This window comes from Senegalia massiliensis, from assembly GCF_900626135.1.
Taxonomy (GTDB): Bacteria; Bacillota; Clostridia; order Tissierellales; family SIT17; genus Anaeromonas; species Anaeromonas massiliensis.
In genome coordinates this window covers 1,234,766-1,292,436 of the sequence record NZ_LR130785.1, presented here as the reverse complement: position 1 = coordinate 1,292,436, position 57,671 = coordinate 1,234,766, and the positions used below count along the sequence as shown (strand labels likewise).

The window sequence follows — 57,671 nt, the reverse complement described above, 5'->3', positions numbered from 1 at the left end:
ATGGAAAGTATATTAGAAGAAAATGAAATTTCTAAAAAGTTAGCTAATGATATTATACGAGCGGCTCTATTATATGGTAGCGATAAAGAAATCCCTCAATATTTAATAAATGACCTAAAGAATAATTTTATAGACTTAGATAATAAAACAAAAGGGAATTTGGTTTTCATAACTTTAAAATATAATATTGATTATTTTATAGAGATATTATTAAAGTAAGAGCAAATTTGCTCTTACTTTAATTTAATACATATCCTGCAAGTATTTTTTGTACTTTGTTAATGTTATTATTTTTACCAAACTGTTTTGAAATAGGAGTACTTGTACCTGAAATCCATATCTTAAGTTCTGAGTCCATATCAAAATGACCTGCTGTTTCTACACTAAAATGTGTAATGCTCTTATATGGTATAGAATGATATTCTGTTTTCTTGCCACTTACGCCTTGCTTATCTATTAATATAAGTCTTTTATTTGTAAATACAAATAAGTCTCTAAAAATATTAAATGCTCTCTCAACATGTTCTCCATTTGCAAATATGTCTATTAACTCTTCTTCAATTTTTTCTATATTAGCTTCTGAAGCATTCCCTAATAGATTATCAAATATTCCCATAAATACAACTCCTTTTATAGTTTATATTAATATGATATATTTAATAACTAATTTTTACAACCACAAATATTTGAAATCTTTATATCCATAGAGAAATCACAAATATCATCTAGCTCATTATATATGGAATTTATTAAATTTAATATTTCTTTTTTACTTCCTCTTATAGTAGTGGATAAAATTCCAATACTATATTCTAAACCTGTCATCTTTATAATATCTAATACTTTTTCAATATGATCTAAATAATCACTGCTACCAATGGGAGTAAAAGAAATCTCACATGAAGCTATTTTTTCCATAGGACACATATGAAACCTCCTTTTTTACTCTTGGATAATTCTTTTTCTTTTTCCATATTTATATTATTTTCTTCAGTACATGGAGGTATAAATAAACATTCTTTAGTTTCTACTAGATTATCAGAATGAATATAAATAAAATCTTCTATTGTTTTAAATTTAGCATATTTGAATACAGAATTTTTCTGGAAATCTTCTGAAAGATATAATCTTCCCCAAGTACTATCTTTATTTATAGTGCCAACAAGTATTTGTCCATTTGGTTTAACTACTCTAAATATTTCATCCATAGCTTTTTTTGTATCTTTAATAAATTCAAATGCTGCCATAGAAAATGCTGCATCAAAACTTTCATTATCAAATTCTAAATTATATATATCCATATTTAAAAATTCAATATCTAAATTCTTTTCTTTAGCTTTTTTTCTAGCTATATTTAACATTTCATCAGATATATCTATCCCTATTACTTCACAACCTAATTCCTTTAATCTAATACTAAAATTTCCTGTCCCACACCCTATATCTAAAACTTTCATTCCCTTAAATGGTTTAAACAACTCAAATGCACATTTAGTTTCTATACTATCTACAAAATTTCCCATTTTAGTATCATACCATTTATCATAACTTTTAGCTTCTAAATCAAATACTGCCATAAAAACACCTCTCTATAATATACCAAGTATATACTTTTTAATATTATTAAATTTGTTTGTTGTAACTATAGATTTACTTCTTGGTCGTGGTAAATCTATTACTATTTCTTCTTTTACTTTTGCTGGTCTTTCAGATAATATATATATTCTATCTGATAAAAATATTGCTTCTTCTACATCATGTGTAATAAAAAATATTGAAGCTTTTAATTCTTTTAATACATCTAATAACCATATTTGCATTTTAGATTTAGTTATAGCATCAAGCCCTCCAAATGGTTCATCTAGTAGTATTATATCTTCTGAAAACATATATGTTCTAAAAAGTGAAGCACGTTGTTTCATTCCTCCTGATAGTTGATAAGGATATTTATATTCAAAACCTGCTAATCCAAATACATTAAAATATTCTTTTACTATTTCCCTAGCCTCTTTTTTCCCTGTACCTTTTAATACTAAAGGAAGTGATACATTATCAATTATATTTTTCCAAGGCATAAGTAAATCTTTTTGATACATATAACTTACTCTACCAGTTTTTGATGTATAATCTTCACCTTCTATATAAATATTTCCCTCATCAGGTTTTATAAGTCCTGAAATCATATTAAATACCGTACTTTTACCACTACCACTTGGTCCTAATATAGTTACAAATTCTTTTTCTTTTAACTCTATAGTAATATTATCTACAATTAATAAATCTTCAAATGACTTAGAAATATGTTTTAATTCTATCTTATTTTTCTGGTAAGAACTCATTTGTATACGCCTCTTCTACATTAAGTTCATTTTCTATTAATTCTCTCTCATACATCCAATTAGCATAATTTGTCCAAATGTCAGATTTCATTTCTCCCCATCTATCTGCACCTTTTTTATATTCACCTGCTAAATATTTCTGGCTTTCTATTGCTATATTTTCATCTATTTCTGGATTATCTTTTAACAGTTCCATTGCTGCATCTTTTGGATTTTCTATAGAATATTCATATCCTTTACTTGTAGCTTCTAGAAATTTTTCTGCAAGTTCTGGTTTATCTTTTAATAGTTTTTCATTGGCAATTATAACTGGAGTATAAAAATTTAGATTCTCATCAAAATCTTGAAGTTTAATAAAATTTAAATCTATTTCTTTTTCTTCTGCTGCTACTCCATCCCAACCATAATAAATCCAAGTAAAATCTACATGATCTTGTACAGCAGTGAAGAAATCTAAACTACCTATATTAACCATTTCTACTTTTGAAAAATCTGAATTATCTTTTTCCATAAGTCCTTTTATCATAGCTTCTTCCATAGGAGCTCCAAATCCACCATATTTTTTACCTTCAAAATTCTTGGGCGATGTTATACCCTCTTCTTTAAGAGAAGCAAATCCAGAAGTATTATTTTGTATTACAGCTGAAATAGCTTTTACAGGAAGTGGGTTTTCTGATGTTCTAGCATAAGTAACTTCTTCTTGATAACTAATTCCAAAATCACCTTGTTCATTTGCTATTAAATTTGCAGTGCCACCTTCAGATGGTTGAATGATTTCAACATCTAATCCTTCTTCTTCATAATATCCTTTATTTTTTGCTACATATAACCCTGTATGATTTGTATTGGGTACCCAATCTAAAACTACAGTTACTTTTTCTAATTCTTTATTTTCATTTGATTCTTTATTTTCTTTATTCCCACAACCTACTAAAATTAATGACACTAATAAAAATACTATAAATATAGAAAATATTTTTTTCATTTATATCACTCCATTTTTAATTTTTATTTATTCCTTTTTCCCAAGGCATTAAATAATTCTGTAATAAATTAATAATTTTAAATAATATCATGCTAAGAATAACTATTATAATGATAATCGCAAAAAATTTATCTAATGCAAATGAATGCTTAACTCTCAACATATATACACCAAGACCATTTTTCCCTCCAAGCCATTCTCCTATAACTGCTCCCATAATACTATATGTTGCAGCAATTCTAAGTCCTGAAAAAAAACTTACCAAAGAAGCTGGGAACTTTACCTCTTTAAATATTTGAAATTTACTCGCTCCCATTGACTTAAGTAAATTAATTAAATCTTTATCTGCTGATTCAAGTCCATGAATTAAGCTAACTAATATTGGGAAAAAACAAACAAGTATTACTACCATTATTTTAGGTAACTTTCCAAATCCAAACCATGCTGCAAAAAGTGGTGCTAAAGCTATTATTGGTACAGTTTGAGAAATTATAACTATAGGATAGATTGCCTTTTTTATAAATTTTACATTATCCATTACAATTGCTAGCACTATGCCTAATATTATAGCTATGATAAATCCAATAGCTGATTCTTGAAGGGTGGTAGAAATATGAGGCCATATTTCTGAGTTTATCTCTGGAAATACTGTTATTATATCTATAGGAGAAGGTAATATGTATCTTTCTACAATACCAATTCTCACTACTATCTCCCATATAAATAACAAGAATAAAAAGAAAATACTTGGTATTATTTTATTTTCTATATTTGCCCACCTTTTCATTCATTGTCACACCTTCTGGTTTATAATCTATTTTAACTACCGATAATATTCTGGAAGCCCCTTCTCTTACACAAATATTTTGAGCTTTCTTTACTATATTCATAAGCTCATCAAATTCTCCCTCCATTGTAGTACCCATAGGTCCTACTTCATATTTAACTCCACAACTATCAATGTATTTTATAACTTCGTCTACTACATCATATAGTCTTTTTTCTTCAACACGTGGTAATACTTGAAGTTCTACATTTACAATTGGCATAAAAATCATCTCCTTATATTTAAATTAAATAAACCCCTCCATATGCATGAAGGGGCCAATAACCATAAACTAAAAAATTATTCTCCCTTCGCTGGCATTATCCAGTGCAGGTTCATGGGTCGAAATTCATATTTCCTCTCAGCTAATTTTAGCTCCCCAGACTTTTATTATTTTCGTGTTAATTGTAATACATTAAATTTTAAATGTCAATTATATTAATTAATGTTATAATTATAGAACAGATTAAATACATAAGATTTTAGGAGGTTTTTTAATGAGTAAAAAGGTTACTATATATACCTTTTCTACTTGTCCTTATTGTATAAGAGCAAAAAGACTAATGGATAATAAAGGTGTTAAATATGAAGAGATTGAAATAAGTAATAACAATGAAAAATTAGAAGAATTAAAACAAAGGACTAATAGTGCTACAGTACCTCAAATTTTTATAAATGATAGATTTATTGGAGGATGCGATGATATTGTAGAACTTCATAAAAAAGGTGAATTTGACAAAGTTTTTGGAATAAAATAAATAGCGACTAAAAGTCGCTATTTATTTTATAATAAGTTTAAATATTTTACTAGTATTTCATTATCCTCTTCCCCAGAAATATAAAATGTTATTTTATTTTCTGTGTTATCTTCAAATTTATCTTGTATATTCAATAAATTTTTCAAATGATTTATTGTTCCAAAATTACCATCTATTATATCGATATTACTTGGAAGGACCTTTTTAAAATATTCTTTATAATAAGGAAAATGTGTACATCCTAATACCACTGTACCATATTCGTCTAAATTAAATTTTTCAAATTCTTTTCTTAAATAAGAGACTATTGTATCTTCATCAAAAATAAAACTTTCTGCGTATTCTACTAATTTAGGTAATGGTAAAGAGTCTACTATATCTCTAGAATTTAATTTTGTCACTAAATCATTAAATTTCTTTTCCTTTAAGGTCAAAGAAGTTGCTGTAACTATAACTTTCTTATCTTCTGAATTTTCTACTGCAGGTTTTACTGCAGGTTCCATTCCTATTATAGGAAATTTATATTTATCCCTCAATTCTTTTACTGCAATACTTGTAGCTGTATTGCATGCTATTATAAGAGCATCTATATTTTTAGAATTTAAAAATTCTACTACATCAAATATATATTGTTTAACTTCCTCTTTAGGTTTTGTCCCATAAGGAACATTTAGTTTGTCTGCATAATATATATATTCTTGTTCTGATAACTGTGTTAAAGCTTCTTTTAATACAGTTATTCCTCCTACTCCTGAATCAAATATACCAATTTTCATATTTTTTTCCTCCATAAAACTTTATATATTAATATTATAGAGTATACCCCTCATTTAGACAAATATAATTTTTTTAAAAAACATCAATACTTTTAAAGTATTGATGCTCTTTGCATATTACTTATTTTATTTTTATTGTTTTCTTCAAGTAATTTAGATGTTATTATTCCTGACTCAAATATTGTAGGTAATCCACTTCCAGGATGAGTTCCTCCTCCAACTAAATAACAATCATCCAATTCTTCAAATTTATTATGAGGTCTAAAATAAAGCATTTGAGATATATTATGTCCTAAATTAAATACAGCTCCCTTATACACATTCATCTCTTCTTCCCAGTTTTTTGGAGTTATCATTCTTTCCACTTCTATATGCTTTCTTAAGTCAGTAAATCCTCCTCTTGTTTCTAATATATTTAATACCTTATCTCTAAATTCATACTTCTCTTTTTCCCAATCAATATTACTTGTATTGTTTGGTACAGGGACTAGGATATATATAGTAGATTTGCCTTTAGGCGCTACAGACTTGTCAGTTACAACTGCATTTTGAACATATATAGAAGGATCTTCTGATAGTATTTTACTATTACCTATTTCATACACATTATTTTTATAATCACTTGAAAAAATAATGTTATTATGTGGAATATTGTATACTTTATCTATTCCTAAATATAACATATAAGTAGAACATGAATATTGTTTCCTATTTATTTTTTCTTTATTATATTTCTTCTTATAATTATCTTCTATTAAATTATTCATAGAATATCCAAAATCTGAATTTATTACTGTATTATTACTAAAATGTTTTTTACCGTTGTCTAATTCCACACCAATTACTTTTTTATTTTCAATTAATAGTTTTTTTACTGATGAATTTAAATGTATTTGTCCTCCTTCTTCCTCTATAACTTTAGCCATTGCTTTTGTTATCTCACCAAATCCACCCATAATATGATGAACTCCTGTGACATGTTCAATATATGAAATTATACTATATCCTCCTGGGCACTCCCATGGAGACATACCTAGATATTTGGCTTGAAAAGTAAATGCCATTTTAAGATCATCTTCGTTGAAGTATTTTCCTAATACATCAAATAAGCTTTTCCCTATACCTATATATGGAATTGCTTTTAAAGCTTCTTTTTTTAATAAATCAACAGGTCTAATATAACTTTCTTTTAAAGCATCAAATAAAATATCATATTTCTTTTTTTCCTTATTCATGAATCTCTTATATCCTTCTACATTTCCAGGAAACAATCTTTCTATCTCACTTATCATTTTTTCTGGTTTTCTTGATGGATAAAACTCTTTACCATCCCCATAAACTATTCTATATAATGGATCTACTTCTTTTATATCTATATAATCTTTAACTTTTCTCCCAGTCTTATTAAATAAATCTTCAAGTACATCTTTCATCATCAAAAATGTAGGACCCAGATCAAATTTATAGTCTTCTATATTAAATGTAGATGTTCTTCCACCTAAAAAACTTTGTTTTTCAAATATTTCTACATCATATCCTTTAGTAGCAAGTATCATACCAGCGCTTAACCCGCCTGGTCCTGCTCCAATTATAATAACTTTATTTTTCATAATATCCCTCTCCCCACGCTTTTTAATTACAATATGTGATATTATATTATTATTATACCACATATTGAATATAAGAAACATTTTATTTATATATAATTGAATAAATATTACATAGTGTGTTATTATATAAAAGAGGAGTTGAATATTATGAATGTTTTTGGTAAAAGACTTAAAAAATTAAGAAAAGATTATTCATTAACCCAAAAAAAATTAGCATTAAAATTAGGGATAGGTCAAACTACTATAGCAAATTATGAGAATGGTTCTAGATTTCCTAATCAACAAATTTTAAAAAATTTTGCTGATTTTTTTAATGTTTCAATAGATTATCTAGTTGGAAGAACAAAGAACACAAACACTTTAAGTTCAACTTCTGCTAATATAAATAAAGATAATATCGATTTTTATGAGCTTTCAAATCTTTATTTCATAAATTTAAAGCAAGAAAATATTTTTAAAGCTACTAATTTATTATTAGAACTAATTAATAAAAATATAAAGCTTGAAGATATATATTATCAAATCATTGAACCTTCATTATTTAAAATAGGGGATATGTGGGAAAAAAACGAGTTAACTGTAAGTGAAGAACACTATTTAACTGAAGCAACAAAAAGAATAATGTCAGATGTTTATTCCAGATATCCTATTATTGAAACTAAAAACTTAAATGCTTTATTTTTTTGTACTCATGGAGAAAGACATTCTATAGGAATTAGAATGATATCTGACGTTTTAGAGCAGAATGGATGGAGAATATATTTTTTAGGTACAGATTTGCCTATTGATAGTATATTAAGTATGATTAAAAGTAAAAAAATTGATTTAATAGCTATATCAACTACAATGGACTATAATTTAAATAGTATTAAATCAATGATAAAAAATATAAGACTAAATTGTCAAAATAAAGATATTAAATTTTTAGTAGGTGGTAGACCTTTTAACCTTGATAAAACTCTAGTGGACTTTGTTGAAGCAGATGGATTTGCTGAAAATTGTAAAGAAGTAGTAAAAGTAGCTAACTCCCTTGTTAAAAACTAAGCTAATAATAATGCCCCAAAAAAACCACAAATCATGTATAATGGTAAAAATGGTAGTACAAATATACTCCAACCTGCTACTGCAAAAAGTACTAGCCATATCCCAATAACATTAAATAATGATACCCATAGCTTATTTAAAAAAACTTTGGAAATCATTCCTGAGAAAATACTAGCTATGGGTAATATTGCAAATATAGCTGCATAACTTATAATTAATTCTCTCCCCTCTTCCCCATTAAAAAAACTAACATCTAATATCTTATATGTTATAAAAGAAAAAATAATGCCAATAATAGTAGGACCTATTACTTTTAAAGCTATAATAAAATTTTTATTCATTAAAATCTCAACTCCTTATACTATTATTATACAATAAAATTTCTTTTCTGTAATCTATTCTTAATATGATTTAAATACAATTTCCCTTTAAGTTTACTACTTTTTCTTATAATATGATAAAATATAATAGAAATAAATTAAAGAAGGTGATTTTATGTTTGATATCGTTTGGTCAGGTATTTCATCAGTATTTAGATATATATATATTCTTTTAATCTATCTTTTTATGTTTTGGATTATAAGGCTTATATATTTAGATATCAAAGGTATAAAAAATAAAGAAATTAGGGGCGATACATATTTAAAACTCATAAATAGGAAAGATTCTCTGCCATTTAAAGTAGATGAGTTCTATTCTTTAGTATCAAATGTAACTATTGGTAGGTCAAATGGTAATAAAATAACAATAAAAGATCCATATATATCTAAAGAACATGCTCAAATAATAAAAGACAAGGATGCTTATTTTCTAGAAGACCTAAATAGTGCAAATGGTACTTATGTCAATAATATAAAAATAAATAATGCTATAAAACTTTCTAATGGTGATACAATTACAATAGGAAGGATAAACTTCTTATTTGTAATTGAAGAATAAGTTTATTTTTAGTGAGGTGTAATTTATGTTTAATCGTTCAATTAGTTTTAAGACACCACATAATTTGTTATTGATTTTAAATTTATGTAGTTTATCTTTAGTTATGCTTTATAATAAGAGTTTCGATAAATTATCAGTAGGGGTAATATTTGGACTTACTCTTACAATTTATATATCTAATATAATACTACATAAGATTTCTTCAGGCGATAATTATATATTATTGATAGTTAGTATGATGATGAGTCTAGGTATAATAATGATTTACAGAATAGATCCTACGCTTGGCTTCAAACAAGTTATATGGTATATGTTAGGTATAGTTACTTTCTATGCTACTTATTTTATAGTCAAAAAATTACCACATTTAAGTAGATGGATGTATTTATATATTGGTTTATCTCTTGTTCTATTTTTATCAACATTAATATTTGGTAGCACAATAAATGGATCAACAAATTGGATCAAAATAAAAGGATACAGCTTTCAACCTGCAGAAATAATCAAGATACTATTTGTATTCTTTCTTGCAGCTTATTTTGTAAATAGAGATAAATTTGAAAATAAATATATTCTATCAGGTATAGTTTATGCTAATATTGGATTTCTTTTTATTCAAAGAGACTTAGGTTCCGCAATGCTCTTTTATCTTGTATTCATAGTAATTTTTTATGTTTATGAGACTGATAGGAAATTTATTTTATTAAATATGGGTGGGGCTTTGTTTATGGCTCTTATAGGATACTTTTTATTTAGTCATGTTCAAGTACGAGTTTCAACTTGGATAGATCCATGGAGCGATATATCTGGTAAAGGCTATCAAATAACTCAATCTCTATTTGCAATAGCAGAAGGTGGATTTTTAGGAACAGGTCTTGGTAAAGGATACCCTAACTTTATCCCTGCAGTTCAAACTGACTTTATATTTTCAGCTATTATTGAAGAAATGGGTATATTAACAGGTATAGCAGTTATAATGTTATTTTTAATATTAATATACAGAGGTGTAAAGATTTCACTAGAGCAAAAAGATAACTTTTTCAGAATTATAGCTCTTGGTATCACATGTATGTTTGGATTTCAAGCATTTATAATTTTAGGAGGAGTTACAAAATTAATTCCTCTTACTGGTATAACTCTTCCATTTCTAAGTTATGGAGGAAGCTCACTTATTATGAGTTTTGCATCCCTTGGGATTTTACAAGTAGCCTCAGAATATATTCATCCAGTTGAGGAGGAAGATTAAAATGAATAAGGAACAAAAGAGAATAATTAGAGTACTACTTTTATTAAGTACACTTTTTATATCTTTAATAATATACTTAACATATTTCACAATTTTTAAAGCCGATGATATAAAAACAAGTAGCTATAACAAAAGACCTAACGAAAAGGCATATGTCTTACGTGGTTCAATATATGATAGAAACCAAAAAGTACTAGCCTATAGTACAAAAGACGATGATAAAAATCAAATACGACATTATGAATATGGAAATTTATATAGTCATATTATTGGATATGATAATAATAGATATGGTAATACTGGGCTTGAAAGAACATTTTCTTCTACTCTTACCCAAAGCAATATAATAGATGATATAAAAAATGTATTTTCCCAAATATTAGATAAAACTGGTATGAATAAAGATAAAGTACCAATTGATACAGAAACTAAAGGAAATTCACTTGTTTTATCAATAGACCATGAATTACAAGAATATACAAAGCAAAAATTAGGTAATAAAAAAGGATCTATAGTAGCTATGAATCCTAAAAACGGTGATATATTATCTATGATAAGTTTTCCTGACTTTAATCCTAACTCTTTAGAAGAGCTTATTGAAAATAAAGAAGGACAAAAAGATGGACAATTTATGAACCGAGCTACTCAAGGTTTATTCACACCTGGTTCTATATTTAAAGTTATAACTACTACATCAGCACTAGAAAATAATGTGAATACTAATTTTGATTGTGAAGGCCAAATAAATATTGGTGGTAATACTATAACCGATTATAACAATATTGCCCACGGAAATGTTGATTTAAAAGAATCACTTACTGAATCATGTAATGTTTCATTTGCTCAAATAGGTGTGGAATTAAGTCAAGATACATTGCTAAAAAAATCAGAGGATTTTATGTTTAATAAACAAATTCCTTTTGATATCTCCACTAAAAAGTCAAAATTTCCTGAAAATGATTTTGACAAAACAGAATTAGCATGGTCTTCTATTGGTCAAGGAGAATTATTAGTTACTCCTTTAAATATGGCACTTATGGCATCTTCCATAGCAAATGATGGCAAAATGATGAAGCCAAGATTAGTAAATAAAGTAATTGATTCAGATAACAATTTAGTTAAAGAGGTTGAGTCTGAAACTTTATCCACTGTTACTACTCCTGATATTGCAAATAATGTAAAAGACATGATGGTTTCAGTGATAGAAAATGGAACTGGAAAAAGAGCTAAGATTAACGGAGTTAAGGTGGCTGGAAAAACTGGAACTGCTGAAGCAGGCAAAGAAAAAAAGGACCATTCGTGGTTTGTTGCATTTGCACCAGCAGATGATCCACAAATTGCTGTAGTTGTATTTCTTGAAAATGATGGTGGAACAGGAGGAACTACTGCTGCTCCAATTGCTAGAGATATAATTAGAAGAGCTTTAGGTTACTAAATGAATTCTATTTGACTTTTAACAACTTTTTTATTAAAATAAAATTTAATGTATGGTGTTAACATTTTCCGGAGGATAATGAATGGAAAGATATAAAATATTAAAGATATTAAGTAATAATGTTGTATTAGTTGAAAAATCTAATCAAAATTATATCTTAGTTGGTAAAGGTATTGGTTTTTCAAGAAAGAAAGGGGATATATTAAAAGATACTCAAAATATTGAAAATACATTTATATCACTTAAAGGAATAAATCATAGTGAATATGATAATCTAATTTCTACTGTTGATCCTAAAATAATAGAATTAACACAAGATATTATAAATATAATTTCCAAGGAAATAAATGAAGATTTAAATCCTAATTTTCATTTAGCTTTAATTGATCATATAAATTTTACAATTAAGCGTTTAAAAGAAGGTATAGATATAGTCAATCCATTTTTATCGGAAACTAAGCTTCTCTATCCTAAAGAGTATTATTTAGCTAAAAAATCTGTAGAGATACTTATAGATAATTTATATATAGATATTCCAGAAGCTGAAATAGGTTTTATAGCTTTCCATATCTATGGAGCAACCAATAATAAAACTAAAAATGAGGCTTTCAAAAACTCTAAAATTATAAGTAAAATTATAAATTATGTACAGATAAAAATGAATATAAATTTAGATAAAGATTCTTTTAATTATGTTAGATTTGTAAATCATCTTCGTGGTGTATTAGATAGAATAAAAAGTCATAAGTCAATTGAAAATATTTTCTTAAATCAATTGAAAAAAGATATTCCTTATGAATTTAAAATTGCTTATGATGTAGCCAAACTAATTGAAACTGACTCTAAATTAAAAGTTTCAGAAGATGAAATAGGATTTATGGCATTACATTTATATAAGTTAAAATTAAGTTAATAAATGATTAGTGTGTTACTGATTAGATCAGGCATGAACTAAACAAATATAATATTACCTAATATTATATTAATTAGTTCATGCCTTTTTAATATAATAAATATATATAAGGAGGTGAATTTTTATAATTAATGATCTTTTGATTGCATTAGGAAATCATAAAAATATTAAAGATGTTGATGCATGTCTTACTAGATTGAGATTAAAACTTTATGACTCATCTTTAATTGATAAAAAAAAGCTTGAGTCATTAGGGGCATCTGGAATAATAAATATAGATGAGCAAAATATTCATGTGATTTTTGGTATAAAATCTGAAGAATTAAAAGAAAATATAAAAAATGTAATATCTACTTCCCCACAAACAAAAAAATTAATATTAAAATCTCCCCTTAAAGGAGATATAGTAAATATTGAAGATGTTCCAGATGAAGTCTTTGCACAAAAATTCTTAGGTGATGGCGTTGCAATCAATCCTAGCTCAAATATTGTAACTTCACCAATAGAAGGAACTATTACGCAGTTGTTTCCTACAAAACATGCCATATGTATAGAAGAAGAAAATGGTGTAGAAATTTTAATTCATATTGGAATTGATACAGTGAAATTAAAAGGTAAAGGTTTTACTTCTTTTGTTAAAAAAAGTGACAAAATTAAAACAGGTGATAAAATTATGGAGTTAAATTTAGATTTCATAAAAAAAAATGCTAAATCAATTATAACTCCAATTTTAATTACAAATATTAATAGCATAAATGGGTTTAATATAATGACTAAGGGTAAAATTAATAATAAAGAAAATTTATTAAACATTTATTTATAAAATTTATGAAGGAGTGTTTTTATGTATACAGGTACAAGTGCTTCCCCAGGAATAGCTTTAGGAAAAGCTCTTATTTATGAGCAAGAAGAATTAATTATAGAGAAAAAAGAAATAAATTCAGTTGAAGAAGAAACTAATCGTTTTGATGAAGCCTTAGAAATATCAAAAAAAGAATTAAAAGAAGTAAAACAAAAAGCATTAGAAGAATTAGGTGAAGATAAAGCAGCAATATTTGAAGCACATCTTATGGTATTAGATGATCCAGAACTAATAAATAGCACTAAATCAAAAATTGAATCTGAAAAATTAAATGCTGAGTTTGCATTTAAATCAATAATAGATCAATTTATACAAATGTTTGAATCAATGGATAATGAATATATGAGAGAAAGAGCTGCCGATATAAAAGATGTGTCGGGTAGAGTTCTAAGACATATTTTAGGTAAAACTGTAGTAGATTTAGCGAATCTCGAAGAAGAAGTTATAGTTGTTGCTTCTGACTTAACTCCATCAGATACTGCTACTATGAATAAGGAAAAAGTATTAGGTTTTTTAACTGACATAGGTGGTAGAACTTCCCATTCTGCTATTATGGCAAGAAGTCTTGAAATACCTGCAGTAGTAGGTTTAAAGGATATTACTAAAAAAGTAAATAATGACGACTATGTTGTTTTTAATGGAGATACAGGTGAAATAATTGTAAATCCAGATAAAGAAACAAAAGAAAAATATAGGAAACTAAAAAATGATTATGAAACTATGAAACATGAGTTAAAACAATTAATTGGAGAAGAAAGTATAAGTGCTGATGGTAGAAAAATTGAAATAGCTGGAAACATAGGTACACCTAATGACATTGAAGGCTTAGAGAATAATGATGCTGAAGGAGTTGGATTATATAGAACAGAATTTCTATATATGAACAGAGATAAACTCCCTACTGAAGAAGAGCAATTTGAGTCATATAAAAAAGTTTTAGAATCTATGAATCCAAAACCAGTAGTTATAAGAACTCTTGATGTAGGTGGAGATAAAAATTTACCTTATTTAGAATTTGAAAAAGAAATGAATCCATTTTTAGGATATCGTGCTATTAGATTATGTCTTGATAAAAAAGATATATTTATTACTCAATTAAGAGCACTTTTAAGAGCAAGTAAATATGGTAAACTACGAATAATGTTCCCTATGATTTCTTCTCTAGAAGAATTATTAGAGGCAAAAGAAGTTCTAGAAAATGTAAAAAAAGATTTAGACAATGAAAATATAGAATATAGTGATGATATAGAAATAGGAATGATGATAGAAATCCCAGCTGCTGCTGTAATGAGTGATATATTAGCTAAACATGTAGATTTCTTCAGTATAGGAACAAATGATCTAATTCAATATACAACTGCAGTAGACAGAATGAATGAAAAAATACACCATTTATATAGTTTCTTTAGTCCTGCAGTATTAAGACTTATAAAAATGACAATTGATAATGGTCATAAAGAAGGAATTTGGGTAGGAATGTGTGGAGAAATGGCTGGAGATCAAAAATTAATTCCAATACTTCTTGGTATGGGGTTAGATGAATTCAGTATGAGCCCAATATCTATATTACCTGCAAGAAGACTAATTAGATCATTAAAATATGAAGATGCAAAAAGAATTGCTAATAAAGTTGTAACTATGGGTAAAGCAGAAGATATAGAAAACTATATGTCAGAAGTCCTTGATTAATTCAAGGGCTTTTTCTTTTTATAATACTTTTAATATTATAAAATATAGTTTAAAATAGTATATAGTTATAAACTATAGTATTTAGGAGGAAATTATGATAAATAAAACTTTAATAGAAATTAAAAATATGATAAACGCTCATGAATTAAAAGAAAAATTTAATGATATTATTATAAACGGTGTATCTAAAGACACTAGAACAATAACAAAGAGTCAATTATATATCCCAATAATTGGTGAAAATTTTGATGGTCATGATTTTATATATAAGGCAATAGAAAATGGAGCTGTAGCAACATTTTGGGATGAAAATCACCCTATTCCTGATATTGACTTTCCTTTTATAGTTGTAGATGATACATTAAAAGCTATTCAAAAATTATCTAAAGAATATAGAGATAGTTTAGATTTAAAACTTATTGGTATAACTGGTTCAAATGGAAAAACTTCTACAAAGGATATTTTATCAAGCGTATTAAAGACCAAATATAAAACGTATAAAACTAAAGGTAATTTAAACAATGAATTAGGTGTGCCACTAACCCTTTTATCTTTAAGTGAAGATACAGAAATAGCAGTAATAGAAATGGGTATGAGTTCTCTTGGCGAAATAGAAGTTCTTACAAGTATTGCATCCCCAGATGTTGCAATAATAACAAATATAGGTACTGCTCACCTTCAAGATTTAAAAACAAAAGAAAATATCATAAAAGCAAAACTTGAAATAGTAAAAGGTTTAAATAATGATGGATTATTTATATATCATGGAGATGATGAAGATTTAAAAGAAGCTGTAAATAAATTAAATATTAATCAAAAGAAATTAAATTTTGGAAAAAATAAATCAAATAACTATATCATAGAAGAAATTTCTACAGATAAAGATGGGATTAATTTTAAAATAAAAAATAATATATCAGAAGAATTTTCGTTACCAATGATTGGAAGCCATCAAATGTTCAATGCAACAGCTGCTATAGCCGTAGCTAAATATTTTAATTTATCATTTAATGATATACAAAAAGGCTTAAATAATCTTGAACTTACTTCTATGAGAAATGAACTTATTCATGGAGATGGATTTGACATTTTAAATGATTCATACAATTCAAATCCAGACAGTTCAAAGGCTGCTCTTAAAACACTTTATTCTCTAAACAACTATAATCAAAAAATACTTGTATTTGGTGATATGCTAGAATTAGGTGATAAAGAAATAGATATGCATAGAGAAATTGGAGAACTTATAGATTTTAATAAAATAGATTATTTATTTACATTTGGTAATTTAGCTAATTATACTGCAGAAGCTGCAAAAGGAAAAACAAATAAAAAAGTAGTCTTCTCATTTGATGATAAAAACAAATTAACTTCTAAACTTGAAGAAGTTTTAGAAGAAGGTTCAATTATAGTATTAAAAGGATCTAGAGGAATGAAATTAGAAGAAATAGCAAAAAACTTACTAAGTTAGTACTAACTTAGTAAGTTTTTATTATAAAGAAGTTTTTAATTTTTTTTCTTGATTATGTCTTTCTATAGCAAGTTGTATAAGTTTATCTATAAGCTCTTTATATTTTATACCACTTACTTCCCATAACTTAGGATACATACTTATTCTAGTAAAACCAGGTATAGTATTAATTTCATTAACAATTATCTCACCATCATCTTTTAAAAAGACATCTACACGTGCCATTCCTTTACAACATAATACTTTATAAGTTTTAAGTGAACATGATTTAATTTTTTCTATTTCTAATTCTGTTAACTTAGCAGGAATTTGTAGTACTGCTCCACTTTCATCTATATATTTAGACTCATAAGAATAAAAGTCACTAGTAGGAAGTATTTCTCCTGGTAAAGAACAAATAGGATTATCATTTCCTAAAACTGAACATTCAATTTCTCTTCCTTTAATACCTTCTTCAACTATAACTTTATTATCAAATTCAAAGGCAAGTTCCATTGCTTTATAAAATTCTTGTTCATTATTCACTTTACTGATACCAACTGATGATCCTAAATTTGCTGGCTTTATAAATACTGGCATTCCTAATTTTTGTTTTACATCATTATAATTATACTTTTCACTCTTATTATATGATATAAAATCAGCTATAGCTATATTACTATCTCGTAATAGTCTTTTCATAACATCTTTATCCATTCCAACTGAAGAACCCAATATATCTGCACCTACAAAAGGTATATTTGAAAGCTTAAGTAAACCTTGTATAGTTCCATCTTCACCAAATGGACCATGTAGTATAGGAAATACTACATCTATATCATTTAATCTATTATATCCATTTAAATTTACTAATTGATTTTTATCCTCTCCAGGAATTATAGCTAATAAATTCTCTGATTTATTCAAGCTTATTGCTGACGGATCATCCATATTAGATAAAAATTCATCATTTTCAATTAGATACCACTTTCCTTCTTTATCAACTCCTATAAGCATTACTTCATATTTTTCCTTATCTATAGCTTCAATTATATTTTTAGCAGATTGAAGTGAAACTTCATGCTCTGCTGACTTTCCACCAAATATTATTCCCACTTTAATTTTATTCAAAATAACTCTCCTCCATTAAAAATTAAATATTCTTTCAATAAATATTATAAAACTTAATACAATTAATATTACTAAAATAAAAAATATAACACACCTTCTAAAATAAACTCAAATAATATTTCCATATTCGTACCCCAATTATATAATATTATCATAAATATGATAATATTATATTCTATATATATGTTCAATTTTCCTTCTTAATTATCTTCTTTTATTAGATTTCTTATTTTTTCTATATTTACCCTTTGATTTTTTTTTATAATTTTTATTTTTTTCTTTTTTATAATTTCTTTTTTGTTTTTTATTTTCTTTATCATTTTTCTTTTTTTCTATTGTTGTTTTTATAGTCTTTTCAATATTATTTAAAGCAATTTTATCTTTTGGTGATACAAAAGTTACTGCTATTCCTTCCTCTCCTGCCCTTGCTGTACGTCCTATACGATGAATATAACTTTCAGGATCTTGAGGTATATCATAATTAAAAACATGGGTTATATTGTTAATATCTATTCCACGTGCTGCAACATCTGTAGCTATAAGAAATTGTAATTTTGCATTTCTAAAATCTTTCATTACTCTCTCTCTTTTAGATTGAGATAAATCACCATGAATTTCATCTGAGTTATATCCTTTAGATTGTAAAGTTTCATTTAAAGATTTTGCTCGTCTCTTAGTTCTACAAAATATAATAGCTAAAAATGGATTATATTTTTCTATTGATTCAAGAAGTGAATCTAATTTACCTCTATCTGTTGTTTCAACAACTATTTGTTCTATTTTATCTATTGTTATATTTTTACTTTCTATTTCTATCTGAATAGGATTTTTAGAATATCTTTTAGATAATGATCTGATACCACTAGGTATTGTAGCAGAAAATAACATAGTATTTTTATCTTTAGGTGTTTGAGATATTATATCTTCAATATCATGTAAAAATCCCATATGTAACATTTGATCTGCTTCATCTAATACAAGATACTTAAGTTTTCCTAAATTTATAGTTCCTCTTCTCAAGTGATCTAGTAATCTACCTGGAGTTCCTATCACGATATCAATATTCCCTTTTAATTTTTTTATTTGAGAATTTACATCTTTACCTCCATATGCTGCAAGAATTTTTGATCCATTTACTTCTGATAATTTTTTAGCTTCTTTAGTAATTTGTAATGCAAGCTCTCTAGTTGGAGCAACTATTAAAGCCTTTATTTCTGGTTTAGTAGTATCTATATTTTGCATAATCGGAAGCATAAAAGCTAATGTCTTACCTGTACCAGTTTGTGCTTGTACTACCACATCTTTTCCATTTAATATCTGAGGAATAGCTCTAGATTGTACTGGTGTAGGCTTAATTATTCTATTTTTTTCTAACACTTTTACTAGTTCAGTATTAATTCCTAACTTTAAAAACTTATTATCCATTTTTTATCTTCTCCTAATAGTATTGTATTTTTATTTTATTATTTGATTGTTCTCTTTGTTTCATTCAACATTTTAATCATACTATCTAATATATCACTAATTTCCAATAATAAATAGTAATTTTTTAAAATCACACAAATAAATTTGAAGGAATAATATAATATATCTAGTCAAATCGTAAGGAGGAAAAGTAATGAGAAATGATAAAGTTTTAGAAATAAAAAACTTAAACATGACTTATCATTCTTTAGATGGAGAAACTAAAGCTTTAGATAATATATCTCTTGATATATATAGAGGTGAAATAGTAGTATTAGTAGGTCCAAGTGGTTGTGGTAAATCAACTTTGCTTTCAATAATTGCAGGACTATTAACTCCTTCTAGTGGAAATATTATAGTAAATAAATCAAATGATTCTATTAATGATACAGGATATATGTTTCAAAAAGATAATCTATTTGAATGGAGAACTATCAGAAACAATACTCTTATAGGTTTAGAAATACAAAACAAACTTACAGAAAAGAGAAAAGAATTTGTAGAGAATCTATTAGATACTTATGGATTAAGCGATTTTAAAGATAGTTATCCTAGTCAATTATCTGGTGGTATGCGACAAAGAGCAGCTCTCATTCGGACACTTGCTACAAAACCTGATTTTTTACTATTAGATGAGCCTTTTTCTGCCTTAGATTATCAGACAAGACTTGTAATCTCAGATGAAATAGGTCAGATACTAAAAAAAGAAGGGAAAACTGCTCTGATGGTTACACATGACATAGCAGAAGCTATGTTCACATAAAGATAGAAAAAATAAATTAAATTATATATCTAATAAATAATATTTTTCAAAGTTTGAATTTAATTCTAAATTTTTATAAGGATCAATATCATTGCCATTAATTTATCACATGTATTCAATTACAAATATGAATATAAAACCTGATATTATTAAAAAAACTCCTGAAGATGGAAATACTGTTAAATCTATATCTTTAATCCTACTCATTAATTCTATTTTAAATTCTTTATAGAAAGATAAATCTCTTATAGATTTCAAGTTAATATGTACTGTATTTAATGATTCTGAATAGGATATATCTTTGTCATATTCTTTTAAAAAAATTTTATCTTTTTTCTCTGCATACAATATACCATTTTCATCTAACATATCCATCAATGTATCCACTACCATTTGATCATTAGTATTAGTTATAACATATATTCCTCTACCTATCATGATGACTATCCATAATGCAGGTAATACTACAAAATATATAATAAAGAAAATAAAATTAAATTCAATATCCATTTTCCTAATTTGCAACATAGGAAAAATCAACATAAATATATTTATATATTCTTTATTCACAATAAATTTTTTTCTAGTAATTAATATAATTCCACATAATATAAGTAAAATTCCTAAGAAAATAATAAATGTATTAAAAGTATATAACACTGCCCCTCTCCCTTATTTATATTCTTTTTTTAAATCTTTAGCTCTTCCAATAGTTCCATTTAATTTATTCCAAGCATAATTATGTGCTTGAACTCCATTAGAAAAATCTTCTTCTTTCCAATCTTGTAATATATTCATAAACACTAATTTCTCATCTTCCTTAATTGAATCTGATTGATTAATAATAGCCATAGCTCTATTAATATTTTCATCATTAATTGTAATATTTCCATAAATCAATCCATCTTCTGCAACTATTAATGTATTAGCCATCTCATGAATCATCTCATATATATATTTTGGTTCCATACTTTTAGATTTACTTACCTCAGTATCTAAACTTTCTTTATTCTTCTCTAAAATTTCCTCAATACTCTGATCTGTTTCAGGAGTTTTGGTATCAATTTTATAAGAAATAAAATAATAACCAATAAAAATAATACTAATTAATAGAATAATTCCTAAACCTATTTTCTCATACTTCTTCATAATACAACACTACTTTCATATTTTTTAAGTATAATATTAATATTTAATCTATTATTTGGTATTTTATTTAATTTTATATAATAATAAGATAAATAACAAGGGAAAACTATATTTTTTGGTAATATATTCTATTACTATCTAATTGTTTACTGTTAACTGTTCTAATAAATCATTATACATTTTCATCCTATGATTAGATGGCAAGGAATTTATTTTACCGATTATAAATTCAGCTAGAGCTTCTGTAAAAATTTCTTTATACTTTTCCTCATCTTCAATATTTAATATCACTTCTATATTATTCATTATACTCTCCCCTTTTTAAAAACATATTTAAAAATCAGGTTGTACTATTCTATAGATTCTTACTAATATACTATTAACTCATTTAACTAATGCATAAAATATATTATTATATCTTATTTAATTAGTTTTAAAGGGGTGAAAGTCATTTCTACTATTGCTATTTATGCTCGCAAATCAAAATTTACTGGTAAAGGTGAATCCAATGAAAATCAAATAAAATTATGTAAAGAGTATGCTTATAGTCATTTTCAAGTAGATGAAATAATTGTCTATGAGGATGAAGGTTATTCAGGTAGCAATACAGAACGCCCTAAATTTAAAGAAATGCTTAATTCCACAAATATAAATAAATTTGATGTTCTTATATGCTATCGTTTAGATCGTATAAGTAGAAATATTGCTGATTTTACTTCATTAATAGAGATTCTCCAAAATAAAAATATTGACTTTGTATCTATAAAAGAACAATTTGACACTTCTACTCCTATGGGTAGAGCTATGATGTATATATCCTCAGTTTTTTCTCAACTAGAAAGAGAAACAATAGCTGAAAGAATTAAAGATAATATGTATGCACTAGCTAGAACTGGAAGATGGTTAGGTGGTAAAACTCCTACTGGCTATAATAGTAAACAAATTTCTTATACTGATAAAGATGGTATAAATCGAAAAATGTATGCTTTAACTTCAGTTGAAAAAGAGCTACATTTAGTAAAAATGATATATAATAAATATCTTGAACTAGGATCACTAACAAAACTAGAGACTTGGGCATTAGAAAAAAATATAAAAATTAAATCTAATAGTTACTTTGATAAAAGTATATTAAAAATAATACTTAGCAATCCTGTATATGCTATGGCAGATAAAAAAATTTATAAATACTTTCAAAGTTATAATTCTGATATTGCTAATAATATTGATGATTTTAAAGGTACTCATGGGTTAATGGTATTTAATAAACACAAAGAAGAAAAAGGAACTGTTGTTAGAAAGAAAAAAAATAATTGGATTATTGCAATTGGTAAACATAAAGGTATTATACCTTCTAATACTTGGATTAAAGTTCAACAGCAACTTAATATGAATAGCAAAAAGGCACCTCGGTCTGGTACTAGTGAAATAGGTTTATTATCTCCTCTTCTCACCTGTAAAAATTGTGGCTCTAAAATGAGAATTATTACCTCCAGGAAAAATAATAAACTTTATTATTATTATAAATGCATTTTAAAAGAAAAATCTAAAGGATATAAATGTAATATTAAAAATTTAAATGGTAAATTAGCTGATAAATATGTTCTTAATAAAATTACAGATTTAGATTATATAGATATGAATATAGATATATATAAATATCTATATAATATGAAAGCAAGAATTATAGAGCCATATTCAAAAAATGAATCTCAGAAAGAAAAGTTGTTACTAGAATTAGAAAAACATAAAAAATCTATAAATAATCTTACTATTAACCTTGCAGATAATACAGATTCTAAAGCTTCAAAGTATATAATTGAGAGAATTGAAATGTTTGATAAGATGATTAAAAATATAGAATCAGAAATAAAAAATATAGAGAAAGAATATGAAAACATAATTAAAGAAAATGATATTATATATAAACTATTATTATTAATAAAATCTTTTCCTAATAATGTAGATAAGTTAGAATTTAAAGAAAAGAAAAAATTATTACATAAAGTTATTTATAATATAATATGGGATGGTGAAAAGATATATATCAAAATATAAATAGTATTTAAAATATATAATTAAAGATGACATTTATAATAAATGTCATCTTTAATTATATATCAAAATTATTAATTCCAAATATAATATCCTTCTCCTTTTTCAACAATTTCATTATTATTTATATTAATAATATGTTGAATTTGGATTTTTATAACTTTTCCTTTATTCCCTTTAGGAATTGAGAGGATATAACTAGATCTATAATATCTTTCTTTTTCAATTTCTCCTAAAAAATCTGGAACTTCAGTTATTGATAAAATTTCTAAAGGTTCATTATCTGCAAAAATTCTAATACTTTCTTCATTTAATTTAGGCCAAATATTTTTATCCTTTAAGAGATCTAATTCATTGCCTAAGTTGTCTTTTATTCCCTTCTTAGTTCTATTTAAAGACATAGGAGTAAAGTGTATATAGTCACTCACTTGCCCATCCCACATATGAATTCCATATACTTCCATTTGATCTATTTGTATTTCTAAATTACAATCTTCCTCTATATTAATATTATAAATCCAAGCTTCCAATGTTTCTTTAGAATAATTTTTTTCAAATATTCCAATCTGCTTTACATTTTCAGATAAATATATTTCATAGTTTCCTCTTTCATCTCCAATGGTTACAATATCTTCTTTAGTAACACTAATAACAGGATTTTTAACTGGTTGTCCATTAAAATACTTTACATTTCCATACAATTTCTTTAGATTAATATCTATATTATATTCTACATCATCTATATCAACTATTATTTCATTTGGATTATTTAATGGTCTTTGTAATGTTATCTTCAATTCAAAATAATTATCTATAATATCAATTTTATCATTAAATATTATTTGGCCTTTAAATATCACTTTTAACCTTTTACTGCCATTCTCAAATCCTATCCCATCAATATAAATATAAGGTTTATTTTTCATATTCCATACCTGTTTCTTAGCTATATTTTCAAGTTTAGTATAACAACTTGGATTATTATTTAAAAATAAATTTATATTTGGTTTAATCATGCACACCTCTCTTTTCATAGATTCACAAAATTAAAATAACTAATTATAACTTTAGAACTTTTAATAAAAACTATTTATAAATTATTATTTGTCACATTTATCAGATATTAACTACTCATAATTATCTATATATACTGGCATAAAAACATTCTGAAATTCTTCAATTTCCATCCCAGTAGCTATAAAAAATGCTCCATAAAAATCTTTTTCTTTTGATTCATTTAGAATTTCACTAATTATACTCTTACCTTTCATCTCTATCAGACTGTCAATTGCATAATAACTTTGATCATAGGGATTATAATCCTCATTTTCTATCAAACTTTCAAAATCTTCACGAGTATTCATTTTTTTAAACTTTTCCATATTTTGTTCAAAACTTATTGAATATTCTACACTTACTCCATTATTCTCTATATATTCTGCTACACCTTCTTCAAACCACACTGGAATATTTTCATATATATCATTTTCTTTAATGTATAATCCCCATATATAATGAGCATATTCATGGATAAAAATATCTTGAAAGGCATCAATGGTTAGTACATTTTTGTATTTGTTCATATTCAAATGTATAGTCCCTATACCATCATATAACCCATTAATATTGTAACTTGTATCTGCATTTTCTTTAAACTCTTTAACATTATCATATAGTATTACTTTAAGACTTTCTTTTTCTAATTTCCCTAGTATATTTTCTGTTAAATCTTCTGCTTCTGATAGAGATTCCTTAGTAGCATCTATATATTTTTTATCTATTTTATCACTAAAATAAAAAGTGATATATCTAAATTCTTCTCTATTCATGCTTTCACTATATCCATTTATTTTTTTAGTATAATCATTTATTTTAATTGCTCTACCAAATGATTCTTTATAGAAATCCAATTTCTCATTAGCTGTAAGTTCTTCTCCAAACATATCTAATAAACCTTTATTGAACATGGTTAATATAACAATATTTATACATATTGATGTTAATATAAATATTAATAATACTGATCCTAATTTTCCTTGTAAAAACTTCACCTTTATTTTTTTGTATAGAATGCCTATAGATACAATAAATAGCGTTAGAAAACTCAATAATAAAAATATATGCACTTGATTAGATTTCAAAAATAACTGAATTATAAAAATCATTATAGTAATTAATATAATGGTTATTATTGAAAATAAAACTTGTTTTAAAATTTTCACTTCATTTTCCCCTTTAAATGAAAGTCCTCTTACTTTTCTAACTAAAAAACCACTCAGTTTGTCATAATGAATATATTAAAATATTATCTTCTAACATAAGTAAGTTCAACCATACCATCAATTGTTCTTGTCTCAATAAGTTTAAGTTTAATTTCTGGATTTTCTCCTATAAAAAGTGGAATCCCATCACCTAAAATTGTCGGTATTATTGTTATAATGTACTTATCTATTATGTCTTTTTTTATAAATTGATCAATTAGCTTTCCGCCACCAACAAGCCAAATATCTTTCCCCTGTTCTTTTTTTAGATTTTTAATAAATCCAGTAACATCATCTACTACGAACTCTACTCTATTACTATTATCAGATTCATTTATCCTTGTAGTTGCTACATAACACTTTTTGCCTTCATAGACCCAAGTGCCAGGTGATAATTCATTAATAACTTGTTCATATGTAGTTCTGCCCATTACAACTGTATCTATTGAATTATAAAAATTATCGAATCCTAAATCAATATTTTCATCTCCACTACTTCCGATCAGCCAATCAACTTCACCATTATTCCTTGCAATATATCCATCTAAACTTGATGCAATATAAAGAATTATATTTCTATCCATTTTGCTTATCCTCCTCTTTTTGTTTTCGATATAAGTATAATAACATATTATATAATATGTTATTATACTTATAAAGAAAATTTATCTTTTATCATCTGAGCTACTTGTTCAGGATATATACTAGTATTATTTATCCTCATATAGTTTTCTTGATTAATCTCACCTTCATAAGAATTAAGACGGTATTTTTGTTCTAATTCTTTAAAACGATTTTCTGATTGTTCTATATTTCTTTTTGTAGGTTTATTTGCCAATCTATTTGGGGTTTTATTTCTTTTAATTCTCAAATCAAAGTCTGCTTCAAGCTCAACAAAATAAACATCACTTCCTCTTGACTTGAATACGTCACAAACATGATTTATATAATCCCAATCTGATTGTTCATCAAAAGCCCACATATAAGTAAATATCATTCCATATAAATCACTTTTAGAAACCTCTTCAAATATTTCTTGTCTAAATAAATTAACTAACCTTTTTCCTTGAGAGGTATTAAAATTAAAAAAGTTAGATACCAAATCTATAGTCATATGATTATGAAAAAGCTTAAGCCCTGTTATTTTTGCTAATTCTTGACCAACTGTCATCTTTCCAACAGCATGAGGTCCAAATATTACGACAAATTTCATACTATTTCTCCTCCTAAATTATAATATCAGTCATTAAAATATCTTATTTATTATTTAATTTCACCTTAAATTAATATATTCTCTAAACAGCTACAAAACCCCTTCCTTTTTTTCATTTTATTCATTTAATTATGAATATTAATTTTTTATACTTTTATGTATACATAGCAGAAGCTATATCTATGGCAGATAGAGTTGTAGTTCTTACAAATAGACCTGCTAAAATTAAAGATATCATAGATATTAATCTCACTTGTCCAAATTGTGATAGAAGTCCTATGAAATCTAGAGAAGCTCCTGAATTTAAAGACTATTTCAATAAAATATGGAAGGAGCTAGATATTCATGTCAAATAACAAAGAACAATCTAATGAGCATAAAAAATATATAAATACTATTAAAAAGAAAAAAAGAAATATTAGAATCACTCAAATTTTAATAATTATACTTTTTTTTGGTATATGGGAACTACTTGCCAGATTTGAGTTTATTGATTCATTTTTAACTAGTTATCCTTCTGCTATGTGGAATCTATTTCTAAATTACGTTAAAGATGGATCATTATTTCATCATATTGGAATATCTTTAATGGAAAATATAGTAGGATTTTTAGGCGGTACTATATTAGGTATTCTTATTGCCATATTATTATGGTGGTCAGATTTCATATCAAAAGTATTAGATCCATATCTAGTTGTTTTAAATAGTCTACCAAAAACTGCTCTTGCTCCAATAATAATATTATGGGTTGGTGCAGGATATTCAGGTATAATAGTTACTGCCATATCAATTTCAATTGTAGTTACTATAATGAATGTTTACAGTGGTTTTGTAGAAGTAGATTCTGAAAAGGTAAAAATGCTTAAAACATTTGGAGCAACAAAGTTTCAGATTTTAAGAAAACTTATAATTCCATCAAGTGTACCATCTATGATAAATTCGCTTAAAATAAATATTGGACTTTCATGGGTAGGTGTTATAGTTGGTGAGTTTCTTGTATCTAAAGCTGGTATTGGATATTTAATAGTATATGGTGGACAAATATTTAAATTAGATTTAGTTATGATGAGTGTAATGATTCTTGCAATATTAGCAGCTGTAATGTATCAAGGAGTAGCTCTTATTGAGAAGAAATATATGAAATGGAGACAATAAAAATTGTCTCCATTTTATTTCAGTTTAAATTCTGAAATACTTTCTTTTAATTGAGTAGATATACTTTCTATACTAGAAGCTACCATGTTAAATTGATTTACTTGTTCTTGTTGTTCAAGTATTGAATTTCTAATTGTTTCTCCTGAGTGAGAAGCAGTTTTTGATACATCTGATGCTTCTTTAATTTTACTTAAAATATCACCTTTTCTTGAATCAATTTCTAATATAGATTTTGACAATGTATTTAATTGCATAGTAGTGTTGTCAACTTCATTTTTAATATTATTAAATGCATTTACTGTATCATTTATAAATTTTTTTTGATTAATAATCTTTTGAGAGATTATGTCATTACTTTCTGTAACTTTAAAAACTATGTCCTTCATATAATTAATAGAACCATCAATATCTTTAGATGCTATTATAACTTGCTGTGCTAATTTTTTTATTTCATCTGCAACTACTGCAAAGCCTTTACCTGATTCTCCAGCTCTAGCTGCTTCAATAGAAGCATTTAAAGATAATAGATTTGTCTTTTCTGCTATACTATTTATTAAATCAGTAATTTCAACTATATTTTCAACATTTTCATTTAATACTTGTATTTGACTTGTTCCAATATCAAATGTTGATTTAACTTCATCCATAGCTATAACAGAATCTTCAAGCTGATTATTGCCAGCTATTGAAGCTAATAATATCTTTTCATTACTACTTTCTACATCTGATGTTTTAACTTCAATATCTTTTACTAATTTATTAAATATTTTAAATGTCTCTTCCATATCATCTATTATATGCTTTTGGTTTAAGAGTATATCGAATATGTCTTGAGATTTGTTTTCTACAGATGTAGTAGTAGCACTTATTTCACTACTTGTATCATTTAATGTATTTGCTATATTTCCAAATTCCTTTATTGCTATAATAGTTTTACTTATTATACTTTTTAAAGACTTAGTAAAGTTATTTAATGTTCTATCTAACTTAGAAAATTCATCTTTACCATTATTCTTAAATTCTACTGTTAAATCTCCAGTAGATAAAATATTTAATCCTTTCATAGTATTATTTAAACCTTTAACTAAAATTTTTGATGCAAAAAAGCCTATAACTATTACGCATAATATAACGATTATACTTGCAACAATAATGGTTTTTATTGCATTATTAATTTGATTATTCATACTTTCTAAAGACAAGCCTACATTAAGAATAGCATTTCCATTAGATAATGGCTCAGAAATATTATATACTGAATCTTTACCATCTACATCTACCATTATATCTTGATCTGCTTCTTTATTATCTTCAGTTTTTACAGAAGCACTACTAACTCCATCTTTGTCTCCTATAATCTCTTTATCTGTTACAATTAATTCTCCTTCATTATTTGAAAGTGAAATATAATTTATTGCACCATTACTATTTTTAGTTGTATCAAAAAATATCTTTTGTATTTCTCCTAATGAACTTATGTCATAGTTTTCAATTTCTCTTTTTATGGAATTTACTAACACATTTCCATCATTTTTCATTTGCTCTGTAATACCTTTTTTTATTATAAAATATGTAAAATTGCCTACAAAGATCATTGTTACTATAATAATAATTAATAATAATAATATAATTTTCCCTACAAATGTATGTCTAATATTCATCATTATGCCCCCATTAACTATCTAATTAAATTTTATAAATTCTCCTTTCTTAAATATTTATAGAATATATTTCCACATACTGATATTCTACATATATTTTATAAATCCTTCTTCAAATGAAAATTAAATATTAAATTTCCTTTTAAATATAATATATTTCACTTTAATTTTGATATAATATTTAAAAATAATTTAAAAACTTACATTTAGTGATATAATTAGTTGGAGGAGGTTTTAGAATGAAAACTAAAAAGATTTTTTTTATAATTTTAATCACAACAATGTTTAGTATTTCAGGTTGTGCTCAAACTGATACTCCTGAAGAATTAAAGTACTCATATGATTTAGTAGATGATTTCTTCTTATATAAGTCAAATGATGATATTGTTGGAATAGCTATTAAGTCAAATAATTCAAATGAAAATGAAGAAAAAAAGAAAATAATACTTGAAAATATTTCAAAAGTTTCTTGGAATGAAAATTTCATATTAGCAGAGCAAATTGAAAGAATACAATTAGGAAAAGAAGAGAAAAAGGTCTATTGGATTATCAATTCTAATACTCAACAAATATATGGTCCTACTGAATATGAAGAATTTAATAATCAAAGAAAAGAACTAAACATAGATGAGAATTTAGAACTTAAAAGTCCAGATAGTTATAAAAAATAAGATTGTGTAAAAACACAATCTTATTTTAAACTTTGTATTCCATTTTTTGCCCAACTAGAATCTTTTAATATAGCTCTACCTACTCCTATTAAGTCAGCTTTATCTTCTTTTAACAACTTATCTGCTGCTTTAATATCAGTTATACCACCTGTCAATATAACTGGAATATTTACAACTTTCTTTATTTCCTCAGTAAGTGGCGAAAAATAACCTTGTACCTCTTTGTTCTCCACACCATATCCATTAAATCCTCCTGATATATCCAAAATATCTATACCTGCTTTTTCAAACTCTTTTGAAGCAATTAAACTTTCATCTAGAGTTACTCCACCTTCCATATAATCTGAAGCACCTAATCTAAGTAAAAGTAGAAAGTCTTCTCCTACTGATTTTTTAACTTCATCAATAATTTCTAGATGAATTTTAATCCTTGATTTTAAATCACCACCATATTCATCTTGTCTTTTATTGGTAATTGGTGACAGAAATTGACTTAACAAATATCCATGGGCTGAATGGATTTCTACACCATCAAAACCAGCCTTTTTAACTCTTACTGCAGCATCTTTAAAATCTTTTATTATTTCTTTTATTTCATCTTTAGTAAGTTCATTAGGAACTAATTCACTTCTAGGATGAGCTATAGCTGAAGGTCCTACTATATTCATTCCTGTTACACTCTTTTTAGATGCGCTACCTGCATGATTAATTTGCATAACTGCTTTCGAACCATTTTCATGAATAACATTTGATAAGTTTCTAAGACCATCTATTACCATATCATCAGAAATTGAAAGCTGATTATCACTTGCTTTACCTTGTTGAGAAATGTAACTATGCTCAATTATTATTAATGATATGTAACTGCCTTTTGATTTTTCATCATAATAATCAATTATTTCTTTACTAATTTTCCCATCGTCTTCTGACTTACCTGTAGCCATAGGTGGCATAACTAAACGATTTTTAAGTTTTATATTTTTTATATTTAGTGGTTCCAATAAATTTGACATATAATCACTCCTTATATATATTATATACTTTTTCGATAATTATAAAAAATTAAATAATATTATAAAATTTATCTATATAAAAATATGTTCTATAGATAATATAAATTAGACAATTCCGATAGGTTTACTGTAGAATAATATATGTTAATTATATTTTATGAGGAGGTTATTATGAAAAAGATTATTATAATACTATTAGTTTTATTAACTACAATTTCTATTACTGCTTGTGGGGATAGTGATACAAGCAATGAAAGTAATAAAAGTAATGATGATAAAGTTTTTAAAATAGGAGCTATACCAGATCAAAATACATCAAAGCTAAATAGACGTTTTGAAGATTTAGCTAAGTATATTTCTGATGAAACTGGTCTCAATGTAGAGTATGTTCCTACAGTAGATTATTCTGCATTAGTAACTGCATTTGAAAGAGGAGAAATTCAATTAGGTTGGTTCGGAGGGCTAACAGGTGTACAAGCTAGAAACTCTGTAGAAGGTGCTGAAGCTATAGCTCAAAGACCAAGAGATGAAGAATTTCACTCTGTATTTATTGCACAAAAAGATTTAGGATTAAAAGAATTATCTGATATAAAAGGATATAGTTTTACTTTTGGAAGTGAAAGTTCAACATCAGGTCATTTAATGCCTAGACATTTTTTAGTGGAACAAGGAATAGATCCAGATAAAGATTTCGATGGAGAAGCAAATTATTCTGGTTCCCATGATAAAACTTGGAAACTTGTTGAATCAGGTACATTTGATACAGGTGCATTAAATGAAGCTGTATGGGAAGCAGCTGTAGAAGAAAATAAGGTAGATTTAAATAAAGTAGAAGTATTTTATACCACTCCAGCTTATTATGATTATAATTGGACAATAAATAATGTAGATGAGGATTTTGGTAAAGGAACAAAAGAAAAAGTTAAAAATGCTCTTCTTTCTATTGATGAAGATCAAAAAGAAATAATGGAATTATTTGAATCAGAAAAATTTATTGAAACTAAAAATGAAAATTATAAAGCTATAAAAGAAGTGGCTGAAAAATTAGGCATAATTAAATAAGGTTGAATTAGTTATGACATCAAATAGAATTATAAAGTTTAAAAATATCACAAAAAAATTTAAAGGGAATATTGCTTTATCTTCCCTTTCTTTTAATATAAATAAAGGCGAATTAGTTGCATTAATTGGTCCTAGTGGTTCAGGAAAAACTACACTGTTAAATCTATTAAGTAAAATAGAAACTGCAAATACTGGTGACATATTCATAGAAAATACTAATATCAAAGATTACAAATCAAATAAATTATATGCAAAAGAAGTAGGTATGATAAGACAACAATTTGATTTAATTGATGAACTTACTGTTATAAATAATGTATTAGCAGGAAGATTAAACGAGTGGAATATATTAAAGTCACTGTTATCTTTAATAATCCCTCAGGAAAAGAAGTTAGCAGTTAATACTCTAAAAAGAGTAGGTATAGAAGAAAAATTATTTGATAAAACAAGTACTTTATCAGGTGGACAACAACAAAGGGTTGCACTTGCAAGATTATTAGTTCAAAATCCTAATATAATCCTTGCAGATGAACCAGTATCTTCTCTTGACCCAACAAGGGCTGAAGATGTATTATCATTACTTATATCCCTTGCTAAAGAAAACAATAAAACTTTAATCACAAGTATACATTCTATAAAATATGCAAAAAAATATTTTGATAGAGTTATTGGATTAAGAAATGGAGAATTATTTTTTGATTTACCTGTAAATAAATTAAATGAAGGTCTATTAACAGAACTATATTCATTGAAGAAGGTAAATAACAATGAATGATATAAAAAAAGATTTAAACTTATATAGAAAACCATTTATTAACTTATCATTGTTTATATTTTTTTTCTTAAGTTTATTTTCAATAGAATGGAGTAAAGAACTTATTCATTCAGGAGGAAAAGAAACTCTTATACAATTAATAAAATCTTTATTTTCTCCTGACTTATCTATTGAAATACTAAAGCTTAGCATAATTTCCACATGGAGAACACTAGTATATGCTGTAGGTGGAATAACATTTGCTATAATAATAGGATTTATATTTGGTGTTTTAGCATCAGGTATTCTTTTTAAAAAATCTAAATATAAATCATTTTATATGAACATATTTAGAAGAATATTAGGTTTCTTTAGATCTATTCATGAACTTATTTGGGCATGGTTATTTGTAGCTGCATTTGGCCTTAATCCTTTTTCTGCTATATTTGCTATTACTATTTCTTATGGAGGAACTTTAGGTCGCATATTTGCTGACATGCTTAAAGATGTTTCTAAAAATCCTATTAAAAATTTAGAAGTAAGTGGTGCATCAAAAGTTCAAACTCTATTTTATGGTTATTTACCAATAGTAAAATTAGATATGATAAGTTATACAATGTATAGATTTGAATGTGCTATTCGATCTTCTGCTATTATGAGCTTTATAGGTCTTGGAGGTCTTGGCTATCAAATTCAATTATCTTTATCAGATTTAGAGTATAACGAAATGTGGACATTTGTATTCTTTCTAGTATTATTAGTAACAGTAGTAGACATTTGGAGTAACAACATTAGAAAAAGTATTATTTCAGGAGAACCTAAATTTTTAAAATTTTCATATATTATTATGGCTATATTATTTTTTAGTTCATGGATTTTTATATTTAAAGTAGAAAATGCAAATTTATTTTCTTTTTTCTCCTATGAAAATTATACTTATGCAAAAAAATTTGTAGCAGATTTATTAGGTATAAATAAAAATAAAGCATATTTAGATATTTCATATATCAAGCATGTATTAATATTAACTTTTGACACCTTAAAAATGAGTATATTAGCTATAGGATTTGCAACTCTTGCAGTTTTCATTACAGTTATTCCTGCTGCTAATAATATTGCTAATGGATCTATAGGAATTGGTGGAAAATGGTATAATAAAATTTTGTTTAGAATAATTAGAATAACATATATCATTTCTAGATCCATCCCTGAGCTAATATGGGCAATGATTCTTATTTTTATATTTAAACCTGGAATACTTCCCGGGGCTATAGCATTAGCTCTTCACAACTTTGGGATACTTGGTAAGCTCTGTGCAGAAATAATTGAAGATTTAAAATTAAAACCTTTAAAAAATCTTTCTACAACTGGTGCAAATAGTATAGAGCAGTTATTCTATGGAATTATACCATCTGTAACAAAGAAATTTATGACTTATATAATATATAGATGGGAAGTAATTTTACGTACCACAATAGTAGTAGGTTTTGTTGGAGCAGGAGGTTTAGGTCAAGAGTTTAAACTAAATATGAGTTTCTTTCATTACACAGAAATAACTCTGTTATTAATATGCTATATATGTTTGGTATGGTTTGCTGATATAGTTTCAGATAGAATAAGAAAATTTATAGACTAAAATAAAGAATACTTAGAAAAAATATTGTAATAAAAACTAATTTCTAAGTATTCTTTTTTATATGATTTATTTAAATTTCTTATTATTATCTTTAAATTTATTTATTAATATTTTTATTATAAAATAATTGTTTAATATTAATAAATATGCTATTATTATTTTACAACTAAAAGGGAGTAGCATAAAAAATAGATTCAACAATACGGCAGAGCCTGGATCTATTTACTTTTATTATTAAAGTAGCAAGACTTTTAGTTAGCGTATTTACATAAATACGCTAACTAAAAGTCTTGCTTTTTTGTATTTATTATATATATGTGAACAATAATATATTTAGGAGGTATAGAAATGAATTATTTATTATTATTACTTGGTTTTGGTTTACTTATTAAAGGAGCTGACTTTTTTGTAGATGGAGCTTCTTCTGTAGCTAAAAAATTAAAAGTCCCTTCTCTATTAATTGGATTAACAATTGTAGCATTTGGTACTAGTGCTCCCGAAGCAGCAGTTAGTATAAATGCTGCTCTAAATAATTCTAATGAAATAGCTTTAGGTAATGTAGTTGGGTCAAATATATTTAATATCTTGCTTGTTGTAGGGGTTGCTTCTGTCATAAAACCTATTAAAATTAATATTAAAACAATTTTGAAAGAATTCCCTTTCATGATATTAGCAACTACAGTACTTTATATTTTAGGAAACGATATAAATTTACAGGATAATACAGTAAATTCAATATCTAAAGGTGATGGACTTATTCTAATTTCTATTTTTGCAATATTTATATATTATTTAGTAGAAATGGCCTTTTTATCAAGAGAAACAGAAATTAATAGTTCTAATGATGAAATCCAAAATGCACCTATTATAAAAAGTTTAGCTATTGGTATAATTGGATTAATAGGTATAATTATAGGTTCTGATCTTGTTGTTACATCAAGCTCAAATATAGCTATCCAATTAGGAATGAGTAAAAGTTTAGTAGGACTTACATTCATAGCAATAGGCACATCTCTACCAGAATTAGTAACTTCAATTGTTGCTGCTTACAAAGGAGAAAGTGATATTGCTTTAGGTAATGCAATAGGCTCTAATCTATTTAATATATTATTTGTTCTAGGTGTATCTTCTGTTATTAATCCAATAATAATAGAAAGTAAAATATTTACTGATATTATTTTCTTATTTGTTGCTACATTAATAGCTTATGTAATAGCTGCAACTAAAAAAACATCTAATAGATATGAGGGTGCTTTTCTGTCTATACTGTACATTGTTTATATGACTTTTATAATAATTAGAAACTAAAACATAGGTCTAGCATCTAATGTTTCTTTTGGTAATGTTTCTAAGGATGCTTTTAATATGTCTACTACATCTTTATCCCAAGGTGGAATTATTATTTGTCTCCACCTTTTACTTCCTTTAACACCGTGGAAAAGTCCCATTGTATGTTTTAATACATTATGAGGTTTTGTATTAGTGTCTAGATTTGATAAATATTGCATAAGTCCTTCAATAACTTCTCTTCTTGAAATATTATTTACCTTCCCACCTTCGAAAAATTTATCAACTTCTGCTAATATAAATGGCGTATCATATGCTGATCTTCCAATCATCACCCCATCAACATGATTAAGATGATTTTCTATTTCTTTTATTGTTTTAATTCCGCCATTTATTTCTATATTCAAATGAGGGTAATCTCTTTTTAATTTATATACATCCTCATATCTAATAGGTGGTACTTCTCTATTTTCTTTAGGGCTTAGACCAGCTAATATGGCAATTCTAGCATGAACTATAAACCTATCTACTTTTGACTGCCCTACTATATCTACAAAATTCTTTAAATCTTCATATTTATCTAATAATGTCCTTTCAAAACTATCAGGTAATATTCCCTTCCCATCTATACCTATTCTATGTTTTACTGTTATAGGTTTGTTTGTATTTCTTCTAGTTTCTTTTACTATATCTCTCACTAATTCAGGATATGCCATAAGAGATGCCCCCATATCATTTCCTGATATTCTATCTGATGGACAACCTATATTAAGATTAATTTCATCATAATCCCAATCCTCAGCTATCTTCACTGCCTTCCCTATATTCTTTGCATCACATCCTGCAATTTGTAGTGCTAAAGGTCTTTCAACAACATCAAAATCTAATAACATATTTCTATCTCCATGTATTATAGCTTGTGCAGTTGTCATTTCCGTGTATAATAAAGCTCTTTTCGTTAAAAGTCTAGCAAAATATCTAAAATGTCTATCTGTTCTATCTACCATAGGAGCAATACTTACTTTTGGTGGTTTTATTTCTGATATATACTTTTTCATTCCTTATTCTCCTTTAACTTTTGTATTTATCTTTATCCTACCCTATTATATATAATTTTTATCATAAAATTAATTTAAAAATATGGGTATAAATTATACCCATATTTTTAAATGTTAAGCTTTATTCATTTACAATTTTATAATATACTTTTGAAGTCCATAAATAAACTATGCCATAAATAATAGTAAATATTAATATTGTTAGTCCTGTAAATAACATAAATAACTTTTCATTTGTAAGATTAAATAAACCAAGTATTTCTATAACTGCTGGAAATGCTACAATAAGATGAACTATCGCAACTAAAATTGGTAAGAAAAATATTTTTACTACTTGATTTTTAATTGTATACTTAATTTCATCTTTACTCATACCAACCTTTTGCATTATTATAAATCTATCATGATCATCATATCCTTCAGTAATTTGCTTATAATAAATTATTAATGCAGTTGCAACTAAAAACACTATTCCTAAAAACAAACCAATAAAAAAGAAACTTCCATATATAGATAAAAAGTCATCTCTACTTGTATATATATCCTCTATTGCTATATCTTTTGAAATATTTGAATGTAATTTGTTTTTAAATTCAGAAACAAATTTAATTTTATCATCCCTTTTTCCTTCTAAATTTAAATTATAGTTATAAGAAATAGGAACTTCTTTTTTTTCTTTTTGTGAAATTAATTTTGACAATTCTTCTAACTTTTCATTATCTTTTACTATGATACTAATTTTGTCAAATATATTCATGCTACTTAAAAAGTCAATATCATCAACTTGATTCTTTATTTTAAATTTAGTACCATATAAATTTAAAGTATTATAATTAAATTTACCAGTATTATCACTAACTAAAACTTGATTTTCACCTAACTTTATATTTTTATCCTTATATTTATTATAATCTTCTAGTGATAATATCTCAACTTCATATAAATCTTTTAAAGACATTTTTTCTGATTCTTTTCTAGCTGTTATATTATTCTCTTTTAAAGTACCAACAGTTCCTAAAACATTATATTTTACTATTTTTTCTATATTTAAATAATTATCTTTAGATACATTTAATGCAATTTCTTCTATGTTATCATTATTTATTTCATTATCTTTATAACCAGTTAAAACGTCATAAGGATAACGTGTACGTAAGCTATCTTCAATTCCTACATATAAAGAAATAGTAGAAGATAATGTTAATAATACTGCTATACTTAGTATGCTTATATTTGCAAGTCCCATTGCATTTTGTTTCATTCTATAGATCATATTAGAAACAGAAATAAAATGTTTTTTATTGTAGTAATATTTTTTGTTTTTCTTTAATAATTTAAGAAAAATAATACTACCTGACGTAAATAATAAATACGTTGCAATCATTACAAGAATTATTGCAATAAAAAAATTATTTATAGATGCAATAGGATTATCTATACTTAATGATATATAATAACCAGTTAATAATAATATAACTCCAATTATACCTATTATCCATCTAGACTTAGGTTCACTCTCTCCTTTTTTACTTCCCTTAATTAAATCAATGGGATTTGTAGTGTAAACTTTTATTAAATTATATATTATAATTAGAGTAAAAGTACCAATATATAAAATACATGTTATAATAATTGATTTTAAAGGAAGGATAAATTTAATTGAAGTACTTAAATTTAATATATTAAGCAAAAATGCAAACATTAATCTTCCAAATAGTACCCCTAATAATATACCTAATATTAGTGATACTACTCCTGAATATATAGCTTCTAACGCTATCACTTTACCAATATGCTTTTTTTCCATCCCTAACACACTATATAATCCTAATTCATTTTTTCTTCTTTTAATAAGAAAACTATTTGTGTAAAATATAAATATCAAAGAAAAAATACCTATAGTTATTACACCAAAATTTAAAATTGTTTTCATACTCTCATAACCTAAAAATTTACCACTACTCATTTGTATAGTTATAGCATGAAGAATATAAAAAAGAGAAATTATTATTATTGAAGATAATATATAAGGAAAATAAGTGTTTTTATTCTTTTTTATATTATTTATTGCTAATTTAGAATAAAATACTTTATTCATTTCTATTACCTCCAGTTGCAATAAGAGTTAATGTATTAGAAATTTTTTCATACATCTGTGCATTTGTAAGTTCTCCTCTATAAATTTGATGAAAAATTTCTCCATCTTTTATAAATAATACTCTTTTTGCATGACTAGCTGACTTAGTACTATGAGTTACCATAAAGATTGTTTGTCCTTTATCATTTATATCTGAAAATATATCTAACAACTGACCTGTTGACTTAGAATCCAGAGCTCCTGTAGGTTCATCTGCTAAAACAATATCTGGACCTGTAATAAGTGCTCTTGCAACTGCTGTTCTTTGTTTCTCTCCTCCTGAAACTTCATAAGGAAATTTATTTAGTAAATGACTTATACCTAAATTTTTAGCAATAGGAATCAATCTATCATTCATATCTTTATAATTCTTTCCAGACAAAACTAATGGTAAAAATATATTATCTTTTAGTGAAAATGTATCTAATAGATTGAAATCTTGAAATACAAATCCTAAATGTTCTCGTCTAAATGTTGCAAGTTTTTTTTCTTTCATAGATGAGATATTATCTCCCTTTAATAAAACTTCCCCACTAGTTGGTTTATCTAAAGAAGCTAATATATTTAGCAATGTAGTCTTACCTGAGCCAGATTCTCCCATTATAGCAACATATTCACCTTCTTCTACTGAAAATGAAATATTTGATAAAGCTTCAACTTTATTTCCTCCAAATCTGGTAGTATAAATCTTTTTTAAATTTTTAGCTGTTAAAATTTCCATATCTATTCCTCCATATATTTTATTCTACATTAAGTATAATAAAATGAGAAATGTTTTGCCTTAGTTTCAGCTTACATTTCTCATTTTAACCTTACATTAATGTAAGGTTGCTATTCTATTTCTAATTTTACAGAGGATAAGTCTATTTTTACTGTTGTTCCTATACCTATTTCAGAAATAATTGATATTTTATGATTAAGCTTATCTAATATATTTTTAGATAAATACAATCCTAATCCAGTAGATTTTTTATTCATTCTACCATTATATCCTGTAAAACCTCTTTCAAATATTCTTGATATATCTTCTTTGCTTATTCCAATTCCCGTATCTTCTATAGTTAAAACTTTTTTATTATCAATTTCAATATATATTTCACCTTTATGAGTGTATTTTAAAGCATTTGAAATAATTTGTTTTATAACAAATAATAACCATTTTTCATCTGTTATAACCTTAATATCATTTTCTTTAAGGTTTAATTTTATGTTTTTATAAATAAATATTTTAGAATAAGATTTAATTGATTTTTTTACAATGCTTAAAAGTGAATATTCTTCTAGTTTTAAATCGGATGATATATTTTCTAATCTTAAATATTGAAGTGCCATATCTACATATTCTTCTATTTCAAAAAGTTGTTTTTCTATATCTTCATTTATATCACTGTTTTTAGATTCTAGTATTAAATGAGATGCAGAAATAGGTGTTTTAATTTGATGAGTCCATAGTGTGAAATATTCGATTAAATCTGTATGCTTCTTATCTCTTTCTAAAATTAAATCTATTTTATTTTTATATAAAGTTTTGATTATATTTTGGTAATCTTTTTCTAGTAAGCTCTGATAGTCTGGTAAGCCATCTATAGTATGAGAAATATTATATTTTATATCTTGCAGCTTTTTATCTTTTTGATAATATTTATATAACCCTACTATAGTAAATATTATAGAGAAAAAAGCGCATAAAAGAGTAGCATACATAATTGTTTCTAAGGGCAGAGAATAAAGATAAAAAACTATAGAAAAAATAAAGATAAATATAATATATGTTCCTATATAACTGATTTTTTCTTTAAAATATGAAAATATAACATTTTTAATATTCATGATTCAATCCACCACATATCCTAATCCTTTTTTAGTTTTTATAAAATTATATATTCCTATTGTTTCTAATTTTTTTCTTAGCCTAGTTATATTAACTGTTAGAGTATTATCATCAATAAAACTATCACTTTCCCATAATCGATTCATAATCTTACTTCTAGATACTACTTCTCCTTTATTTTCCATAAGAATTTGCATAATCTTAAAATCATTTTTAGTAAGTTCAATTTTTTTATCTTTGTAAGTAACAATTGTATTATTTAAATTAAGAAAAACTCCATTATGTTCTAAATAATCAACTTGGCCTCTAAATGCATATGTTCTTCTCATTAATGCATTAATTTTAGCTATTAAAACACTTAAGTCAAAAGGCTTTATAATAAAATCATCTGCCCCTATATCCATTGCCATTACTATATTCATATTATCACTTGTAGAAGATATAAATATAATTGGAACTTTAGATAATTTTCTTATTTCACTACACCAATGATATCCATTGTAAAAAGGTAATGAAATATCAAGTAATACTAACTGAGGTTCAAAGCTCATAAATTCTTCTATTACATTGTTAAAGTCTTCAATATATTTTGTTTTATAATTCCATTTTTCTAGATGTTTAGATATTAATTTAGAAATTGTCATATCATCTTCTACAATCATTATTTTGTACAAAATTATCACCCTTTAATTTATCCCTTATGATAATAGTATATAATAAGTATTATTTAATTTCTATATTTATATAAATCAAAAAGATATGAACTATTAACATACATATCTTTTTTGATTTATTAAGCTCTATTTAGTTTTAATATTACTTTAAATAAATCACCATCTATTTGTATTTTAAATTCTCCACCTTGTAACTCAATTAAACTCTTTGCTATTGATAGTCCGAGTCCACTTCCTGGACTGTTTCTAGATTCATCTCCTCTTTTAAATCTTTCCATTAATTCATCTGGAGATATATTTAGTTCATAAGCTGAAATATTTTTTATTGTTAGATATATATTTTCATCATTTTCTATTATATCTATATATACCCTAGAATTTTTAACAGCATATTTAAACACATTAGAAAATAAATTCTCTATAGATCTCCATAAAAGTTTTCCATCAGCCATTACATACATTTTTTCTGATTTATAATTCATTTTAAATTCTAAATTTGATTCTTTTACCTTATAATCTAATTCTCCAATACCTTGAGTTATAAGTGATACTAAATTAATTTTTTCTAAATTTACTGGTATATTACCACTATTAGCTTTTGATGCTTCAAATAAATCATCTGTTAATACTTTTAATTTTTGAGATTTTTCATCTAAGACATCTATATATTCACTTGTTTGTTCATCATGTTCTTCTCTTTTTAATAAATCTACATAAGTTATGATAGAGGTTAATGGTGTTCTTATATCATGTGAAACATTACTTATAAGCTCTGATTTTAACCTTTCACTTTTAACTTCATTTTCTACTGCCTGATTTAAACCATCAGCAATACTATTTATATCATTTGCTAATCTAGAAAATTCACCTTTACTTTCTATATTTATTTCATGATTTAATTCTCCATCTTTAATTCGCTTTACTCCTTCTTTTATAGAGTTAAATTCTTTTATTTTTCTAAGAACTAAATATGCTGCTACTCCAATAGTTATTGGAAACATGAAGAAAGTTGCTGCTACTAATAGTGGATACCCTATTACAATCAATATAATTTTCACAGCTATATTCCCATTATTATATACTTCTTTAAAGAAAGAAAATATCTTATGAAAAATAATATAAGTTACTGAATGTTTTATTATTGTTTTATTTTTTATATGTTTTACTAGAGATAGTAATAATAGCAATCCTAAAGTTGATATTATTACTGTACCTGGTATAAATAATTTAATTGATACATTATTATGTGGGGCAGCCCAAAATATGGTCCATAATGCTATTAATGAAAACTCTATAACTATATTAATATCTGTATATATCTTATCTACTCCTGAAAGATGAATATCATCATCCTCTGGTTTTCTACCTATAGAATATATCAAATATATATAACATATTAAGAAAATTAAACTTAAACTTAAAACCTGATAAGATTTCTCTTCAATTATATTCTTGTTTGATCTCCATTCATCTATTTCTGTCCTCAAATAATTGTCAGTAAATCCTAAATATATTTTATCATTTGTTAAATCTATATTATTGCTATAGGTATTTAGCCTCCAAAAAATATCACCATTTGATATTTCTTCAGGAGTTACTTGAACATTGTTGTTTTCAATTAATATATATGAGGGATATTCTTTAAATTCCTTTATTGATGTATTATTACTATTTTTAAAAGTATTAGTTCCATCTGAAGCAAAATAATTTATCCCAGAATAATCATCTAATACATTCTGTATTAAGTTATAATTTCTTAAATCATTTTCTATCATATTTTTTTTAATATTTTCTATTTGTGATTTATATTCTTCTCTAAATATTTCTCTATTTTCATTATCTGATAAATTAGGATTATATTTTTTAGATTCATTAATAAATTGATAATATAAATTTTCAGTATTATCTTCTAATTCATTTTCATTAATAGAATTACCTGAATTTATATATTCTTTATTTCTATATTCCTCTAATAGTACGGATAAATTACCTGTTATTCTCTCTACATCGTTATAAAAGCTCTCACTTTCATAATAATTATCTTGAAATAACATATCAGGATTAATATCTCCATTTGACTTTACTATAGTATCAAATACTATATACAATGCCCCAGTAAATGTTGTAATTGCAAGTACAAAAGCTATTATTTTCAAACTATATGAGTAACTAAATTTTTTCGATTTTATATCCAACACCCCACACCACCTTTAAATATTTTGGTTCTTTAGGATTTATTTCTATTTGCTCTCTTATTTTTCTTATATGAACTGCAACTGTATTCTCAGGATTATATGCAGTTTCATTCCATACTTTTTCATAAATCTTATCTATAGAAAATACATTGCCTTTATTCTCCATTAGAAGTTTCAATATTTTATATTGTACAGGTGTAAGTCTTACTTCCTCTCCATCTACTGTAACTCTCTTTTTATCATCTTCTATCATAAGACCACCTGTTTCAAATACATTTTCCTTTTGCTCTATACTTCCAAGTTTTGTATATCTTCTAAGTTGAGATCTTACTCTTGCTATTAGCTCTAATGGATTAAACGGTTTTGTTATATAATCATCTGCCCCCATGTTTAAACCCATTATTTTATCAGTATCTTCTGATTTAGCTGATAACATTATTACTGGTATATTCTTAAATTCTCTTATTTTCATTGTAGCTATTAGTCCATCCATTTCAGGCATCATTATATCCATTATTACAAGATGAATTTCATTTTCCTCTATAATCTCAAGTGCTTGTTTACCGTTATATCCTTTAAATATTTGATGCCCTTCGTTTCTAAGATATATTCCTATAGCTTCTACTATTTCTTTCTCATCATCGCATATTAATATATTCATAATGACTCACCCCATGTGTTAATTTTAGACATATTATATCACAACCTTTATATTTAATTTAACTTAATAATACCAAATATATCTTAAGAAAATCTGAATTAAAATCTTAAGATTTTCTTAAGTTTTTAATATTCATAAAAAAGATTCTTTGATCAGATCAAAGAATCTTTTTTATGAATATTATTTATTTTTTACATTTCCTATTTGCTTAAGTACTATTGAAATAGTACCATCAGTGTTATTTACAAATTCTATTCTTTCTTTATCATCAAAAAACTCTATAGGTACTTTAATTTCTATTCCTGTATCTGTAACTATTTTTTGCTTTCTAAAGTTTTGTCTCTTTATTTTTTCACTTACTTCAAAATTAGTTTCATCTAACCCTTCTTTTTCAATTATACTCATATATTCCTTTTTCATATCTAAATCACTTTTAAATACATCTTTTGCAACACTTTCTATATCAATTCTATCATTTTCTTCTAATGACTTAGCTACTGCTTTTTTTGCTTGTCCTACTTTTACAAAATCACCTTCATAATTATTTTCTAAAAAGTTTTTAGTAGTTTTATTTAATATTTTCACTTTTTCTTTTTCTGACCTTTTACTATTACATTTAAGAAATAATCTTGATAGATAGTATATTTTTTCTCCATTTATTTCATATTCTTTCTCTATTAATTTTATATCTAAAGTTGTTAAATCGATTAAAATACATTCATCTATTTTTTGATTTTCATTAGGTAATGAAGTTCTTTGTTTCACTATAGAATTTACTACTTTTTCTTCAATTTGGTCTACATTATGAATATAAGAATTTCTATAATTCATTTTAAATATAGAAAAGTATCTTCTATCTTCATATGTAAATATACTGAATATAACATCTGCTGGTGGAATATCTACATTTATCTTTATAATATCAAATAAAATCTCTGATAATCGTTTTGTATCCTCTACAAATGTATTTAAATTATGATTTACTATTATATCTTTAATAATATTTTCTCCATCATTAAACCTAGCAGGTCTAAGGGATCCATCTGTAAATACTCTTAAAATATGCTTTTCTAAAAATTCTTCTATATCATCATCTAAAGGGTGCTCTACTTCTGATAATACTGGTATTTCTAAATTATTATCTAATATATGCACTATCATTTTATTTATTTCTAAATCTTTTATTTCCAAATCTTACACTCCTTAAAATATTTAATTGTATAAAATATATTTTATTTTATATTCATATTTATGTCAAAGAAAAATGAACCTTTTTAAGGTTCATTAATTACAACTTTTTCTTCTTATAAATTTAGTTGGTATTATAACTTTTTTAGGGATTTTCCTATTATGTTCAATTCTTTCTACTAATAATCCAACTGCTGTACTTCCCATAAGTTCTGTATGAATCTTTATAGTGCTAAGTGGAGGTGATAAAAATTTAGCTGTAGGTATATCATCTACTCCTATAATACATATATCTTGAGGAATTCTAATATTTGCTTCAAAAAGTGCTCTCATAGCTCCTATTGCTATAGTATCACTTGCAATAAAAAAAGCAGATGGTAAGTTACCTTTAGATATAGCTTTTTTCATTAGTCTATATCCATCTTCACAACTAAATTTACCAATATATATATTTTCTTCATTATATAAACCCTTTTTTTTCATGAAATTAACATAAGTTTTCTGCCTTTCATCTTCTAATGGCTCTAATCTTTCTCCCACATACTCATTCGCACCAATGAAGCCAATATTTTTAAAACCTTTTTTACTAATAAAATTTAATACCTTTAAAACTGCTCTCTTAAAATCTACTACTACAGAATCAAACATATCTTCATCAGGACAATAATCTACAAAAACTATATTATCTGTAAAGTCACGGAATCTTTTTACTTCTTCTAAGCTGAATTTCCCAATTGGTATTATTCCACTTAAATTTTGATATTCACTTAAAGCATAATCATTCTCATTTTTGAAAACAGTTACCACTTCTATATTGTTAAATGAACACTCTTCCTCTATTCCTTTTCTAATTGATAGATAATATATATCTTCTAATTCTTCCTTCTGTGAGTACCAATGAATTACACCTATTCTAATTTTTTTACTAGTATTGCTTTTCCTTTGTTTAGGAGGCTTGTAATTTAATTTTTCTGCTGCTGCAAATATCCTTTCTCGAGTTTCATCAGCAACAGATATACTTTTATCATAATTTAGTACTCTAGATACAGTTGCTGAAGATACGCCTGCTATATCTGCAATATCCTTTATAGTTGCCATATAAATCACTTCCATTCAATAAATTCATACTTTTTTATAATACTCTCATATGGTTCAATTATAACATTTTTATACTCAATTTTTTTATCACTATGGTTATTTATAAATAACCATTTTTTATCTTTATAATATCTTATATATACTTCTAATTCTCTAGGAGAATCTATATGATCTATATCATATTTTTGAATTATTTCTTTAAATATTTCACTTAATATATCCTCATCAACTCCAGCCCCTATATAATATACATTTCCTTTGCCAAATTTATTTTTTGTAATACAAGCTTTGTCACTATAAAAATCATCTGTATATTTATATAATATTTCTGCTGAGTAATTTGTAATTATATCACGCCAAACATTTGCTTTCCCTTTATATCTTTTGTCAAAAGATGATATTTCAACATCTTCCTGTAATGACTCACTATCATCAATTGTTATTCCTGTTAATTCTTTTATTAAGCAAGGGTTTTCTAATCCAAAATATAAATTGTTATTCCTATCCTTTATTCCTGACCTAAAAGAAAATATTACAGTTCCTCCACCTTTTACAAATTGCTCTATTTTCATTTTTAATTTTTCATCTATTATTTGCATAACTGGTATAGCTAATACTTTATATTTTTTAAAATCTTTTTTTATATCTATTACATCTATATTTAAATTTAAATTATAGAAGGGTTTATAAAGTCTCATAAGTTCAGTTGTAAAATCAAACATAATTGATTGCTTTTGTCCTTTCCAAGACCAAGTATTATCAAAATCATAAAGAATAGCAATATCTGACTTAATAGGTGATTTTATTATATCTTCATATTTTTTAATATCTGTCATAAATTCGTTTACTTCTTTATATTTTCTTTTTTCTTTATTATCTGTATCTATTATACCATAACAAAATTGTTCAGCGCCTTTGTTCATGCCACGCCATCTAAAAAATAACATATTTTCACAACCATGAGCCATTGCTTGATATGCCCACATCTTAGCTTGATTAGGGCGAGGTAAATATCCTATTACATTATGACCTTGTGCACCCATAAGCTCTTCTACTATCCAATAGTTTTTATTCTTAAGCCCTCTTACATAATCATGATTCATAGCAATCTCTGCAGGTTCAATAGGTTCTTTTAAACCTCCCCATACTGGATAATTGTCATATGATACAAAATCAAGTTGTTCAGCTAATATATTTTGATCATATGCTTTATCAAAAAATCCTCCAGGTAAATTATGTGTAATGCTTTGATGATCTCCTTTTAAATTATCTACTATATCTATTTGAATTTCTGCAAATTTATTTATAGAATATGACCTAAATCTAGACCAATCTAATTTAAGAGAAGGATTATGAGTTGTTATTGTAGGCTTGGGAATTGGTATTTCACAAAACTCATTATAAGTTTGTCCCCAAAATATAGTTCCATATCCCTTATTTAAATTATCTATATTTTCATATTTATTTTTTAAGAAAGTTTGAAATTTTTTATGACAATTAGTACAATAGCACATATCACTTCCCTCATGCCCAAACTCATTGTCAATTTGCCAAACGATAATATCTTTTTCATCTTTATAATGATTTACTAATCTTTCTACTATTTTTTTTGTATAATTTATATAGGTATCTGAATTAAAACAATATTGTCTTCGACCTCCAAAAACTCTTTTATGTCCAAATTCATTTTCGGATAATATTGATGGTGCTTTCTTTGCAAGCCAAGCTGGAAATGTTGCGGTAGGTGTACCAAACATTATTTTTATATTCTTATTTTTTGCTTTTTCTATAACCTTATCAAAAAATGAAAAATCATACTTTCCTTCTTTTCTTTCAATTAAATGCCAGGCAAACTCTCCAATTCTAATAATATTGCAACCCATATTTTTCATTCTATCTAAATCATTATCTATAAGCTTCTCATCCCAATGTTCTGGATAATAGTCAACACCTAAATACATTTTTATGCCCCCTATACAATAGAAAATTTATATTCAGTTCTTTCATAATAATCTTCATTTGGTTTTAAAACAGCAGGATTCATATTTTCATGATTTATTCCATCTGGTTCATATTGAGCTTCAAAACAAATTCCATCATGTTTGCTTCCTATTTTTCCATATTTTAATTTTTCATCATCAGGAAAATTATAGCTATATATAACTACTGAAGGATAAGATGTAGATACTTCCATTTTTCTTCCACTTTTATAATCAATCATAGTTATCGCATTGTTAGCTTCACTTAATAAAAAAGTATGGTCTAATCCATTTGTAAGTTCCATTTGGAGAAAATCATAATCAAAACTTTCTTTTATTACCTTTTCTCTCCTAAAATCCATGGGAGTATTTTCTACATTTATAAACTTACCAGTAGGTATCATATTCTCATTAAGTTCTAAAAATTGATCTGATTTTAAAGATAAATATTGTTTTTTAATTTTCATTTTATAATCACCTGATAAATTAAAATATGAGTGATTAGTTAGATTACAAAGAGTGGTTTTATCTGTATTTGCATGATATTCTATTATAAGTTTATTTTCTTCTAATGTATATTTTACAAAAGTCTCTAAATTTCCTGGGTAATTTTCTTCCATATCCTTACTATAATAATTAAAAATTATTGATATACTCTTGTTTTGTTCTATTATTTTATATTTCCATATTTTTTTATTAAAGCCTTCAGATCCTCCATGTCCACTGTTCATATCATAATTTTTATTTAAACTATATTCTACTCCTTCAAGAGTAAATTTACCATCTGATATTCTTCCAGATGTTCTACCGATAGTTGCTCCAAAATAAGGAGGATTTTCCATATAATCAACGATATTTTCATATGTTAATATTATATTTTCTTTTTTGCCATTTTTATCAGGTATTAAAAGTTCTACTAATGTGGCCCCATAATTTAATAATTTAATTTCTATTTGTTTATTTTTTATAGTAATTAAATCTATTTTTTTATCATCTATATTTATTTTCTCAATAGAATACATAAACTTTTCTCCTTTTAAAATATATTTAAAGAGGCAGTAAAAATACCTACCCCTTTAGCATATCTATATTATTTTTGCTCCATCTCCTATTTCTGCTATATAGAATTCTGGATCATATCCTATTTTGTCTTTATATTCTTTTTTCACATTTTCTTTAAACTTTTCTATCTCTTCATTATATACTAGATTTACAGTACATCCACCAAATCCTGCTCCAGTCATTCTAGCACCAATAGCACCATTTTCCCATGCTAATTCAACAAGAGTATCTAGTTCCTTTCCAGTTACTTCATAGTCATCTCTAAGTGAAATATGAGATTCATTCATAAGCTTTCCAAATTTATTTATATCACTATTTTCTAATACTTTAGCTGCTTTAATAGTTCTTCTATTTTCATAGACTGCATGTTTTGCTCTTTTTCTATTAATCTCATTTTCTATTAAATGCTTATTTTTTTCAAATTCTTCTTCTGTCAAATCACCAAGAGAATTTATTCTCAATTTATTTTGTAGATCTTTTAGTGCTGTTTCACATTGACTACGTCTTTCATTATATTTAGAATCTGCAAGTCCTCTTCTTTTATTTGTATTTGCAATAACTATAGAAATATTATCTAGTTTTATTGGAGCATATTCATACTCTAATGTATTTGTATCTAGAAGAATTGCATGATTATTTTTACCCATAGCTATAATGAATTGATCCATTATTCCACAATTAACACCAATATATTCATTTTCAGTTACTTGAGAATATTTAGCCATTTGTATTCTATCAATATTTAATTTAAATAAATCTTTTAGTAATAAAGATGTAACTATAGATATAGATGCACTAGAAGAAAGACCAGCACCGTTTGGTATATTTCCATAATATAATATTTCAAATCCTTTATCTATATTTAAGTTTTTATCTTTAAATACTTTAGTAATACCTTTAGTATAATTTGCCCAATCATCTTCTTTGTTATATGAAAGTTGATTTAAACTAGTTTCAACTATCCCAATTTCAGGAAAATTCACTGAATATAGTAATACTTTTTCATCTTCTCTTTTTCTTGCTATTGCATATGTTCCGAAACTTAAAGCACAAGGAAATACATATCCACCATTATAATCAGTATGTTCACCTATTAGGTTTACTCTACCAGGAGCAAAGTAACTATTAATATTATCCTTACTTCCAAATTTTTCAGAAAAGATTTCTTTTAAGTTCTCTATATTCAACTTATAACACCACCTTATTTTTTCATTGCATATTTTCTAGAATCTATTGCTACTGCTATTATAATTATTAAACCTTTTATTACGTTTTGCATATATGGAGTTATTCCTATAAAGTTAAGACCATAAGCTATAACTTGGAATATAAGTACCCCTGTAACTATACCTGATATTCTACCAATACCACCATTAAAGGATAATCCACCAACTATACATGCAGCAATAGCATCTAATTCATACATATTACCAGTATTATTTGTTGCTGTACCTATACGAGCAGCTTCTAATGCTCCACCAAGTCCATATAATAATCCTGCTAATCCAAACACCATTAAAGTATATTTAAATACATTAACTCCTGAAACAATTGCTGCTTCTTGATTTCCACCAATAGCAAATATATTTTTTCCAAATTTAGTTTTATTCCACAATACCCATACTATAGCTGTAACTATTGCAGAATATATTATGAGATAAGGTATCCTTATTATTCCAAGTGAAAAATCTCCTTGAGCAAAATTAGTAAATATAGGGTCAAGTCCTCCTATAGGCTGTGCTCCATATGGAGGTCTGTCAAAGTATATTGAAGTAAGACCATATACTATTATCATCATACCTAAAGTTGCAATAAATGGATCAACCTTGAATTTTGCTACTACATATCCATTTATAAGACTAAAGAGACAAGTTGCAAGCATAGCAATAAGTATAGGTATAAAAATATTAAGTTGAGGTAAATCTGGATACATTTTATATGCATAATCGGGTGCTTGTAAAAGGGATGCTGATACTACTGCTGCAAAGCCTACTTGTCTACCAAGGGACAAGTCTGTACCTTTTGCTACTATTATACCTCCAACACCTAGAGCCATTATTATACGAGTTGATGCTTGTGATAATATATTTGTAAAATTCCTTAAAGATATAAAATCTGGTGACACTGAAACTATAACAATAAAAAGTACTATTAATACAAGATATATAGCATTATTTAACATCCAATTTAATGTATCTTTTAACGTTATATTTTTAAAATCTAATTTTCCACTAAATCTTGACATTCAAATCTCTCCTATCTATAAATATTTAGACGATAATTTTAATATTTCTTCTTGTGTAGTTTTATTTGTATCAACTATTCCAGCTAGTCTTCCGTTACTCATAACAAGAATCCTATCAGTTACTCCTAAAAGTTCTGCCATCTCAGAAGAAACCATTATAACGCCTTTATCTTTATTAGCTAAATCAATCATTAATTGATAAATTTCATATTTTGCTCCTACATCAATACCACGTGTAGGCTCATCTAACAGTAATATTTCAGGTTCTGTAAGTAACCATCTTCCAACTATAACTTTCTGTTGGTTACCACCTGATAATGAACTTATTCTTGTTTTATGACTAGGGGTCTTTACGCTCATACTATCAATAACCCAGTTTGTATCTTTATTCATTTCATTTTCATTTAAAAGGCCTAATTTATTTGTATATTTATCTATATTAGCAATCACAGAATTAAATCTTATATTTAACACTGGAAATATCCCTGTAGCTCTTCTTTCTTCTGTTACTAAAGCAAATCCATTATTTATTGCTTGATTAGAATCTTTATTTTCTATTTTTTTACCATGCAATAGTATTTCTCCACTATCTATATGTCTAATTCCAAATATAGTCTCTATAAGTTCTGTTCTTTTAGCCCCTACAAGTCCTGCTATTCCTAATATTTCTCCTTTTTTCAACTTAAAAGAAACATCATTTATAGATGGCTGAACAGATGCAGTAAGATTTTTAATTTCGAGTATTACTTCACTTGGTTTATTTGTTTTAGGAGGAAATCTATTTGTAAGGTCTCTTCCAACCATCAAATTAATTATCTCATCTGTTGTTATAGAATCTCCTTTTTCAGTAGTTATCCAATGACCATCACGCATTATTGTAACTTCATCTGCAATTTGTTTTATTTCTTCCATCTTATGGGAAATATATATTATACCTACACCCTTGTCCCTTAATGATCTAATTATTTTAAATAAATGATTAACTTCTTTTTCCGTAAGTGATGATGTAGGCTCATCCATAACAATAATTTTAGAATTATATGATACTGCTTTTGCTATTTCTACCATTTGACTTTCTGAAACTGGTAACTTTTCTACTTTGCTTTTTGGATCTACCTTTATATCTAACTCTTTAAATATATTTAAAGTGTCATTATACATTTTTTCTTCATCTATGAAAGGTCCTTTTTTAGGAAATCTTCCAAGCCATATATTATCCATAACTGTAGTAGATTGAACTTGATTTAATTCTTGATGCACCATAGAAACTCCATTATCTAATGCTTCCCTTGAAGATTTAAATTCAATTTCTTTACCTTCCAATAAAATTCTACCACTATCTTTTTTATATATTCCAAAAAGACATTTCATAAGAGTTGATTTTCCTGCCCCATTTTCACCCATTAAAGCATGAACTGTTCCAGATCTAATATTCAACTTTACATTGTTTAATGCTTTAACACCTGGAAACTCTTTTGATATATCTATCATTTCTAATAAATATTCATTTTTACTATTGTTTTTATTAGTCATGAATATTCTCCTTCCATTGATACTTATTAGTTGTAATAAAAATGCATATGCACCTTTAGTATGCATATGCATCTTTTATAGCAAAATATTAATTATTCTCCATAACTTTCTTTAGCTACATTTAAATTATCCTTTGTAATTGCTACATAAGGCACTCTTACATATTTATCATCAATTAATTCCCAATCTGTTCCTTCTGTAACATCTTTACCCGCTGCTGCGTTAAGTGCTAAATCAACAGTAGCCTTTCCTTGATTTCCTGCATCATTAAGTACACTACCTACCATAATTCCTTCTTCTATTTTTGTAAGTGCATCTGGTATAGCATCTACTCCTACTACTGGCATAAACTTATCACCTTCAAAATATCCTTCTCCTTGAAGAGAACTTACTGCTCCTAATGCCATTCCGTCATTATTTGCTATTACATATTCTATATCATCACCATGTTTTGATAACCATGCATCCATAAGTTCTTTACCTTTTACTGAATCCCACATTCCTGTTTGAAGTTCTAATTCTTCAACTTCTATACCTTTTTCTTCTATAGTTTCTATAACATATTTAGTTCTTGCTTCAGCATCAGGATGTCCTGGCTCACCTTTCAATAATACATATTGAATTTTTCCATCACCATTTTTATCCCAATCAGGATTTGCTTTCCAAGAATCAGCTACTAATTCCCCTTGAATTATACCTGATTCTGAAGAATCAGTACCTACATACCAAGTTTTATCATAAGATTGCATATCAGATTCACTTGGCTCTTTATTGAAAAATACTACTGGTAAATCTTCTGATTTTGCTTTTTCTATTATAGTAGAAGCAGCTTGAGGTGTAACTAAATTGATTGCTAAAGCTTTTACTCCTTTAGAAACCATTGTATCAACTTGTTCATTTTGTTTAGCTTGATCATTTTGTGAATCAACTAAAGTTAAATCTGCTTTTCCATCAGCACTTTCTTCTATTGATCTACGTACAAATGACATAAAACTATCGTCAAATTTATAAATTGTAACCCCTACTTGTGGATTTCCTGATGATTCTCCACTTGTTTCTTCATTGTCATCTCCACCATTACCACATGCAGCTAATGAAAAAACTAATGTAACCATAAGTAATATTGCTAAAAACTTTTTCATTGATATCCTCCCTTTAATTTAATATATTATGAAAACGTTTCTTCATAAGTAAATTTTACTAAATGTTTAGTAAATAGTCAAGAGTTATTTTTACCAAAATTTATAAAAAATCCAAGGTCATAGAATATAGCCTTAGATTTTTTATAATAATATTATTTTTTTATCCTCTCACCACTTAAAATTACAGGAGAAATTAATTGTTTTGAATATGGTTTAATCTTAATAGAAAAATTAAAATCATGTGGTTTTAAACTATGTTCTTTTAGTGGTGCTGGTCCACAACTATTGCTGCCAATACCATGTTGTATATAATCAATATTTAATGCTATAAAATCTCTTTTCACTAATTCATTCATATGTTTAGCATTTTCTAAATCTTCTTTAATATAGTTCTGAACACTAAATTCAAATTTTTCATCACTAGATATTAATAATCCTGTTCCTCTATCATCATTAATAGAAATCCACTTAGTATCTGTTCTATTCCCATTTTCCTGAGGATAAACATAATCAGTAAACATATCAGATACATTACTTTCATATATACCAGTCATACTAGCTTCTTTACTATCTATATATGATTCACCAGGTCCTCTACCATACCACTCTACATTTTGTAAATCATTTTGTAATTTCATATCTAAACCTATTCGAGGAAAAGTTTCTGGCAATTTTCCAATAGGCTTTCCATTTATATTTAATACAATATCTCCACTTCCATAAATAATATATTTATATTCATTTTTTATAGCCCAATCACCATTAGGTGGTGAAATATAGGATTTTACACTTATATTGAAAAATTTATCTTGCACATTAGTTTTAATACTATCTATTCTTGTAAGAATATTATTTATGCTTTTTTTCTTCCATTCCTTTACTTGATACATATCATTATCTATAGGAGCTCTCCAAAGATTAAAATTAGGTCCTTCATCAATTATTTGAATCCCTTCATATAAATATTTAGAAATTCTACCTTCTATCTTGTCAAATACTATTTCAAAACCTATTCCTTTTATGATTATATCTATATTTGATTCAATAACTTTTATATCATCCATAGTAGATATATCAGTAAACCATTCCTTCTTTAAAGACAAAGGTAATTTAAAATTTTGCCATGTTATTACATGTCCACTTTTAGACCATTTATTATCCCTATTAGTTATTACTTCCATATTCAGAAATAGATCGGTATATAAACTATATTTTTTATCCATATTAATAGGTATATTTATAATACTTTCTTCTCCTGGTTCTATTTTATTTAAATTTAATATACCACTATTGAATATCTGTTTATCTCCAACAATACTCCAAGCTAAACTAAAAGAATCTAAATCTATAAACTCATAAAGGTTTTTAATCTTTATTCTACCTTTAGATAAATCTTCTTCTATTATCTTGATAGGCTCCATTACTTTTTTAAGCTCTAATAATCCAGGGGTTGGTGTTCTATTTGGTTTTAATAGTCCATCACAACAAAAATTAGAATTATTAGGATAATCTCCAAAATCCCCACCGTATGCAAAATATTCTTTACCCTTTTCATCAATTCTTCTTAATCCATGGTCAGCCCATTCCCAAACAAAACCTCCTTGAAGTCTAGGATATTTATAGAATATGTCCCAATATTCTTTTAATCCACCAGGTCCATTTCCCATAGCATGAGCATACTCACATAATATATGAGGCTTATCACTATCTTCCATCTCACCAAATTCTATCATCTTTTGATGATTAGAATACATTGTACTCATTAAATCAACTACTTTACCTTCTCTATCTTCTTCATAATGAACTAATCTTGTATTATCTCTATTCTTAATCCATTTTGACATAGATATAAAATTACATCCAAAACTTGATTCATTTCCCATTGACCACATAATAATAGATGGATGATTTTTATCTCTTTCTACCATCCTAACTGCTCTATCTATATAAGACTCTTTCCATTTAGGATCATTAGTAATTTTATCGTATTCACCAATTATCTCAAATCCATGGCACTCTAAATCTGCTTCATCCATAACATATAATCCATAAATATCACATAAATCATAAAACCTTGGATCATTAGGATAATGAGCTGTTCTTACAGCATTTATATTATTCTTTTTCATAAGCAAAATATCTTCTATCATATGTTCAATAGGAATTACTCTACCTAAATCAGTATGAGACTCATGTCTATTAATCCCTCTTAACATTATAGGAACTCCATTAAATAAAAAATTACCATTTTTAAGTTCAACTTTTCTAAATCCTACTCTAGAAGGTATCACTTCAATAATATTTTCATATTGATCCTTTAAGCATATTAATAAATTATATAAATTTGGAGTTTCTGCAGTCCACTTTTTTGGATTATTAATATTAATATTTACATTTATTATAGATTTGCTTTTACTATTAATGTCTATATTATTAGTTTGAAAATCAACTATTTTATTTTCTTCATTATCTAATAATAAGTATTCTATATTATAATTTTTTAAGCTTTCTTTCATAGTATTATTTATATTTATCTCAATTTCTAAATTAGCATTTCTATATTTATCATCTAAATCTGTCTTAATGAAAAAATCCCTTATATAAACTGGTGACTTAGCTATTAATGACACATCTCTAAATATTCCTGATAACCACCACATATCTTGATCTTCAATATATGTTCCATCACTCCATTGATAAACTCTAACAGATATTGTATTT

At 26.0% G+C, this 57,671-nt stretch carries 54 protein-coding genes, 2 pseudogenes and 1 riboswitch (2 of these 57 running past the window's edge); of the genes and pseudogenes, 19 read left to right on the top strand and 37 right to left on the bottom strand.

Annotated elements, in window-relative coordinates:
- Positions 1–219, top strand: partial view of a hypothetical protein gene (locus E0D94_RS06275; protein ID WP_130806430.1) — the 3' end only. It extends 609 nt beyond the left edge of the window; only the last 219 of its 828 coding nucleotides appear in the window; the start codon falls outside the window, past its left edge; it ends in the stop codon at positions 217–219.
- A 19-nt stretch (positions 220–238) separates the two neighbouring features.
- Here the strand turns inward: E0D94_RS06275 and E0D94_RS06270 are convergent, their stop codons facing one another.
- The 7 genes from E0D94_RS06270 to E0D94_RS06240 are packed head-to-tail and all read right to left on the bottom strand — an operon-like array spanning position 239 to position 4,373.
- Complete coding sequence (locus E0D94_RS06270; RefSeq protein WP_130806429.1) at positions 239–616, bottom strand: PH domain-containing protein; 378 nt, start codon at positions 614–616, stop codon at positions 239–241.
- 47 nt (positions 617–663) lie between these two features.
- Positions 664–918, bottom strand: coding sequence for a YkoF family thiamine/hydroxymethylpyrimidine-binding protein (locus tag E0D94_RS06265; RefSeq protein WP_165442886.1), 255 nt, complete (start codon positions 916–918; stop codon positions 664–666).
- On the bottom strand, positions 906–1,577 hold the full coding sequence (locus tag E0D94_RS06260) for a class I SAM-dependent methyltransferase (RefSeq protein WP_130806427.1): 672 nt from the start codon (positions 1,575–1,577) through the stop codon (positions 906–908). Before E0D94_RS06260 ends, E0D94_RS06265 begins: the two co-directional genes overlap by 13 nt.
- 12 nt (positions 1,578–1,589) lie before the next feature.
- A complete protein-coding gene (locus tag E0D94_RS06255) occupies positions 1,590–2,339 on the bottom strand; it encodes an ABC transporter ATP-binding protein (RefSeq protein ID WP_130806426.1) in 750 nt (249 codons plus the stop codon).
- On the bottom strand, positions 2,317–3,324 hold the full coding sequence (locus tag E0D94_RS06250; protein WP_130806425.1) for an ABC transporter substrate-binding protein: 1,008 nt from the start codon (positions 3,322–3,324) through the stop codon (positions 2,317–2,319). Before E0D94_RS06250 ends, E0D94_RS06255 begins: the two co-directional genes overlap by 23 nt.
- 16 nt (positions 3,325–3,340) lie before the next feature.
- Positions 3,341–4,111 carry an ABC transporter permease gene (locus E0D94_RS06245; RefSeq protein ID WP_130806424.1) on the bottom strand — a complete coding sequence of 257 codons (771 nt, stop codon included), beginning with the start codon at positions 4,109–4,111 and terminating at the stop codon, positions 3,341–3,343.
- On the bottom strand, positions 4,083–4,373 hold the full coding sequence (locus E0D94_RS06240; protein ID WP_130806423.1) for a thiamine-binding protein: 291 nt from the start codon (positions 4,371–4,373) through the stop codon (positions 4,083–4,085). Before E0D94_RS06240 ends, E0D94_RS06245 begins: the two co-directional genes overlap by 29 nt.
- Positions 4,374–4,439: 66 nt before the next feature.
- A riboswitch (TPP riboswitch) is annotated at positions 4,440–4,542 on the bottom strand.
- Positions 4,543–4,647: 105 nt separating this feature from the next.
- Between E0D94_RS06240 and grxC the strand changes: the two genes are divergently transcribed.
- Positions 4,648–4,908 (top strand): glutaredoxin 3, encoded by a 261-nt coding sequence (gene grxC / locus E0D94_RS06235; protein WP_130806422.1) that lies wholly within the window; start codon positions 4,648–4,650, stop codon positions 4,906–4,908.
- Positions 4,909–4,934: 26 nt separating this feature from the next.
- On the opposite strand, the gene murI is transcribed toward grxC, so the two are convergent.
- Together murI and E0D94_RS06225 are read right to left on the bottom strand one after the other, a co-directional pair.
- Positions 4,935–5,684: a glutamate racemase gene (gene murI, locus E0D94_RS06230; protein ID WP_130806421.1), complete on the bottom strand. Its 750-nt coding sequence runs from the start codon at positions 5,682–5,684 to the stop codon at positions 4,935–4,937.
- 92 nt (positions 5,685–5,776) lie between these two features.
- Complete coding sequence (locus tag E0D94_RS06225) at positions 5,777–7,294, bottom strand: phytoene desaturase family protein (RefSeq protein ID WP_130806420.1); 1,518 nt, start codon at positions 7,292–7,294, stop codon at positions 5,777–5,779.
- A gap of 147 nt (positions 7,295–7,441) precedes the next feature.
- Here E0D94_RS06225 and E0D94_RS06220 point away from each other — a divergent pair, with 147 nt between their 5' ends.
- Positions 7,442–8,338 carry a cobalamin-dependent protein gene (locus E0D94_RS06220; protein ID WP_130806419.1) on the top strand — a complete coding sequence of 299 codons (897 nt, stop codon included), beginning with the start codon at positions 7,442–7,444 and terminating at the stop codon, positions 8,336–8,338.
- Here the strand turns inward: E0D94_RS06220 and E0D94_RS06215 are convergent.
- Positions 8,335–8,679 (bottom strand): hypothetical protein, encoded by a 345-nt coding sequence (locus E0D94_RS06215; protein WP_130806418.1) that lies wholly within the window; start codon positions 8,677–8,679, stop codon positions 8,335–8,337. The genes E0D94_RS06220 and E0D94_RS06215 overlap by 4 nt on opposite strands.
- A 154-nt stretch (positions 8,680–8,833) precedes the next feature.
- Here E0D94_RS06215 and E0D94_RS06210 point away from each other — a divergent pair, with 154 nt between their 5' ends.
- The 7 genes from E0D94_RS06210 to E0D94_RS06180 all read left to right on the top strand — a co-directional run bounded on the left by E0D94_RS06210 (position 8,834) and on the right by E0D94_RS06180 (position 16,893).
- Positions 8,834–9,277 (top strand): FHA domain-containing protein, encoded by a 444-nt coding sequence (locus E0D94_RS06210; RefSeq protein WP_130806417.1) that lies wholly within the window; start codon positions 8,834–8,836, stop codon positions 9,275–9,277.
- A 25-nt stretch (positions 9,278–9,302) separates the two neighbouring features.
- Positions 9,303–10,523 carry an FtsW/RodA/SpoVE family cell cycle protein gene (locus E0D94_RS06205; protein WP_130806416.1) on the top strand — a complete coding sequence of 407 codons (1,221 nt, stop codon included), beginning with the start codon at positions 9,303–9,305 and terminating at the stop codon, positions 10,521–10,523.
- Position 10,524: 1 nt separating this feature from the next.
- Positions 10,525–11,958 carry a peptidoglycan D,D-transpeptidase FtsI family protein gene (locus E0D94_RS06200; RefSeq protein WP_130806415.1) on the top strand — a complete coding sequence of 478 codons (1,434 nt, stop codon included), beginning with the start codon at positions 10,525–10,527 and terminating at the stop codon, positions 11,956–11,958.
- A gap of 82 nt (positions 11,959–12,040) precedes the next feature.
- Positions 12,041–12,871, top strand: a complete 831-nt coding sequence (locus E0D94_RS06195; protein ID WP_130806414.1) for a PRD domain-containing protein — start codon at positions 12,041–12,043, stop codon at positions 12,869–12,871.
- A gap of 139 nt (positions 12,872–13,010) precedes the next feature.
- Complete coding sequence (locus E0D94_RS06190) at positions 13,011–13,694, top strand: PTS sugar transporter subunit IIAB (RefSeq protein WP_165442885.1); 684 nt, start codon at positions 13,011–13,013, stop codon at positions 13,692–13,694.
- A 21-nt stretch (positions 13,695–13,715) separates the two neighbouring features.
- The gene (ptsP, locus tag E0D94_RS06185; protein WP_130806412.1) at positions 13,716–15,422 is read left to right on the top strand and encodes a phosphoenolpyruvate--protein phosphotransferase; all 1,707 of its coding nucleotides are present in this window, start codon (positions 13,716–13,718) and stop codon (positions 15,420–15,422) included.
- A gap of 94 nt (positions 15,423–15,516) precedes the next feature.
- Entirely contained in the window at positions 15,517–16,893 is a 1,377-nt protein-coding gene (locus tag E0D94_RS06180; protein WP_130806411.1) for a UDP-N-acetylmuramoyl-tripeptide--D-alanyl-D-alanine ligase, read from the top strand.
- Positions 16,894–16,914: 21 nt separating this feature from the next.
- Here the strand turns inward: E0D94_RS06180 and ddlA are convergent, their stop codons facing one another.
- Positions 16,915–18,003, bottom strand: a complete 1,089-nt coding sequence (gene ddlA, locus E0D94_RS06175) for a D-alanine--D-alanine ligase (protein WP_130806410.1) — start codon at positions 18,001–18,003, stop codon at positions 16,915–16,917.
- A 204-nt stretch (positions 18,004–18,207) separates the two neighbouring features.
- A complete protein-coding gene (locus E0D94_RS06170; RefSeq protein WP_130806409.1) occupies positions 18,208–19,428 on the bottom strand; it encodes a DEAD/DEAH box helicase in 1,221 nt (406 codons plus the stop codon).
- Between the two features lie 193 nt (positions 19,429–19,621).
- On the opposite strand from E0D94_RS06170, the pseudogene E0D94_RS06165 reads away from it, so the two are divergent.
- Positions 19,622–20,221: pseudogene (locus E0D94_RS06165) on the top strand (ABC transporter ATP-binding protein); the annotation flags it as partial.
- A gap of 114 nt (positions 20,222–20,335) precedes the next feature.
- On the opposite strand, the gene E0D94_RS06160 reads toward E0D94_RS06165, so the two are convergent.
- From E0D94_RS06160 to E0D94_RS14765, 3 genes are all read right to left on the bottom strand, one after another.
- A complete protein-coding gene (locus E0D94_RS06160) occupies positions 20,336–20,890 on the bottom strand; it encodes a hypothetical protein (protein ID WP_130806407.1) in 555 nt (184 codons plus the stop codon).
- A 12-nt stretch (positions 20,891–20,902) separates the two neighbouring features.
- Positions 20,903–21,379: a DUF6241 domain-containing protein gene (locus tag E0D94_RS06155; RefSeq protein ID WP_130806406.1), complete on the bottom strand. Its 477-nt coding sequence runs from the start codon at positions 21,377–21,379 to the stop codon at positions 20,903–20,905.
- A gap of 138 nt (positions 21,380–21,517) precedes the next feature.
- Positions 21,518–21,685: a hypothetical protein gene (locus E0D94_RS14765; protein ID WP_165442884.1), complete on the bottom strand. Its 168-nt coding sequence runs from the start codon at positions 21,683–21,685 to the stop codon at positions 21,518–21,520.
- Between the two features lie 135 nt (positions 21,686–21,820).
- On the opposite strand from E0D94_RS14765, the gene E0D94_RS06150 reads away from it, so the two are divergent.
- Positions 21,821–23,437: a recombinase family protein gene (locus E0D94_RS06150; protein ID WP_130806405.1), complete on the top strand. Its 1,617-nt coding sequence runs from the start codon at positions 21,821–21,823 to the stop codon at positions 23,435–23,437.
- Positions 23,438–23,508: 71 nt separating this feature from the next.
- Here E0D94_RS06150 and E0D94_RS06145 read toward each other — a convergent pair whose 3' ends face one another.
- From E0D94_RS06145 to E0D94_RS06130, 4 genes are all read right to left on the bottom strand, one after another.
- Positions 23,509–24,450, bottom strand: coding sequence for a hypothetical protein (locus E0D94_RS06145; protein WP_130806404.1), 942 nt, complete (start codon positions 24,448–24,450; stop codon positions 23,509–23,511).
- A 111-nt stretch (positions 24,451–24,561) separates the two neighbouring features.
- Positions 24,562–25,485, bottom strand: coding sequence for a peptidase MA family metallohydrolase (locus tag E0D94_RS06140; RefSeq protein ID WP_165442883.1), 924 nt, complete (start codon positions 25,483–25,485; stop codon positions 24,562–24,564).
- Positions 25,486–25,739: 254 nt separating this feature from the next.
- Positions 25,740–26,279, bottom strand: coding sequence for a dihydrofolate reductase family protein (locus tag E0D94_RS06135; protein WP_130806402.1), 540 nt, complete (start codon positions 26,277–26,279; stop codon positions 25,740–25,742).
- A gap of 68 nt (positions 26,280–26,347) precedes the next feature.
- A complete protein-coding gene (locus tag E0D94_RS06130; protein ID WP_130806401.1) occupies positions 26,348–26,908 on the bottom strand; it encodes an AAA family ATPase in 561 nt (186 codons plus the stop codon).
- A gap of 164 nt (positions 26,909–27,072) precedes the next feature.
- Between E0D94_RS06130 and E0D94_RS06125 the strand changes: the two are divergent.
- Both E0D94_RS06125 and E0D94_RS06120 read left to right on the top strand, forming a co-directional pair.
- Positions 27,073–27,264, top strand: a pseudogene (locus E0D94_RS06125) (spermidine/putrescine ABC transporter ATP-binding protein); the annotation flags it as partial.
- Entirely contained in the window at positions 27,254–28,063 is an 810-nt protein-coding gene (locus E0D94_RS06120; protein WP_130806399.1) for an ABC transporter permease, read from the top strand. The pseudogene E0D94_RS06125 and the gene E0D94_RS06120, both read left to right, overlap by 11 nt.
- 14 nt (positions 28,064–28,077) lie before the next feature.
- Here the strand turns inward: E0D94_RS06120 and E0D94_RS06115 are convergent, their stop codons facing one another.
- On the bottom strand, positions 28,078–29,724 hold the full coding sequence (locus E0D94_RS06115; RefSeq protein WP_165442882.1) for a methyl-accepting chemotaxis protein: 1,647 nt from the start codon (positions 29,722–29,724) through the stop codon (positions 28,078–28,080).
- 239 nt (positions 29,725–29,963) lie between these two features.
- Here E0D94_RS06115 and E0D94_RS06110 point away from each other — a divergent pair, with 239 nt between their 5' ends.
- Complete coding sequence (locus E0D94_RS06110) at positions 29,964–30,395, top strand: DUF3997 domain-containing protein (RefSeq protein ID WP_130806397.1); 432 nt, start codon at positions 29,964–29,966, stop codon at positions 30,393–30,395.
- Between the two features lie 20 nt (positions 30,396–30,415).
- On the opposite strand, the gene E0D94_RS06105 is transcribed toward E0D94_RS06110, so the two are convergent.
- A complete protein-coding gene (locus tag E0D94_RS06105; RefSeq protein WP_130806396.1) occupies positions 30,416–31,408 on the bottom strand; it encodes an NADH:flavin oxidoreductase in 993 nt (330 codons plus the stop codon).
- Between the two features lie 171 nt (positions 31,409–31,579).
- Here E0D94_RS06105 and E0D94_RS06100 point away from each other — a divergent pair, with 171 nt between their 5' ends.
- The 4 genes from E0D94_RS06100 to E0D94_RS06085 all read left to right on the top strand — a co-directional run bounded on the left by E0D94_RS06100 (position 31,580) and on the right by E0D94_RS06085 (position 36,168).
- The gene (locus tag E0D94_RS06100) at positions 31,580–32,470 is read left to right on the top strand and encodes a putative selenate ABC transporter substrate-binding protein (RefSeq protein WP_130806395.1); all 891 of its coding nucleotides are present in this window, start codon (positions 31,580–31,582) and stop codon (positions 32,468–32,470) included.
- 13 nt (positions 32,471–32,483) lie between these two features.
- Complete coding sequence (locus tag E0D94_RS06095; RefSeq protein WP_130806394.1) at positions 32,484–33,245, top strand: phosphonate ABC transporter ATP-binding protein; 762 nt, start codon at positions 32,484–32,486, stop codon at positions 33,243–33,245.
- Positions 33,238–34,860: a PhnE/PtxC family ABC transporter permease gene (locus E0D94_RS06090; RefSeq protein ID WP_130806393.1), complete on the top strand. Its 1,623-nt coding sequence runs from the start codon at positions 33,238–33,240 to the stop codon at positions 34,858–34,860. The genes E0D94_RS06095 and E0D94_RS06090 overlap by 8 nt, the downstream gene beginning before the upstream one ends.
- A 348-nt stretch (positions 34,861–35,208) precedes the next feature.
- Positions 35,209–36,168: a calcium/sodium antiporter gene (locus E0D94_RS06085; RefSeq protein WP_130806392.1), complete on the top strand. Its 960-nt coding sequence runs from the start codon at positions 35,209–35,211 to the stop codon at positions 36,166–36,168.
- Here E0D94_RS06085 and dusA read toward each other — a convergent pair.
- The 16 genes from dusA to ebgA all read right to left on the bottom strand — a co-directional run.
- The gene (dusA, locus tag E0D94_RS06080; RefSeq protein ID WP_207289655.1) at positions 36,165–37,205 is read right to left on the bottom strand and encodes a tRNA dihydrouridine(20/20a) synthase DusA; all 1,041 of its coding nucleotides are present in this window, start codon (positions 37,203–37,205) and stop codon (positions 36,165–36,167) included. The two genes, E0D94_RS06085 and dusA, sit on opposite strands and share 4 nt — an antisense overlap.
- A 121-nt stretch (positions 37,206–37,326) precedes the next feature.
- Entirely contained in the window at positions 37,327–39,303 is a 1,977-nt protein-coding gene (locus tag E0D94_RS06075) for an FtsX-like permease family protein (RefSeq protein WP_130806391.1), read from the bottom strand.
- Positions 39,296–40,063, bottom strand: a complete 768-nt coding sequence (locus tag E0D94_RS06070) for an ABC transporter ATP-binding protein (RefSeq protein WP_130806390.1) — start codon at positions 40,061–40,063, stop codon at positions 39,296–39,298. Before E0D94_RS06070 ends, E0D94_RS06075 begins: the two co-directional genes overlap by 8 nt.
- A 110-nt stretch (positions 40,064–40,173) precedes the next feature.
- Positions 40,174–41,172, bottom strand: coding sequence for a sensor histidine kinase (locus E0D94_RS06065; RefSeq protein ID WP_130806389.1), 999 nt, complete (start codon positions 41,170–41,172; stop codon positions 40,174–40,176).
- Between the two features lie 3 nt (positions 41,173–41,175).
- A complete protein-coding gene (locus E0D94_RS06060) occupies positions 41,176–41,847 on the bottom strand; it encodes a response regulator transcription factor (protein ID WP_130806388.1) in 672 nt (223 codons plus the stop codon).
- Positions 41,848–41,966: 119 nt separating this feature from the next.
- Positions 41,967–44,045 (bottom strand): sensor histidine kinase, encoded by a 2,079-nt coding sequence (locus tag E0D94_RS06055; protein WP_341274560.1) that lies wholly within the window; start codon positions 44,043–44,045, stop codon positions 41,967–41,969.
- Positions 44,017–44,703, bottom strand: coding sequence for a response regulator transcription factor (locus E0D94_RS06050; RefSeq protein WP_130806387.1), 687 nt, complete (start codon positions 44,701–44,703; stop codon positions 44,017–44,019). Before E0D94_RS06050 ends, E0D94_RS06055 begins: the two co-directional genes overlap by 29 nt.
- 180 nt (positions 44,704–44,883) lie before the next feature.
- Positions 44,884–45,894, bottom strand: coding sequence for a nucleoid-associated protein (locus tag E0D94_RS06045; protein WP_130806386.1), 1,011 nt, complete (start codon positions 45,892–45,894; stop codon positions 44,884–44,886).
- A 93-nt stretch (positions 45,895–45,987) separates the two neighbouring features.
- Positions 45,988–46,989, bottom strand: coding sequence for a LacI family DNA-binding transcriptional regulator (locus E0D94_RS06040; protein ID WP_130806385.1), 1,002 nt, complete (start codon positions 46,987–46,989; stop codon positions 45,988–45,990).
- 5 nt (positions 46,990–46,994) lie between these two features.
- Complete coding sequence (locus E0D94_RS06035; protein WP_130806384.1) at positions 46,995–48,950, bottom strand: beta-galactosidase; 1,956 nt, start codon at positions 48,948–48,950, stop codon at positions 46,995–46,997.
- A gap of 11 nt (positions 48,951–48,961) precedes the next feature.
- Entirely contained in the window at positions 48,962–49,990 is a 1,029-nt protein-coding gene (locus E0D94_RS06030; protein WP_130806383.1) for an aldose epimerase family protein, read from the bottom strand.
- 63 nt (positions 49,991–50,053) lie between these two features.
- Positions 50,054–51,217, bottom strand: a complete 1,164-nt coding sequence (locus E0D94_RS06025; protein WP_207289653.1) for a galactokinase — start codon at positions 51,215–51,217, stop codon at positions 50,054–50,056.
- Positions 51,218–51,231: 14 nt separating this feature from the next.
- Positions 51,232–52,275 carry a galactose/methyl galactoside ABC transporter permease MglC gene (gene mglC, locus E0D94_RS06020; protein ID WP_130806382.1) on the bottom strand — a complete coding sequence of 348 codons (1,044 nt, stop codon included), beginning with the start codon at positions 52,273–52,275 and terminating at the stop codon, positions 51,232–51,234.
- A gap of 15 nt (positions 52,276–52,290) precedes the next feature.
- Positions 52,291–53,808 carry a galactose/methyl galactoside ABC transporter ATP-binding protein MglA gene (gene mglA / locus E0D94_RS06015; RefSeq protein ID WP_130806381.1) on the bottom strand — a complete coding sequence of 506 codons (1,518 nt, stop codon included), beginning with the start codon at positions 53,806–53,808 and terminating at the stop codon, positions 52,291–52,293.
- A 92-nt stretch (positions 53,809–53,900) separates the two neighbouring features.
- Entirely contained in the window at positions 53,901–54,950 is a 1,050-nt protein-coding gene (gene mglB / locus E0D94_RS06010) for a galactose/glucose ABC transporter substrate-binding protein MglB (protein ID WP_130806380.1), read from the bottom strand.
- A gap of 152 nt (positions 54,951–55,102) precedes the next feature.
- Positions 55,103–57,671: the 3' portion of a beta-galactosidase subunit alpha gene (gene ebgA, locus E0D94_RS06005; protein ID WP_130806379.1), read on the bottom strand. Its footprint extends 524 nt past the window's final position; 2,569 of the gene's 3,093 nt are visible here — the last part of the coding sequence; the start codon falls outside the window, past its right edge; it ends in the stop codon at positions 55,103–55,105.

Bases quoted from the DNA above. Each gene is read 5' to 3' on its own strand.
- murI (WP_130806421.1), bottom strand. From the start codon at position 5,684: ATGAAAATTGGTATATTTGATTCAGGAGTAGGAGGAATAACTGTATTA.
- E0D94_RS06200 (WP_130806415.1), top strand. From the start codon at position 10,525: ATGAATAAGGAACAAAAGAGAATAATTAGAGTACTACTTTTATTAAGT.
- E0D94_RS06240 (WP_130806423.1), bottom strand. From the start codon at position 4,373: ATGCCAATTGTAAATGTAGAACTTCAAGTATTACCACGTGTTGAAGAA.
- E0D94_RS06095 (WP_130806394.1), top strand. From the start codon at position 32,484: ATGACATCAAATAGAATTATAAAGTTTAAAAATATCACAAAAAAATTT.
- E0D94_RS06115 (WP_165442882.1), bottom strand. From the start codon at position 29,724: ATGAATATTAGACATACATTTGTAGGGAAAATTATATTATTATTATTA.
- E0D94_RS06155 (WP_130806406.1), bottom strand. From the start codon at position 21,379: ATGAAGAAGTATGAGAAAATAGGTTTAGGAATTATTCTATTAATTAGT.
- mglC (WP_130806382.1), bottom strand. From the start codon at position 52,275: ATGTCAAGATTTAGTGGAAAATTAGATTTTAAAAATATAACGTTAAAA.
- E0D94_RS06030 (WP_130806383.1), bottom strand. From the start codon at position 49,990: ATGTATTCTATTGAGAAAATAAATATAGATGATAAAAAAATAGATTTA.
- E0D94_RS06120 (WP_130806399.1), top strand. From the start codon at position 27,254: ATGTCAAATAACAAAGAACAATCTAATGAGCATAAAAAATATATAAAT.
- E0D94_RS06035 (WP_130806384.1), bottom strand. From the start codon at position 48,950: ATGTATTTAGGTGTTGACTATTATCCAGAACATTGGGATGAGAAGCTT.
- E0D94_RS06105 (WP_130806396.1), bottom strand. From the start codon at position 31,408: ATGTCAAATTTATTGGAACCACTAAATATAAAAAATATAAAACTTAAA.
- E0D94_RS06180 (WP_130806411.1), top strand. From the start codon at position 15,517: ATGATAAATAAAACTTTAATAGAAATTAAAAATATGATAAACGCTCAT.
- E0D94_RS06260 (WP_130806427.1), bottom strand. From the start codon at position 1,577: ATGGCAGTATTTGATTTAGAAGCTAAAAGTTATGATAAATGGTATGAT.
- E0D94_RS06070 (WP_130806390.1), bottom strand. From the start codon at position 40,063: ATGGAAATTTTAACAGCTAAAAATTTAAAAAAGATTTATACTACCAGA.
- E0D94_RS14765 (WP_165442884.1), bottom strand. From the start codon at position 21,685: ATGAATAATATAGAAGTGATATTAAATATTGAAGATGAGGAAAAGTAT.
- E0D94_RS06170 (WP_130806409.1), bottom strand. From the start codon at position 19,428: ATGGATAATAAGTTTTTAAAGTTAGGAATTAATACTGAACTAGTAAAA.
- E0D94_RS06145 (WP_130806404.1), bottom strand. From the start codon at position 24,450: ATGATTAAACCAAATATAAATTTATTTTTAAATAATAATCCAAGTTGT.
- E0D94_RS06050 (WP_130806387.1), bottom strand. From the start codon at position 44,703: ATGAATATATTAATATGCGATGATGAGAAAGAAATAGTAGAAGCTATA.
- E0D94_RS06065 (WP_130806389.1), bottom strand. From the start codon at position 41,172: ATGAATATTAAAAATGTTATATTTTCATATTTTAAAGAAAAAATCAGT.
- mglA (WP_130806381.1), bottom strand. From the start codon at position 53,808: ATGACTAATAAAAACAATAGTAAAAATGAATATTTATTAGAAATGATA.
- E0D94_RS06040 (WP_130806385.1), bottom strand. From the start codon at position 46,989: ATGGCAACTATAAAGGATATTGCAGATATAGCAGGCGTATCTTCAGCA.
- mglB (WP_130806380.1), bottom strand. From the start codon at position 54,950: ATGAAAAAGTTTTTAGCAATATTACTTATGGTTACATTAGTTTTTTCA.
- E0D94_RS06195 (WP_130806414.1), top strand. From the start codon at position 12,041: ATGGAAAGATATAAAATATTAAAGATATTAAGTAATAATGTTGTATTA.
- E0D94_RS06205 (WP_130806416.1), top strand. From the start codon at position 9,303: ATGTTTAATCGTTCAATTAGTTTTAAGACACCACATAATTTGTTATTG.
- E0D94_RS06245 (WP_130806424.1), bottom strand. From the start codon at position 4,111: ATGAAAAGGTGGGCAAATATAGAAAATAAAATAATACCAAGTATTTTC.
- E0D94_RS06075 (WP_130806391.1), bottom strand. From the start codon at position 39,303: ATGAATAAAGTATTTTATTCTAAATTAGCAATAAATAATATAAAAAAG.
- E0D94_RS06220 (WP_130806419.1), top strand. From the start codon at position 7,442: ATGAATGTTTTTGGTAAAAGACTTAAAAAATTAAGAAAAGATTATTCA.
- E0D94_RS06265 (WP_165442886.1), bottom strand. From the start codon at position 918: ATGGAAAAAATAGCTTCATGTGAGATTTCTTTTACTCCCATTGGTAGC.
- E0D94_RS06255 (WP_130806426.1), bottom strand. From the start codon at position 2,339: ATGAGTTCTTACCAGAAAAATAAGATAGAATTAAAACATATTTCTAAG.
- E0D94_RS06250 (WP_130806425.1), bottom strand. From the start codon at position 3,324: ATGAAAAAAATATTTTCTATATTTATAGTATTTTTATTAGTGTCATTA.
- E0D94_RS06090 (WP_130806393.1), top strand. From the start codon at position 33,238: ATGAATGATATAAAAAAAGATTTAAACTTATATAGAAAACCATTTATT.
- E0D94_RS06110 (WP_130806397.1), top strand. From the start codon at position 29,964: ATGAAAACTAAAAAGATTTTTTTTATAATTTTAATCACAACAATGTTT.
- ptsP (WP_130806412.1), top strand. From the start codon at position 13,716: ATGTATACAGGTACAAGTGCTTCCCCAGGAATAGCTTTAGGAAAAGCT.
- E0D94_RS06130 (WP_130806401.1), bottom strand. From the start codon at position 26,908: ATGAAATTTGTCGTAATATTTGGACCTCATGCTGTTGGAAAGATGACA.
- E0D94_RS06210 (WP_130806417.1), top strand. From the start codon at position 8,834: ATGTTTGATATCGTTTGGTCAGGTATTTCATCAGTATTTAGATATATA.
- E0D94_RS06100 (WP_130806395.1), top strand. From the start codon at position 31,580: ATGAAAAAGATTATTATAATACTATTAGTTTTATTAACTACAATTTCT.
- E0D94_RS06085 (WP_130806392.1), top strand. From the start codon at position 35,209: ATGAATTATTTATTATTATTACTTGGTTTTGGTTTACTTATTAAAGGA.
- dusA (WP_207289655.1), bottom strand. From the start codon at position 37,205: ATGAAAAAGTATATATCAGAAATAAAACCACCAAAAGTAAGTATTGCT.
- E0D94_RS06270 (WP_130806429.1), bottom strand. From the start codon at position 616: ATGGGAATATTTGATAATCTATTAGGGAATGCTTCAGAAGCTAATATA.
- grxC (WP_130806422.1), top strand. From the start codon at position 4,648: ATGAGTAAAAAGGTTACTATATATACCTTTTCTACTTGTCCTTATTGT.
- E0D94_RS06135 (WP_130806402.1), bottom strand. From the start codon at position 26,279: ATGGATAGAAATATAATTCTTTATATTGCATCAAGTTTAGATGGATAT.
- E0D94_RS06225 (WP_130806420.1), bottom strand. From the start codon at position 7,294: ATGAAAAATAAAGTTATTATAATTGGAGCAGGACCAGGCGGGTTAAGC.
- E0D94_RS06215 (WP_130806418.1), bottom strand. From the start codon at position 8,679: ATGAATAAAAATTTTATTATAGCTTTAAAAGTAATAGGTCCTACTATT.